We start from the raw sequence: 57,671 nt of genomic DNA on the forward strand, positions 1-57,671 counted from the left end.
GACTCATAATCGCTTGGTCGCTGGTTCAAGTCCAGCAGGGGCCACCAAACAAAACAAGGAGTTAGATGAGAAATCGTCTGACTCCTTTTTCGTTTTACAAAAATAGAGTTGGGAAAGGCGAGACCTACGGTATTAAACGCGAAATTTTGAAAATGCTCGCCAACAGCAACTTTAGCAATATCCGAAAGCGATGGTTGGGCCTGAATCGCCGCCCAGAACGACTTTCCGTTGCTGGGGCGACATTAGTGAGAAACAGCCCTGCGCATGGGTATTTTGCCCTATCCTCATCAACAGACGAACGGATGCTGGGTTATTTAACACTTTTCTATATCCAGATATTCAGCAGACATATTAAACGATCTTACCAACCTGATATTTAAAGTAACCAATTCCAATGGTTTTTCTGAAACGCCATGGCTGCCACTCTGGCCATAAAAGGTCGGCAATCATCGCGATAGCAATCCATCGGAACCAGGTCGCGAAGGTATTACTTAACCCCTGTGGTTCTTTATAGCCTTTAACCCAACCATCGTATCCCCGTTCACCAAGAAGTGTGTCAGGGAAGCCGCCATCCGCATTCTGGAAATCGAGAAGTTTGACCAACATATTACGTAGCCAGTATTCAATTTCATCCTGACGATGGGGACAGCGCGAATACCCGTGCGCCAGAATATCGATAATATCAACATCAATACAGCTACTGCGTATTGCCACGGGTTGTTCCAGACAACGACTCATCGACTGGTTGAAATGAGGAATTGTCTCGTCAAGCGCATAAAAAATATGCAGGTTATGCGTTGCACCGCAAAGTGCGAACAGCAATGCTTCCTGACTGAATTGCTGTCCTGGCCCCCAGAATCCGGAGTAGGGCTCGCTCTGCTGGTTGTGCCAGAAGATCATATCCTGCAAGCGCTGGCTTGCAGGCCCCTCCGGGTAACGCTGCTTTTCGAGAAGCAGGAAACTGCCAAGGTTAACGATATTGTTTCCTTCAAGCCATGGATCACGCATATCGCGCTGGCCTAACCATGCCCGGAAAACCAGGGGATCGAGAAAGGGCGCTAAAAAGGGCAGTTCGAGCCTGTCTAACTGTTCCAGAACCTCTAATGCCCCCATACAGTAATTTGTTGCATGGAAACGCATATACTGACGTGTTTCTTCGATATCAGGGCGTTTCCATGTTTCATCCCACTGCATACCCGGCAGAAGGAAATAACCGTCATCCTGTTGGTGGCTTAAAATCCAGTCGGCCAGTAATGCTTTTTCCTCTATTTTATCACCTAATAATGCGCGGGCCATTGTTCCATCATAGGTTCCTGATAATAACATTTGCGGCCATTTTTCTGGCTGATGATAATGGCTGACCCGCAATACGCCAGGCGTCATTCCGGCTACGCTCATGCTATTGAGCCAATTAATGCTGTTCTCTTTGGCCTGTAGAATACGTTCTTGTAAAAGACTGTCTGTTAATTTCATAAAATAACCTGCATTCAGGATCAATCGTTGTGCTGAGGGTTGTTAATCATTTCAATTTCGCTGCTGACATTGTCAGTGTTAAAAAATGCATAATGACAAAACCTAACAGATAAGCAAAACCACCCATAAGGAATATTGACCAATAACTTCCTGTCGCCTGCAAAATATGTCCGGTAGCTTGAGCAAAAAGTATTGAACCTATTGAACCAATCAGGCAACCAATACCGACAACAGCGCCAACGGCTTCTTTCGGGAACATATCAGAAACACTGGTATAGAGATTGACTGACCATCCCTGATGGGCGGCGACCGCAATACCGATTAAAATAACGGCGACCCACAAATTAGAAGCCGTAGAGACCAGCAAGATAGGCAATACACAAATAGCGCACAACAGCAGTGTTAATTTACGCGCTTTGTTGACGGCTATTCCGCGATTGATCAACCATGCAGGCAAGTATCCCCCAGCGAGTCCGCCAATGGTCGCCAGAATGTTGATCAGAACCAGTGGTGTTGCCATGTGCGCCATATCAATACCGCGACTGTCATGTAACCATTTAGGCAACCAGAACAGGAAGAACCAGAAAATCGGGTCGGTCAGGAATTTGCACATCGCAAATGCCCAGGTCTGGCGATATTTCAATAACCCAATCCAGCTCACTTTGCATGCTGCTGGCGTGGGATCAGAACTTTCATCCTGATGGATCCACTCCAGTTCCTCTTTATTCACTTTTTTTGCTTTTTCTGGTTTTCCGTATAAGAACAGCCAGAAAACAATCCATATAAAACCTACTGCGCCGGTCACTACAAAAGCTTCACGCCAGCCCCACTGTAACGCAATCCATGGAATAATAATGGGGGCGAAAATATTCCCGACATTTGAACCAGAGTTGAAAATACCGGTCGCAAAAGCGCGTTCTCTCCTGGGGAACCATTCAGCAGCAACCTTTACCGCTGACGGAAAGTTAGCGCTTTCGCCAACGCCCAGAAAAATCCTTGCATAAATAAACCCTGTTACTGTACTCACTGCACCATGAGCCATGGCGGCCAGGCTCCATATTGCCAGAGCAACGGGCAATATAAGGCGAGCACCATACAGATCGACTATTCTGCCGCATATTAATAAACCCACGGCATAGGCTGCCTGGAAGGCAGTGACAATATTGCCATATTCGATTTCTGTCCAGCCGATATCTTTTTGTAGCATGGGGGCTAACAGCCCCAGGATAGAGCGATCAAGGTTATTAATAGTGACCGAGAAAAAAAGCAATGCGCAAATTGTCCATCGGTATCGACTTCTGTTTAATTGAGGTTTTGTTGCTTGTTCGCTAATACTGTGTTGTAGCTGGCCCATCTTATTACCTCTCCATGTCTGTGCTCTACAGAATATGAATCTTTCTCGCCGCTACAGTGTAAGTATCTTTAGACCGGGACAGGCAATACTCAAAAAGGAAACTGAGATCTTAATGTTCATTCGGTTTTTATTTGCAGGCAAAGTCACCTTTTTAGCTGACTAATGTGATGAAGATCACTTCAACACAAAAGGGAATGTGAGGTTAATCACGATTAAATGTGATGTTTTTTGAGCAACATCACAATTGCTATTTATTCAATATCTGCACACCTTCGAATGTTTTCTTCTTTGATCTGGCGGTCGTTCAGATCCGCTATTCTTCGCCTAACTTTTCTTCACGAGGAATGGCGATGTTAGAAAAATCTGACCTGGCAGATAATGCGGTTGAATGTCTGCATAATAAACACTACGATCGTGCTTATAATGTGCAAAATCTTAACTTTCGCACGCTCATCTTCAGCGGTGGACGTCAACGTGAAAACCTGGCGGGTGACTGGCGCTTCACTCTTGATCTGCACGATACGGGATTAAGACAAAAATGGTTCTTAATGCAAAAGCAGGATGCTGAAACGCGTAAGGATCCTTACGATTATGATCCCTATTCTGGTCAGACGGTTCCTGTACCCAGCTGCTGGCAAATGTTGAAGGATAAATGGTTTTATTATGAAGGCAGCGCATGGTATACCCGTGAAATCGAGTATGCGAAGCGGGATCCGGATGAGCGTGTATTTTTACGGATAGGTGCGGCGAATTACGATTGCAAAATATTTCTTAACCATCAGTTTATCGGTAACCACTACGGTGGTTCGACGCCTTTCTGTGCTGAGTTAAGCACACCTATAAAAGCCGGAAATAACGTATTAATGATTTGTGTGAATAACACACGAACAACGGACCGCCTTCCATTGCGAAATAATGACTGGTTTAATTATGGTGGTATTTATCGTGAGATAGAGCTTATCCGAACACCACGAAACTATATTCACGATCTGTTTGTCTATCTTGTTCCTGATGGCAACTATAACAGGATTGCTGCGCGCATAACGGTTGACGGGCCTGCGACTGACGTTACCCTTATGATCCCTGAACTTGGGATTAATCAGATATTGCCTGTCGTTGACGGTCAGGCTGAAGTTATTTTATCCGTAAGTCCAGAGTTATGGTCACCCGAAAATCCTAAACGCTATAAAGTCAGGACTATGCTTGGGCGCGACAGTGTCGAAGATGATGTCGGATTTCGCCAGATTGAGGTGGTGGGTACCGATATTCGGCTGAATGGAAAATCCATTTATCTGCGCGGTGTTAACTGCCATGAAGATGATTTATTTATGGGGAAAGTCACCTGTGAGGATGATATTCGCCAGCGTTTCCGTGATGCCAAAGCACTGAATTGTAATTATATGCGGCTGGCACATTATCCTCATCATGAACTGGCGGCACGCATTGCTGATGAAGAAGGAATATTGCTGTGGGAAGAAATTCCCAACTATTGGGCAGTCGATTTTACCAATCCGTCGACACAGCGGGATGCGCATAACCAGCTGATGGAACTTATCCTGCGCGATCGCAACCGTGCCAGCGTCATTATCTGGTCAGTTGGCAATGAGAATGCGGATACGGATGAACGTTTAAGCTTTATGACATCGTTAGTGAATGCGGCACGTGATGCTGATCCCAGCCGTCTTATTTCGGCAGCCTGCCTCGTCAACCACGCAAAAATGAAGATTGAAGACAGGCTGACAGAATACCTTGATATCATCGGGTTAAATGAATACTACGGATGGTATGAAGAGAATTTTGATGACTTAATTTTGCTTGGAAAGAATTCGTCACCCACAAAACCCGTTGTCATCACCGAAACCGGAGCGGAAGGGGTTATCAGCGAAGACGCCCCTAAAACCGGCCCCTTCTCTGAGCAATATATGGCTGAGGTTTATCGCAAACAAACTGAGTATCTGCCAAAACTCACTTACGTTCGTGGCTTTACCCCATGGCTGCTGTATGACTATCGAACGGAACGTCGACAAAACCCCTGGCAGCAAGGGGTCAACTGTAAAGGCCTGATTACCGCAGATAAGAAAACACGCAAAGCCGCGTTTTATGTTCTGCGGGATTTTTATGAAAATCTCAAAAAAGTCGAGTCCTCGTCTGACTGATCATGCTGGAGGCTTTCCGCCAGGGACAACAACCTGGCGGGATCAAAAAGCATCGCCAGATAGTGAGGTTGCTGTTGTTCTTCCTTATCCAGCCATTCGCCGATACGGTTTGCCAGTTGGCGAAGGCTGTTTATTTGCTTATCGAGTTCAAAGTCAGAAACGCCACTACGATTGCCATAACGTTCCAGGATGAGTTTCATCGCAACTCCCTTCGCGACTTCAGAAAATAAAGTGGTATACCATGGCACTCTTTCCCAGACACGCTTGAATAATTCCCTTTTACCCTCAGAAATATGAGTCTGCTGTAAAAGAAAATGGAGTTGGCTACGTGTATTTTGTGCCAGAAAAAGGGCGCGCTGTTTTTCCAGTAACATCAGTTGATATTGTTCAAGCCCGGTGTCGGGATCGTCTGGTGGAAAAAGTGTTGAAAGAGAAAAATCATCTGAACGCCGGGAATGAAGTTGCAAAAGTTTGACGGCCTGCTGATATGTCTTCGGCACCTGACTGTAATGATGCAAAACATGTCCCAGTATGTAAGGGGTTTTTGTCATCCACTCATGACTGCTGATATAGAGTTGATGGAATGCATCCAGCTCAGCAATATCGACTTTGTGCTCAAGCATATCGGTAAGCCAGCAATGAAATGCCTGCTTTTCTGACATGCCCACTTCACGGCCAAACATTGCCAGGCCATGTAAATTTATCGAATTGACCGAGTTTATGAGAGAGCTGTTAGAAATCCACTCCCAATTTAAGCGACCAGAAACAGCCTCAAGAAGATCTCCTGTCTTATTTTCAACCCAACTGAGACGCCCTTTGATTTCCTCCAGCAAATAACATGGTAGCAACGTCCAACCATACTCCAGCCCCCATAAATCAAATTCAATCCATTTTATTCGGTCTTCCAATTGCATCAGGAGTGGATTCGTGGCAAATCCGGGACGATAGCCGTCAGGAACCGCTTTCAGCGAAACACGTACATCTCCGGGAAGCACCTGCAATGCATTAAGAAGCTGCCATGATGCAGACTCATCATCCATATAGTCTCGCAACACTAGTTTTTTTCCAAGACTACGTAGTATTTGATAAAGATAAGGAAGTGTCGATGACCAATTGGCCCGATAAGGAAGATGTTTAGGAAGAGTGACAATAACACCATCTATAGCAGGCAGCTGACTTAAAGATTCAGCGATTTTTAATTGATAGAATTTTTTCCAGAAAGCTTCATCTGCATGGGTATTTTCAATTAATGCATATTCCGGAAATTTTTCCTGAAGTTTTCCCCCAGATGGAAATGCCTCGCCCTGTAACCAGATTCGTATACCATTTCCGTTACAGATACGGCATAACCTTTGGAGGTATAGCAGTTTCTCCTGCTGTTCACATATCAAATTTTCTTTTCCATTTTGACAATAGTCAGATGGAGAAGTCAGTAACGCGAATAAATCTTGCTGATGAATAACAAGACCATTAAAACCGTCTCGTTTCATCATATTAATTACATTTTGCAAATACGGCCAGTGCCATATTAAAGATGAGTTTACTTCCAGTAGACGCAGAGGGGTCAATGCATACATACATAAATCTCATCAATGTTATTAATACAAAAGTGTATCGTTTAAAATAATTTATTATAATAGAGTATAAAGATAACACCAATAAGAAAAATAGTAAAAAACAGGTCCAAAAAGCTTATAAAATTAATCGTTTTATGTTGTTAGTTTTATTTCTGTCATGATAACGTTAACGACAAATGCCGCAAGAGAAACTACTTACCGAAACTATCAATGTGAAACACTATTCTGCCACCAACGGTAACCGAAAGGGATGCTCTTCCCTGGCTGGCAAGAGCATCAAGGCAGGTTGTTGGCTTCACGCGCGCTCAACTTCGACCAGTTCCTGAAGCTGCTCACGCATGTACAATGAAAAATATTCAGGGTCTCTGATCAAAACCCGTTCACCGGCTTCAAACTTCTCAGCCCACTTAACCAGTTTTTGCGTAAATCCAGGGTTCCACCCCTCCCGCTCACCACGCGCAACGATATCCGACGCACTTGCCGGGTAGCCCAGCTCTTTCAAATATTTCAAAATTCCTTTCGCCGTGCTTTCATCCATAGGTTCTGGAGATGAGGCCGAGGTATTCATACCGTTGATGAAATCTAATGCTTTATCAATGACTGCAGGCATACTTTTATCCTTAAAATTTACCATGTAAAACACAAGACTACTCTATGACCTTAAACCGATTTCAGCCTCAAAGAAATCATTAAATTTCATTGTCCCGACGGCGCTCACTTTACTTGTTGTGCCAGTACGCCGCCACACGGACTAACTGCTGATCAAACGGTTCCTGCTCAAAGCGTTGGCTAAGATTTTTCACCACCTTCCCTTCCCCGGTGATCCAGATGAAATAATCTTCTGTCGGCACGTCAATCTGCGCCAGTCGTGCGGCAACCGCCTGCTCATCGTGTCCCAGCCATTCAATGGAAAAATCGCCCAGATGCGCGAGGTAATCCTGATATGCCGGATCGGCGACGCTCACCAGCGCGCTCACCGTCGGTTTTACCGGTAAGCGATTCAGCGCCTCAAGACGACGCCGCAACGCTGGCATACCGGACTCATCACAAACATAGAGCTGGTAAGCGTAGTCTTCCGGCACTACCAGCGAACCACGTGGTCCGCCGATGGTTAGCGTATCGCCTTCGCGCGCTTTCATAGCCCAACGGCTCGCCACACCGCCGTCGTGAATAAAGAAATCCAGCGCCAGTTCATGACGGGCTTCATCGTACAACGGTGTGTAATCGCGAGAAGCCGGACGCACGCCCTCGCCCCAGACAATTCCTTCCTCCGTTACGGTTGGCGGAACAAACCGGCTGCCGGGTTGCGGGAAAAACACCTTGCTATGGTCGTCAAAGCCGCGCGAGTTAAAGCCTTCCAGCGCATCGCCACCGAGGACAATACGCTGAAAACCCGTCCCGATGCGTTCTACGCGCAAAACGGTAAGTTCGCGAAAGCGCAGTTCATTGCGCACGCGCTGAGGGTAACGTGAAGTTTTATCCATCATTTTTGACCTTCGTGTGATAATCAGATATATCTAAATACAGTTTTCAAATGATAATGATTGTTAATAGCCAGAATTGCAAGTCATTTTTTGATAGCGTCTGCAGTGTTACTGCCTTTAAACATTTATCATTTAAATTCATAGGATTAGTAAAATCATCAACACTACCCTTGTCAAAATCTTCATTTTAGATATAAATTAGATATATCTAAACAAAAGGAGATTATCATGCGACATCATCATGAAGGTTGCTGTAAAGGCGAAGGGCATCATCACGGCGGTTGCGAACATCATCACGGTAGAGGTGGCGGTGGTGGACGGCGTCAGCGCTTTTTTGGCCATGGGGAGCTGCGTCTGGTGATTCTGGATATTCTCTCCCGCGAAGCCAGCCACGGTTATGAGCTAATCAAAGCTATCGAGAATCTGACGCAAGGCAACTATACGCCGAGTCCTGGCGTGATCTACCCAACGCTGGATTTCCTCCAGGATCAGGCCTTTATTACGGTTAGCGAAGAGGATGGCGGGCGTAAAAAAATCACTCTCACTGACACCGGCGCACAATGGCTGGAAGAGAATCGTGAACATCTCGACCACATTCAGGAACGCGTCAACGCACGCAATGTCGGCTTTGAACTGCGTAAGAATCCGAAGATGAAACGAGCGCTGGAAAACTTCAAGGCAGTGCTGGATCTGAGAGTGAATCAGGGTGACATCAGCGACGCACAGTTAAAAAAGATCATTGGCGTGATCGACCGTGCGGCGCTTGAAATCACTCAGCTTGATTAAGCAGGCAAGGCGTCGCCGTCACGCACGCGGAACACTTTCACCATCTCTTTTAAGTGTAACGCCTGCTCATTCAGTGACGCCGCTGCCGCAACAGACTCCTCGACCAGACAAGAGTTCTGTTGGGTGGTGGCGTCAATCAGGCCAATCGCACTGTTGATCTGCGAAATCCCCTCGGTTTGCTCACGACTGGCCTGGCCGATCTCCCGCAGGATCACATCCATCTCCTCGACGTTGTTGACCATGCCGTTTATCAGGCCGTTAGCCTTCTCGACCAGTTGCATCCCTTCCTGGGTCTGACCGGTGGAATCCTCAATCAGATGGCGGATCTCGCTGGCAGAAGATGCGCTCTTTTGCGCCAACTGGCGTACTTCCCCTGCCACCACGGCAAACCCACGGCCATGCTCACCGGCTCGCGCGGCTTCAACAGCCGCATTAAGCGCCAGAATATTGGTCTGGAATGCAATGGAGTCAATCAGGTTGATGATGTCCGACATGCGGTTAGATGTTTCATTAATCACCCGCATTTTTTGCGTCACCTGATTCATCATCTCGCCATTGTTCTTCACAACGGTCGCCGCCCCCGCAGAGAGCTTCGTCGCTTCTCCGGTATGTTCGGCCGTGTTTTTTACCGTGGCGGTGATCTGCTCCATTGACGCGGCGGTCTGCTCAACGGAGCTCGCCTGTTCTTCGGTACGTGCAGCCAAATCCTGGTTCCCGGCGACGATCTGCGCTGCCGCGCTGGAGATATTCTCCGACCCGTTCTGGACTTCCTGGACGATCTCCAGCAGGCGAGTTTTCATTACCATCAGCGCATGCAGCAGTTCGCCGGTCTCATCTTTCTGCGTGGTGAGGATATTGCGGGTCAGGTCGCCCTCGGCAATCGCTTCGGCAAACTGCACCGCTTCATTCAGTGGCCGGGTGATGGAACGCACGATATACCAACCCATCATACAACCCGCGGCAATACCGATGAGCGCCAGCGCGATAAGCAACGCCCGGTTCGCGGTAAAGTCGCTTTCCACCTGCGCGCCAGCATGCAACATCTGCGTATCTTCAATGGCGATCAGTGCCTGAACTTTCTCTTTATAGGCCTGCTGTACATTGACCGTCGTGGTCATCATCTCCTGCATTGCCGCCTGTCGGTTATGGTTTTGCAGTTCCTGCAAAATGCGGAATCGGGAGGCGAGATATTGCTCGCGCACGTCGCGGATCCCGGCGATGACCTTTTTCGATTCGGCATTTAGCGGCGCAGCGTCCAGTTCATCCAGCAACACCGTAATCTGCTGGCTAATGGTGTCGAGCTTTTTCTGGGACGTCTGGGTCCACCGCCCCTCTTCGTCCATCAGCATCAACTGCTGCGTGCTGACAAAATCCTGAAAATGATCGATGAGCTTGTTGGCTTTTACCGTGATGGGATAGTCATTGGTAATGATGTTTTGCATACCGCTGTTGGCGCGGTCCAGGCTAAATAATGAAAGGCCTGAACTCACCATCATCAGTACAATAAACAATCCAAACGCGATAAATAATTTTGAGCGGATCTTCATGTTACGCAAAAACATATATTCTCCCTGGAGATAGTTTTTCTTCAGACAGATTCCTTTATCGGTAACAAACTCACTAACTTTATGATATTGATCGCTTTTTATTATCAATAACTGCCGGTAAATAGTTTTTGACGATGAATAAAGGCAGACCGATCGTTATATAAACGATTTTTTATGATGTCCAAATAGCCCAAAGACAGAAATGAAAAGATGCGAATAAAATAAAAAAACCACCCGTAGGTGGTAATATTTAATATGTTATTAACATTATTATTACAATGACGCTTACCATTACCGGTAAGCGTTGATGCGGATAAAAGAAAGGATTAGTGCAACACCGTCACGGCATCCGCCAGACGGCTGGCACGGTGTTTAACCATGGCGGACACCTGCGCGCTCTCTTCAACCAACTCGGCGTTCTTCTGCGTGATGTCGTTAAGTTCGCCTACCGCACGCGTCAGACTGGTCAATCCGTCGGACTGTTCAAGCGTTGAATGGCTGATCTGCGCAATCAACTGAGTGACGTTTTGTACCTGAGAGACAATATCATCCATCGTACGTCCCGCAGCGTGGACCTGCTGAGAACCCGACTGCACTTTATCCGCACTGGCATCGATTAGCTTACGAATATCATTCGCCGCGCTGGCGCTGCGGCTGGCCAGATGGCGCACTTCACCCGCCACGACGGCAAACCCTTTGCCTTGCTCACCCGCCCTGGCCGCTTCAACTGCGGCGTTCAATGCCAGAATATTGGTCTGGAAAGCGATGTCGTTAATCAGCGTGGTGATGGTGCCAATGCGCTGCGTGCTGTTGGCGATGTCATCCATGGTTTTAATCACGGTGTCCATTGCTTCACCGCCCTGTGCCGCCGCGCTACTGGCGGCAATCGACAGCTTATCGGCGGCGGATGCGGTTTCGGAGTTTTGTTTTACCGACGCCGCCATTTGATTCATGGTGGTCACCGTCTGCTGGACGTTATCGACCGTCTGACGCGTATGCTTATTCAGATCGTCGTTGCCTTTCGCTAAGGCTTCGCTGCCGTTTCTGACGCTCGACACCTGGCTTGAAACGTCGTTAATTAGCCAGCGACACATCAGACCAAGTTGCCCGACAGCGCGTAGCGTCAACCCCAGTTCATCACTGCGATTCAGATGCACCACGCTGTTTCGCTCACCGGTCGCCACCTTCAGCGCCTGCTTCGCGACATTCTCAATCGGACGAACAATCTGCCACTCAAACGCCGCTGTACCCAGTAGCATCACCAGCGCACACATCAGTTGTGCAAGCCATGGCGCACCAGACAGGTGTAGCACCGCCGCTAATACCACGTAGATCAGCGCCATCACGCTGCGGACCCGCCAACGCACCGGCATTGCCGGTAGTTTCCCGAGCCATCCTTTACGCACCACCAGTCCTTTGTGGATCCGGCGTCGACAACGACCTTCATTGAGCGCCTTGTAAAGCGGCTCAACCGTGGCGATCTCCGCATCCGTCGCGCGGGTGCGAATTGACATGTACCCCGTCACGTTCCCCTCGCGCACCATCGGTACCGCGTTCGCCCGGACCCAATAGTGATCGCCATTTTTACGGCGATTCTTGACGATGCCGCTCCAGGGCTCACCCTGCTGCAGGGTGTACCACATGTCAGCAAAGGCTGCTTTCGGCATGTCCGGGTGACGCACCAGGTTGTGCGGTTGCGCCAGCAATTCATTGAGTGAGTAACCGCTAATATTGACGAACGTATCGTTGGCGTGCGTGATGTAGCTGTGGAGATCGGTTGTCGACATGAGGGTCGTATCGTCATCCAGCGGTGTATTTTGCTGGGTAACGTAGAGCTGAGAAGACATAGTCGCGTCCTGTGCAAGTTATCTGGTTGTTAACTTCTTGTCAGATGTTATTTCGGCGCTAACAGATTTATCTTTAGATGTTAAATTTGATTTAGATCGCAATTTGCGATTAAACCTCATATTTTGTACGAATTCTAATTGATTGATTTAAAATACTTTCACGTTGAAACTATAAAATCACACTGTGGGTCGCGCACTGTTATCGCGCAAATTTTGCACTATTTCTGCGCAATCGCCCCTTCTGACGCCGATCTCACACGGTCTTCATTTTGCACAAAAACCCAGCGAGTGTTAACAAATGAGATTAAATGTTGCGCAATAACAGTTCTCCCTGGTGTTTATCCCGATTTTCATCAGCGCCGCCGGGATGGCGCAATCCCTGCAATACTTAAATCGGTATCATGTGATACGCGATCTCCGGGAGCATATTTTGAACAGGTTACCTTCCAGCGCATCGGCTTTGGCCTGTAGTGCGCACGCACTGAATCTCATTGAGAAGCGAACGCTTGATCATGAGGAGATGAAAGCACTTAACCGAGAGGTGATTGATTACTTCAAAGAGCATGTCAATCCGGGATTTTTAGAGTATCGCAAATCTGTTACCGCCGGCGGGGATTACGGAGCCGTAGAGTGGCAAGCGGGAAGTCTGAACACGCTTGTCGACACCCAGGGACAGGAGTTTGTCGACTGCCTGGGAGGTTTTGGAATTTTCAACGTGGGGCACCGTAATCCAGTTGTGGTTTCCGCCGTACAGAATCAACTCGCGAAACAACCTCTGCATAGTCAGGAACTGCTTGACCCACTGCGGGCCATGCTGGCAAAAACCCTTGCTGCCCTGGCGCCCGGAAAACTCAAATACAGCTTCTTTAGCAACAGTGGTACCGAATCGGTCGAAGCGGCGCTGAAACTGGCGAAGGCGTATCAGTCACCACGCGGCAAATTTACCTTTATCGCCACCAGCGGCGCGTTTCACGGTAAGTCGTTGGGCGCGCTGTCCGCCACCGCCAAATCGACGTTCCGCAAGCCGTTTATGCCGCTGCTGCCGGGCTTCCGTCATGTGCCGTTCGGCAATATTGAGGCCATGCGTACCGCGCTCAGCGAGTGCAAAAAAACCGGAGGTGATGTGGCTGCGGTGATTCTGGAGCCTATTCAGGGTGAAGGTGGCGTGATCCTGCCACCGCAGGGTTATCTCACCGCCGTACGTAAACTCTGCGACGAATTTGGCGCGCTGATGATCCTTGATGAAGTCCAGACCGGCATGGGGCGTACCGGCAAGATGTTTGCCTGCGAGCATGAGAACGTGCAGCCCGACATTCTCTGCCTGGCAAAAGCGCTGGGCGGCGGCGTGATGCCGATTGGCGCGACGATCGCCACCGAAGAGGTCTTCTCGGTACTGTTTGATAACCCCTTCCTGCACACCACCACCTTCGGTGGCAATCCGCTGGCCTGTGCGGCCGCGCTGGCCACCATCAATGTGCTGCTGGAGCAGAACTTACCGGCACAAGCGGAACAGAAAGGCGATATCCTGCTGGACGGTTTTCGCCAACTGGCGCGAGAGTTCCCTGACCTGGTGCAGGACGCCCGCGGGAAAGGGATGCTGATGGCAATCGAGTTTGTCGACAATGAAACCGGCTACAATTTCGCCAGCGAGATGTTCCGCCAGCGGGTCCTGGTTGCCGGAACGCTCAACAACTCGAAAACGATCCGCATCGAACCGCCGTTAACGCTGACCATTGAGCAGTGTGAGCAAGTGCTGAAAGCCACGCGTAAAGCGCTGGCGGCGCTGCGGGTGAGCATAGAAGAGGTGTAAACAGCTTGCCGGGTGATGAAACACCATTCTGGCCTGTGAACAAATGCCCCCTGCCCGGGGGCATTTTTTGAATCCCATCACAATCATCGCATTCCCCTTTTCCCTTTTCCCTGCCGACGACTAAATTAGACACTCATCCGACCACATAACAATAATTTTACATACTGGACAATCTTATGCGCTATCCGTCGCTGTTCGCCCCGCTTGATCTTGGTTTTACTCGGCTTAAAAACCGCGTGCTGATGGGTTCAATGCACACGGGACTTGAAGAGTATCCTGATGGCGCGGAACGCCTGGCCGCTTTCTATGCCGAGCGAGCCCGGCACGGCGTCGCACTGATTGTCACGGGTGGCATCGCCCCCGCGTCGTCTGGCGTCACGATGGAAGGCGGCGCGACGCTCAATGACGCCCGTGAGGTGCCGCATCACCGCATCATCACCGACGCGGTTCATCGTGAAGGCGGGAAAATAGCGCTACAGATCCTGCATACCGGGCGCTACAGCTATCAACCACAACTGGTAGCCCCTTCCGCAATTCAGGCCCCCATCAACCGGTTTACCCCGCACGCACTGAGCCACGAAGAAATTCTGCAACTGATAGAAGACTTCGCGCACTGTGCCCAACTGGCACGGGAGGCGGGTTACGACGGCGTGGAGGTCATGGGCTCGGAAGGGTACCTGATTAACGAGTTTCTCGCCCTGCGCACCAATCAGCGCGACGATGAATGGGGCGGTGATTATACCAATCGTATGCGCTTTGCCATTGAAGTGGTACGTGCGGTGCGTCAGCGGGTGGGGAACGACTTTATTATTATCTACCGCCTGTCGATGCTTGATCTGGTGGAAAAAGGCGGCACTTTTGCAGAAACAGTGCAACTGGCGCAGGCCATTGAAGCCGCAGGCGCAACGCTCATCAACACCGGAATTGGCTGGCATGAAGCGCGCATTCCCACCATCGCCACGCCGGTACCGCGTGGCGCCTTCAGTTGGGTAACGCGTAAGCTGAAAGGGCACGTTTCGCTGCCACTGGTCACCACTAACCGGATTAACGATCCGCAGGTTGCCGATGAAATTCTGGCGCGTGGTGATGCCGATATGGTGTCGATGGCGCGCCCGTTTCTCGCGGATGCCGAACTGCTGTCGAAAGCGCAATCGGGGCGTGCCGATGAAATTAACACCTGCATCGGCTGTAATCAGGCGTGCCTGGATCAGATCTTCGTCGGCAAAATCACGTCGTGCCTGGTGAATCCCCGCGCCTGCCATGAAACCCAAATGCCTGTTGTTCCGGCTTCCACAATAAAAAATCTGGCTGTCGTCGGCGCGGGCCCGGCGGGTCTTGCCTTTGCTATCAATGCGGCGGCACGCGGTCATCATGTCACCCTCTTTGATGCGCTGGGCGAGATCGGCGGGCAGTTCAATATTGCCAAACAGATCCCCGGTAAAGAGGAGTTTTATGAAACGCTCCGCTATTACCGTCGGATGATTGACGTCACCGGCGTCACCCTGAAACTCAATCATTATGTTGCAGCAGACGATCTGCAGGCATTCGATGAGGTGATCCTCGCCAGCGGGATCGAGCCGCGCAGGCCGCCGATCGACGGCATCGATCATCCGAAGGTTTTAACCTACCTCGATGTCCTGCGTGACAAAACCCCGGTGGGGAATCGGGTGGCGATCGTTGGCTGCGGCGGGATCGGCTTTGATACCGCAATGTACCTGAGTCAGCCCGGCAAACCCACCAGCCAGAACATTGCCGATTTCTGTGTGGAATGGGGTATCGACACCAGCCTGCAACAGGCCGGCGGATTACGTCCGGAAGGCCCGCATCTGGCTCGCAGCCCGCGTCAGATTGTGATGCTCCAGCGTAAGGCCAGCAAACCCGGCGAGGGACTGGGAAAAACCACCGGTTGGATCCATCGCACCACGTTGCTTTCACGCGGTGTGAAGATGATCCCGGCAGTCAGCTATCAGAAGATCGACGACACCGGTCTGCACGTGTTGATCGGTGGTGAAGCGCAGACGCTGGAAGTCGATAACGTCATTATTTGTGCGGGTCAAGAGCCGCGACGTGAGCTGGCAGAACCGCTGCATGCGGCGGGAAAAACGGTGCACTTAATCGGCGGCTGTGATGTAGCGTTGGAACTGGATGCCCGCCGGGCCATTGCCCAGGGCACCCGTCTGGCGCTGGGAATTTAATTCATTGCCCGGTCACATTGTGCGTGCCGGGCATGGGCAGTTCGCTTAGCGACGGCGGCCGACTTTCACCGCTTTGAGCACCACAAACTTATGGTTGGTCGCAACGGTGGCGCAGTTGCCGAAGATCTTCTTCAGCTTGTGGAAATAGTCGAGGTGACGGTTGGCGACGATATACAGCTCGCCGTTGATCTTCAGGCAGCGACGGGCGTGGTGGAACATTTCCCAGGCAATGTTATCCGTCAGTGCATGCTTCTGATGGAACGGCGGGTTGCACAGTACGGCGTTAAAGCGAAAAGGCTCAACCCCGGACAGCGCGTTGTTAATCATAAACTCACAGCGATCGATGGCTTCAGGCAGGTTAGTTTCCACATTCAGACGGCTGGACGCCACCGCCATTGGGGATTCATCGACAAACACCACGCTCGCCTGCGGATTTTTTTCCAGCAGCGTCAGACCAATTACCCCGTTGCCACAGCCGAGATCGACAATCTCCCCTTCCAGATTCTCTGGCAGGTGCTGCATAAAGAAACGTGCGCCAATATCCAGCCCGGTGCGGGAGAAGACGTTGGCATGGTTATGGATGGTCCAGTCGGTGCCTTCCAGTTTCCAGCTCAGCGTTTCCGGCGCATCAGCCAGAGCCGGCTCGCTGAAGGTGCAATTGATGAGACGCGCCTTTTTCCACGCCAGCGTGGTAGTCGTTGGACCGAGCACTTTCTCAAACAGCTCCAGCGTGGAGTTATGGATATCCCGCGCCTTCGCGCCAGCAATGATACGGGTTTGCGGGGTCACCACTTTTCGCAGCGCGCGCAGCTGTTGCTCAAGCAGTGCCAGCGTTTTCGGCACTTTGATCAGCACCACGTCCGGCGCCTGCGGGTACTCTGCCGTGCTGTCGAGAAACTTGACGCTGGACTCCGCGAGGTCGTTATGGCGCAGGTTTTCCCGCGTTGCCAGTTCGCTTAAATACGAATCACCAATGCTGTACGGCGACTGCTCCGCCAGCGCACAGCTCAGCGCACCGAAGGTATCATTCAGGATCAGCACCGGGCCGCGAATCTCCGTATCGTCCACCTGTTGCAGCAGATAATCATCGGCCGCTTCCCACGCCAACAGTGGGTTAACGTCGTCCGTTTCCGGGAAACGTTTTAGTGTCAGTGAACGGAAACCGTTGTCTGTGTGGCTCATCGGCCCTCCTGAATGGTAAAATTTCGGCGTATCCCGTAAAAGGGTGCGTGAGTATACACTTTTTATGATTTGCATGGGTGACGATGAGCCAATTAACTTACCTCCAGGGCTACCCGGAGCACCTGCTTTCTCAGGTGCGCACGCTGATTGCCGAGCAACGGCTGGGCGCGGTGCTGGAAAAGCGCTATCCGGGAACGCATGATTTCGCGACGGATAAAGCGCTCTGGCAATACACCCAGGATCTGAAAAATCAATTTCTGCGTAACGCCCCGCCGATCAACAAAGTGATGTATGACAATAAGATCCACGTGCTGAAGAATGCGCTCGGCCTGCACACAGCGGTCTCTCGTGTACAAGGCGGCAAGCTGAAAGCGAAAGCCGAGATCCGCGTCGCCACCGTGTTTCGCAACGCGCCGGAACCCTTTTTGCGAATGATCGTCGTCCACGAACTGGCGCATCTGAAGGAAAAGGAGCACAACAAGGCGTTTTATCAGCTTTGCTGTCACATGGAACCGCACTATCACCAGCTGGAATTTGATACCCGCCTCTGGTTGACGCAGCTGTCGTTAAAGGAAACTGCGCAGTAGCGCACTGGCTTTGTCATAAAGGCGTGCTAAATTGACGACAGAATCCCTTTATGGAGCCTGAAGGCATTTATGATACGTTTCGCAGTGATTGGCACAAACTGGATCACCCGCCAGTTTGTGGATGCCGCCCATGAGACCGGCAAATATAAGTTAACCGCAGTCTATTCCCGCAGCCTCGAACAGGCGCAAACCTTCGCCAATGATTACCTCGTCGAGCATCTGTTTACCTCGCTGGATGCGATGGCGCAAAGCGAGGCGATTGACGCAGTGTACATTGCCAGCCCGAACTCGCTGCACTTTCCCCAGACCCAACTGTTTCTGAGCCATAAAAAGCATGTGATCTGCGAGAAGCCACTGGCGTCGAATCTGGCCGAAGTCGAAGCCGCCATCGCCTGTGCGCGGGAAAATCAAGTGGTGCTTTACGAAGCGTTTAAAACCGCCAGTCTGCCTAACTTCCTGCTGTTACAACAATCGCTGCCGAAAGTCGGTAAAATGCGCAAAGCGTTCCTCAATTACTGTCAGTATTCGTCGCGCTATCAGCGCTATCTTGACGGCGAAAACCCGAACACCTTTAACCCGGCCTTCTCCAATGGCTCGATCATGGACATTGGCTTCTACTGCCTGGCTTCCGCTGTGGCGCTATGGGGAGAACCGCACAGCGTACAGGCCTCTGCCAGTCTGCTGGAGAGCGGTGTCGATGCCCACGGCGTGGTGGTGATGGACTACGGTGATTTCAGCGTCACCCTCCAGCATTCCAAAGTGAGTGATTCCGTTGTCGACAGTGAAATTCAGGGCGAAGCCGGATCGCTGGTGATCGAAAAAATCTCCGAATGCCAGAAGGTTTGTTTTGTTCCGCGCGGCGGGAAAACCCAGGATCTTACCCAACCGCAGCACATCAATACTATGCTGTATGAGGCACAGGCGTTTGCAGCACTGGTGGACGCCAATGAAGTGAATCACCCTGGATTGTCCAACAGTCGCATCACGGCAAAACTGTTAACCGAGATTCGTCGCCAGACCGGCGTCATCTTCCCGGCAGACGATGTCAGCCGCGCAGCGACTGCGTAAAACATTGTAAAACAGATGTTACAGGCCATTGACGGAATGCGTGGCCTGTCATATTTTGTTACCTGCAAAGGGGAGTAACTTCATTGTCGGTCGATCGTCATTACGATGTGTGAAAAACCACATCCGGTCACCGGGCAACGACAAAGGAATGCGCTAACGCATTCTTTTTTTGTTGTAAGTGAGACCTTGCCGGAAGGCGAGGTCTATGCATAAAAAGCAGCGGCTGACGTCTTCCGACGTTGGCCGTTTTTTTTATGTGTAAGGAATGATGATGAATACTGTCGGCACACCGTTGTTATGGGGCGGATTCGCTGTTGTTGTGGTGATCATGCTGGCTATCGACCTCTTTTTGCAGGGGCGTCGTGGCGTACATACAATGACCATGAAGCAAGCGGCTGCCTGGTCCCTGGTCTGGGTCACGCTCTCGCTACTGTTTAATGCCGCCTTCTGGTGGTATCTGGTTCAAACCGAAGGCCGCGCCGTCGCCGATCCGCAGGCGCTGGCGTTCCTCACGGGTTATCTGATCGAAAAATCCCTCGCCGTCGATAACGTCTTTGTCTGGCTGATGTTGTTCAGCTACTTCTCGGTGCCGCCTGCCCTGCAACGTCGGGTACTGGTCTACGGCGTGCTGGGTGCCATCGTACTACGTACGATAATGATTTTTGCTGGTACCTGGCTGATTACGCAGTTCGAATGGATGCTGTATGTGTTTGGCGCTTTCCTGCTGTTTACCGGGGTAAAAATGGCGCTGGCGAAAGAAGATGACGCCGGCATTGGCGATAAACCACTGGTGCGCTGGCTGCGCGGACATCTGCGCATGACGGATACTATCGAGAACGAACATTTCTTCGTGCGTAAAAAGGGTCTGCTGTATGCCACGCCGCTGCTGCTGGTATTGATCCTGGTGGAATTGAGCGACGTTATTTTTGCGGTCGACAGTATTCCGGCTATTTTTGCTGTTACGACTGACCCGTTCATCGTTCTGACCTCGAACCTGTTCGCGATCCTGGGCCTGCGTGCCATGTACTTCCTGCTGTCGGGAGTTGCAGAGCGGTTCTCTATGCTGAAATACGGTCTGGCGGTGATCCTGGTGTTTATCGGTATAAAGATGCTGATCGTCGACTTCTACCATATCCCGATTGCGATTTCGCTCGGCGTGGTATTTGGCATCCTGGTCGTGACGTTACTGATCAATGCCTGGGTCAACTACCAGCATGATAAGAAACAACAGGCGTAATTCTGTCGTGCCGGGCGACGCTAGCGCGTCCCCGGCCAATAGATAATCTGGCCTCTGCTTTTTGTAGAACATGTCACAATACTGTTAACGCCAAGTTACAAAACATGACCGCAGCATGAAATCCAGCATATTTCGCTTCCCGAAGCGTTATCTTTCCTTATACTCAACCAGGCAAACACTTTGTTACATCCGGAAAGCGGCGTCCATAGAACGCGCGAAGGATGAGCAACAACACACTGTAAGGATCAAGAAATGACTACGCAACGTTCATCGGGGCTGCTACAGCGTTTGGCTCAAGGAAGCCTGGTTAAACAAATATTGGTCGGTCTCGTACTGGGGATCTTACTGGCATGGATTTCAAAACCGGCAGCCATTGCCGTTGGCTTGCTCGGCACATTGTTCGTCGGTGCGTTAAAAGCCGTCGCCCCGATTCTGGTTCTGATGCTGGTGATGGCGTCGATCGCCAACCATCAGCACGGGCAAAAAACCAGCATTCGCCCGATTCTGTTTCTCTATCTGTTGGGGACGTTTTCTGCGGCGCTCGCCGCGGTAGTCTTCAGCTTCGCCTTCCCTTCAACGTTGCATCTGGTCACCAGTTCGCATGATATCGTGCCACCGTCAGGCATTGTAGAAGTACTGCGTGGCCTGCTGATGAGCATGGTCTCTAACCCTATTGATGCGCTGCTGAATGCCAACTATATCGGCATCCTGGTGTGGGCGGTCGGCCTTGGTTTTGCCCTGCGTCACGGCAACGACACCACCAAAAATCTGGTCAATGATATGTCGAACGCCGTGACCTTTATGGTGAAACTGGTGATCCGCTTTGCCCCGATTGGTATTTTTGGTCTTGTCGCATCGACCCTCGCCACCACCGGCTTCTCCACGCTGTGGGGCTACGCGCAACTGCTGGTTGTGCTGGTCGGCTGTATGGCTCTGGTCGCGCTGGTGATCAACCCACTGCTGGTATTCTGGAAAATTCGTCGCAATCCGTATCCGCTGGTTTTTGCCTGCCTGCGTGAAAGCGGCGTTTATGCTTTCTTCACCCGCAGTTCAGCAGCGAATATTCCGGTGAATATGGCGCTGTGTGAAAAACTGAATCTGGATCGCGATACCTATTCCGTTTCTATTCCGCTGGGCGCCACCATCAATATGGCGGGCGCGGCGATCACCATTACGGTGTTAACGCTGGCAGCGGTGCACACGCTGGGCGTTCCGGTGGATCTGCCCACCGCGCTGCTGTTGAGCGTGGTCGCCTCGCTGTGCGCCTGCGGCGCATCCGGTGTTGCAGGTGGCTCGCTGCTGCTGATCCCGCTGGCCTGTAATATGTTTGGTATCCCGAACGATATCGCCATGCAGGTGGTTGCTGTCGGCTTTATCATCGGCGTGCTGCAGGATTCCTGTGAGACGGCGCTGAACTCCTCCACTGACGTCCTGTTTACCGCGGCAGCCTGCCAGGCTGAAGACGAACGTCTGGCGAATAACGCGCTGCGTAGCTAAGCCATAAACCCTTCCGTCATTTGGCGGAAGGGGTCTCTTCCTGTACGCTTTTCTCAATTTTGAATGGATCGATTCCCCGGCGTTTCATACGCCAGAAACGAATAATGTTCAGCCCGTTCATCACCAGAAAACTGCCTTCAATCAGCGTTCCGCCGATCGATCCCAGCCAGAAGTTGTGTACCACCCAACAGGCAGTCGCACACCACATCACGCAGCGCACCGTTAATCCTTTACAGCGGAACAGCGCCCAGGTACTGGCGAGCGTGCCGATGATGGGCAGAATTTCCATCGCATGCTGTAGTTTCGCCAGCCCTAGCACCAGGGTGAGGATAATGAACAGCGCCATCACCCACAGTTTGCGGGTGCGCATCGACACCAGAGTACGCACGGTATTGAGTTCCGCGCTTATCCCGGCGGGCCAGGCGCCCATCAGAAAGAAGTGTACGCCTATCGTGGCGCTATAGACGGCAAGCTGGAGTCGGAAGCGGTGCTCATCGCGGTTGAAAAACGTCGTAATGCCAATCAGAAACGCGAGCACACCGACGCCCTGAGCCAGCCAATACGCGGTCATAAACGACATCAACTCCATTAACAATGCCTGATGGCGCTGCGCTTATCAGGCCTGCCAGCGTAGGCCTGATAAGGCGTTTTGCCGTCATTCGGCACTTTTTACAACGTTACGCCGCTTTTAAAGATAGCCAGTTCGCGGAAATCATTGCGTTCGTTGCAAGTCTGCCTACCGTTGGCGAAATCGACGATGGTATCAATGAACTCATTCAGCAGTTGCGGCATCGCTTTGCCGTGGATCAACTGGCCCGCATCAAAGTCGATCCAGTGCTTTTTCTTCGCCGCCAGTTCGCTGTTGGTGGCAATTTTCACCGTCGGCACAAATCCGCCGTAAGGAGTACCGCGACCGGTGCTGAACAACACCATGTGACAACCGGCACCCGCCAGCGCACTGGTGGCAACCGCATCATTACCCGGCGCGCTCAGCAGATTCAGACCGTGGGTTTTCAAACGCTCGCCGTAGCGCAGCACGTCAACCACCTGACTGGAACCCGCTTTCTGCGTGCAGCCCAACGACTTGTCTTCCAGCGTAGTGATCCCACCGGCTTTGTTACCCGGCGAAGGGTTTTCGTAAATCGGCTGATTGTGGGCGATAAAATACTGCTTGAAGTCATTGACCATGGTGACCAGTTTGCCGAACGTTTCTTCGTCGCGACAGTGACTCATCAGCAATTGCTCCGCCCCGAACATCTCCGGCACTTCGGTCAGCACGGTGGTGCCGCCGTTGGCAATCATGTAGTCAGAGAAGCGACCAAGCATCGGGTTCGCGGTGATCCCGGAAAGCCCGTCTGAACCACCACACTCCAGACCAAACTTCAGCTCGCTCAGTTTCCCCGGCTCGCGTTTGTCGTGGCGCATCACGTCATAAAGCTGATGAAGATGCTCAAGTCCCGCCTCCACTTCATCGTCCTGATGCTGACAAATCATAAAGTGCACACGCTCAGGATTGAAGTCGCCCAGCGTTTCGCGGAAGGCATCGACCTGGTTGTTTTCACACCCCAGGCCAATCACCAGCACCGCGCCAGCGTTCGGATGACGGACCATGTTTTGCAGCATGGTGCGGGTGTTGATGTGATCGTCGCCAAGCTGCGAGCAGCCGTAGGTGTGGCTGAACAGGAAGACACCATCTGTGCCCTCTGCATCATTCGTCTCTTTCAGAAAACGGCTCTGGATCTGGCGCGCAATCCCGTTGACGCAGCCAACGGTTGGCAGGATCCAGAGTTCGTTTCGTACCCCGACGTCCCCATTAGCGCGACGATAAATCTGCACGTCGCGATCCGCCGGTTGCGCAGGAAGATCCTGAAAATCGGGTTGATAGCGATACTCATCCAAATCGCTCAGATTGGTGCGAGTATTGTGGGCGTGAATATGTTCACCCGCCGCAATGTCCGTCAAAGCATGGCCGATAGGCTGACCATACTTAATTACGTACGCCCCTTTCCTGATGTCACTCAGCGCAAATTTATGTCCGCGAGCAATATCCTGGCGAAGCGTTACGGTGTGGTTGTCCACAGTGACTTCCGTTCCCTGCGCCAAATCAGCCAGCGCGACAGCAACGTTATCCTGCACATGGATTTTGATGTATTGCATATCAACCCCGGACCTTAGTTCAGTTCAATGGCGAAGTAATCACGCGCATTGTTAAAGCAAATGTTTTTCACCATCTCGCCCAGCAGTTGACTATCTGCCGGGGCTTCACCGGCCTGCACCCAGCGGCCAATCATCTGGCAGAGAATGCGACGGAAGTATTCGTGACGGGTATAAGACAGGAAGCTGCGGCTGTCGGTCAGCATGCCGACAAAGCGGCTTAACAGACCCAATTGCGCCAGTTGCGTCATCTGACGTTCCATGCCGTCTTTCTGATCGTTGAACCACCAGCCGGAACCGAACTGCATTTTGCCCGGCATCCCTTCCCCCTGGAAGTTGCCGATCATGGTGCCCAGCACTTCGTTATCGCGCGGGTTCAGGCAGTAGAGAATGGTTTTCGGCAACAGGTTTTCTTCATTCTGTTTGCTGAGCAGTTTTGATAACTCTTCCGCCATCGGACGGTCGTTGATGGAGTCAAAGCCCACATCCGGCCCCAGCAGTTTGAACTGGCGCAGATTGTTATTGCGCAGGGCGCCAATATGGTATTGCTGTACCCAACCGCGACGCGCATATTCCGCCCCCAGGAACACCAGCACAGCCGTTTTGAACTGCGCCACTTCATGTTCGTTCAGCGTCTCGCCTGCCAGGCGACGTGCCAGAATGCTATCCAGTTCAGCGTCGCTGGACTCTGCGAACAGCACCACATCCAGCGCGTGGTCGGAAACTTTGCAACCGTGTGCCGCAAAATGATCCAGACGTTTGGTCAGCGCGCTTTGCAGATCGGTAAAGCGGCGAATGTCGGTGTCCGACACTTCACCCAGTTTTGCCATGTAATCGTTGAAGGTCGCCTGCTCAATATTGAAGGCTTTATCCGGACGCCAGCTTGGCAAAACTTTCACGGAGAAGCTGCTGTCTTTTGCGACCGTTGCGTGATGCTCCAGCGAATCGATCGGATCGTCAGTCGTGCCGACCATTTTCACGTTCATCTGCTGCATGATGCCGCGTGCGGAGAATTCATCCTGCGCCAGCAGTTCGTTGCACTGATTCCAGATTTCGTCCGCCGTCGACGGAGAAAGCAGCTTACCTGTCACGCCGAATGGGCGACGCAGTTCAAGGTGCGTCCAGTGGTATAACGGGTTGCCGATCGTATGCGGAACCGTCGCCGCCCACGCGTCAAACTTCTCGCGGTCAGAAGCATCGCCGGTACACAGGCGCTCAGCGACACCGTTAGTGCGCATCGCGCGCCATTTGTAATGGTCGCCTTTCAGCCAGATGTCATACAGATTCTTGAACCGGTAGTCTTCGGCGATTTGCTGTGGCGGCAGATGGCAATGGTAATCGAAGATAGGCTGGTCTTTCGCATAATCATGATACAGACGGCGGGCAAATTCAGTATCAAGTAGAAAATCTTCTGTCATAAACGGGGTCATTATCGTCTTCCTCTCAACGAGTGCGTCTGATTGCTTATGTAGCGATGCTGACAAAGTTATCACACCAATTTCCATAACCTGTAGATATTTTCGTGAGATAGATCAATAAATGCCGACAAATTGTTTACCCTCGAAGTGGTAAACATCGCCTCAAGCCGCGCCAGCTCTGGCATCGCCTAATCGAAATAATAACCACGCTAAGATTCATACTTTTGTGATGGTACTCACCTTTTAAAGTTGTATGACAAGTTATCTTTCTGCCGTCGCGATACATAAGCCGACGGAATGCATAGTTACCGATGATTCATCATCGGATTGACCGGTATGGAAACCGAATTAGCAAAATTTATTTATGGCAACGTTCGGGCGTACCGGCTTTTTTTGGTTACCCCGTCGTAAACAGCATCCTCTGCCACAAGCAGGAAGATGACCGCGATCTTTGCGGAAATAACAAAACGATGAGGTTTTACATGCGTAAAATTAAAGGGTTACGTTGGTACATGATTGCGCTGGTGACGCTTGGCACCGTGCTGGGTTACCTGACGCGTAACACTGTGGCGGCAGCTGCGCCAACTCTGATGGAAGAGTTGCACATCTCCACCCAACAGTACTCCTATATCATCGCAGCCTATTCTGCTGCTTACACTGTCATGCAACCTGTTGCCGGCTATGTGCTGGATATACTGGGCACCAAAATAGGCTATGCAATGTTTGCCGTGTTATGGGCCGTTTTCTGTGGCGCAACCGCATTGGCAGGAAGCTGGGGGGGCCTGGCGCTGGCGCGCGGCGCGGTCGGTGCGGCAGAAGCCGCGATGATCCCGGCGGGGCTGAAAGCCAGTTCCGAATGGTTCCCGGCGAAAGAACGCTCCATTGCGGTCGGCTACTTTAACGTCGGCTCCTCTATCGGTGCGATGATTGCCCCGCCGTTGGTTGTCTGGGCGATCGTGATGCACAGCTGGCAGATGGCGTTCATTATCTCTGGTGCCCTGAGCTTCATCTGGGCCATGTCCTGGCTTATCTTCTATAAGCATCCGCGTGACCAGAAAAAACTGACGGACGAAGAGCGCGACTACATTATTAATGGCCAGGAAGCGCAGCACAAAAACAGCACCAAAAAGAAAATGTCACTCGTGCAGATCCTGCGTAACCGCCAGTTCTGGGGTATCGCCCTGCCGCGTTTTCTGGCAGAACCGGCCTGGGGGACGTTTAACGCCTGGATCCCGCTGTTCATGTTCAAAGTCTATGGCTTTAACCTGAAAGAAATTGCAATGTTCGCCTGGATGCCGATGCTGTTTGCTGACCTCGGTTGCATCGTGGGGGGTTACCTGCCGCCGCTGTTCCAGCGCTGGTTTGGCGTCAACCTGATTGTCTCACGAAAAATGGTCGTTACGCTGGGTGCCGTGCTGATGATTGGCCCAGGGATGATCGGTCTGTTCACCAGCCCGTACATCGCCATTATGCTGCTGTGTATTGGTGGTTTTGCTCACCAGGCCCTGTCCGGTGCGCTGATTACACTCTCTTCTGATGTCTTTGGTCGTAACGAAGTGGCCACGGCGAACGGTCTGACCGGGATGTCTGCCTGGCTGGCGAGTACGCTGTTCGCCCTGGTGGTCGGTGCGCTGGCAGACACCATTGGCTTCAGCCCGCTGTTTGCAGTACTGGCCGTGTTCGACCTGTTAGGCGCGCTGGTTATCTGGACCGTGCTGCAAAACAAACCGGCCAGTGAAGTCGATTCTGGCCCGCAGTTTGATGAACCGGCAGCGCAAAGTTAGCCTGCCGACGGATAACGCATAAGCAATCTCAGCCGCCTGCTGGCACTCGCAGGCGGCTTTTTCGTTTCTGCGTATAGAGCCAAACTCGCGAAAGTGGTATAACAAATACAGTCTGCCGTATCATGCCTGGAGTGCATATGGAAATCACCGAACCACGACGTTTGTATCAACAACTTGCTGCTGATTTAAAAGAGCGCATCGAACAGGGCGTTTACCTGGTGGGTGATAAATTGCCTGCAGAGCGTTTTATTGCCGATGAAAAAAATGTCAGCCGTACCGTGGTTCGTGAAGCTATCATCATGCTGGAAGTCGAAGGGTATGTTGAGGTCCGTAAGGGGTCCGGGATTCATGTAATTTCCAACCAACCGCGCCACCAGCAGGTCACCGACGAGTCGCTGGAGTTTGCCAACTATGGTCCTTTTGAATTACTCCAGGCGCGTCAGCTTATCGAAAGCAATATTGCGGAGTTTGCCGCCACCCAGGTCACCAAGCAGGACATCATGAAACTGATGACGATCCAGGAAAAGGCGCGCAACGAAAAATGTTTCCGCGACTCCGAATGGGACCTGCAATTCCACATTCAGGTCGCGTTAGCCACGCAGAACTCCGCCCTGGCCGCTATCGTGGAAAAAATGTGGACTCAGCGCAGTCACAACCCGTACTGGAAGAAACTGCACGAACATATTGATGCGCGTACCGTCGATAACTGGTGCGACGACCACGATCAAATCCTGAAGGCACTGATCCGCAAAGACCCGCATGCGGCAAAACTGGCGATGTGGCAGCATCTCGAGAACACAAAAATCATGCTGTTCAATGAAACCAGCGACGATTTTGAATTTAATGCCGACCGTTATCTGTTTGCCGAAAATCCGGTCGTTCATCTCGATACGGCGGCTAACGCGACAAAATAAACGTTCCTGATTCGACAGGCGCGCCGTTGCGCCTGTCAGTAAGCGAAAGGTATAAAGTGTCAGCCTGTGTAAATCCTCTCGCCACCCTCTCCTGCGATCAGCAAAATCACATTTCAAGGACGTGTAATTTCTATAACGGACTACGTTGACCTTTGTTACAATTAGATGCAATTCGAATTTATGTTTGTCAGTGCTTGCTTACTTCATAACTTTTAACAGGGAATAGTTCAGGCCGCGGCTTTGCGCCGTCCGCACACCATGTAAAACACTAACAATGATGCGGCGTAGCAAACTGTTTAACCCGGCGTGACGTTAACCAATTCGACCTGGAATACTGAATGGAACTTTTGACTCAATTACTGCATGCCCTGTGGGCGCAGGATTTTGAAACACTGGCCAATCCTTCCATGATTGGCATGCTGTATTTTGTTTTATTTATGATTCTGTTTCTGGAGAACGGGTTGCTGCCAGCCGCCTTTTTACCTGGCGACAGCTTGCTGGTGTTAGTGGGTGTTCTGATTGCCAAAGGCGCCATGGGCTTTCCGCAAACCATTCTGTTGCTGACCGCAGCCGCAAGCCTCGGTTGCTGGCTGAGCTATATTCAGGGCCGCTGGCTGGGCAATACCCGTATCGTACAAAACTGGTTATCGCACCTGCCGGCCCACTATCATCAACGCGCTCACCATTTATTCCATAAGCATGGTCTTTCCGCCCTGCTGATTGGTCGTTTTATCGCGTTTGTTCGTACCTTGCTGCCGACCATCGCTGGCTTATCCGGCCTGAATAATGCCCGCTTTCAATTTTTCAACTGGATGAGTGGCTTGCTGTGGGTGCTGATTTTAACCAGCCTGGGTTATCTGCTGGGGAAAACGCCGGTGTTTCTGAAGTATGAAGATCAACTGATGTCATGCCTGATGCTGTTACCCGTCGTGCTACTGGTTTTTGGCCTGGGCGGTTCACTGGTCGTCCTGTGGAAAAAGAAATACGGGAATCGAGGGTAAGGGATGCTGAAACCGCGTATAACCCTTAAACAACTGGCCTGGAGCACCGCGTTTCTGCTGACGTTGAGCGCCATGCTGTTGGTCTGGTCAACGGTTCGTCAGCAAGAATCCACGCTGGCGATCCGTGCCGTCCACCAGGGGGCCAGCATGCCGGACGGCTTCTCGATCTGGCATCACCTCGACGCTAACGGCATTCGTTTTAAAAGCATTACACCAAAGAACGACACTCTGCTCATCACTTTCGATTCCAGCGCCCAGAGTGCCGCCGCCAAAGCGGTGCTCGACAAAACGCTGCCGCGCGGCTACATCATTGCCCAGCAGGATGATAACAATCAGGCCGTCCAGTGGTTGTCACGTTTACGCGATACGCCACATCGGGTAGGGTAATCTCCAGGAATCCGAATCATATCACCCACTTTGGTGATTTCTGCGATTAATGTCTATGATTAATGAGGCGATGGGGTCACCCTGTCGCTTTATCACTGGATCATCGTTCCTGAATTCATGGGGACGAGTCACAATGGAAGGTTCAAGAATGAAATACCGCATCGCTTTCGCTATCTCCCTTTTCGCTTTCAGTGCTGGCAGCTACGCTAACACGCTTTGCCAGCAAAAAGAGCAGGATATTCAACGGGAGATCAGCTACGCCGAGAAGCACAATAACCAGAATCGCATCAATGGGCTAAAAAAAGCGCTCAGCGAAGTCAGGGCCCACTGTACTGACAGCAAGCTGCGTGCCGATCATCAGGAAAAAATTGCTGAGCAGAAAGAAGAGATCGCCGAACGTCAGCGCGACCTCGCCGAAGCGAAGCAAAAAGGCGATGCGGACAAAATTGCCAAACGCGAGCGTAAACTGGCTGAAGCGCGAGCGGAACTGAAAGAGCTCGAAGCTCGCGACTACTAAGTATCAGTACCACTTACTCACCTGGAGAAAACTATGTCGAAAGAAAACACATCGGAACATCTGCGCGCTGAGTTGAAATCCCTGGCCGATACGCTGGAAGAGGTGCTGAACTCCTCTGGTGATAAATCGAAAGAAGAGTTGAGTAAGATCCGCAGCAAAGCCGAGCGCGCGCTAAAAGAGAGCCGCTATCGCCTCGGTGAAACGGGTGATGCCATTGCTAAACAGACTCGTGAAGCCGCTGCGCGTGCTGACGACTATGTGCGCGAAAATCCGTGGACCGGCGTCGGGATTGGTGCGGCCGTGGGCGTCGTGCTGGGCGTTCTGCTGACGCGTCGTTAATGATGGCGGATCCTCATCACGCGCAAGGGCCCGGGAAAAGCGTTCTGGGTATCGGGCAGCGGATTGTCACTCTTCTCGTTGAGATGGTGGAAACGCGGTTACGTCTGGCCGTCGTCGAGCTTGAAGAAGAAAAGGCGAACCTTTTTCAGCTTCTGCTGATGCTGGGACTCACCATGCTCTTCGCTGCATTTGGTTTGATGAGCCTGATGGTGTTAGTCATCTGGGCCGTTGATCCGCAGTATCGGCTCAACGCGATGATTGCCACCACGGTCGTGCTGCTGGCACTGGCGCTGATTGGCGGGATATGGACGCTGCGAAAAGCGCGGCGCTCCACATTGTTACGCCATACGCGCCATGAACTGGCAAATGACCGGCAATTGCTCGAGGAGGAGAGCCGTGAGCGGTAAAGTCGAACGTGAACAACGTAAGGCCCGACTGCTTCGTGAGATCCAACAGCAACGGCTGGATCTTTCAGCCAGTCGTCGTGACTGGCTGGAAGCCACGGGCGCTTACGATCGTGGCTGGAACACCCTACTGAGTTTGCGTTCCTGGGCGCTGGTCGGCAGCAGTGTGATGGCCGTCTGGACGATTCGCCACCCTAACCTGCTCGTGCGTTGGGCAAAGCGCGGGTTTGGCGTGTGGAGCGTCTGGCGACTGGCTAAAAAGACGCTACGCTCAACCGTTGCCTGAGGGTGCTTCGCTTATCCGACTCTCACATTCAATAGGTAGGCCGGATAAGGCGTAGCCGCCATCCGGCAACGGTACCAGGAGCGCTTCGCTTACCCATCCACAATATCACTCCACTACAAAATCAAATTTTTTGAAAAATATTGACAGTTTTCCTTGCTAACAATTCTCATTCTTCACGCTTATGATTCCCTCCATCGACAGCAATGACGCGGAACGCCGCGAAATTGCACCCAAAAAACAAACTCAGCAGTCTGTGTAGTTCCTGGAGAGAAGAATGAAAAAATTAGAAGATGTTGGTGTACTGGTAGCGCGTATTCTGATGCCAATCCTGTTTATTACCGCAGGTTGGGGAAAAATCACCGGTTACGCAGGTACCCAACAGTATATGGAAGCGATGGGCGTTCCGGGATTCCTGCTGCCACTGACCATTTTGCTTGAGTTCGGCGGCGGTCTGGCGATTCTGTTCGGTTTCCTGACCCGTACCACCGCGCTGTTTACCGCAGGCTTTACACTGCTGACCGCATTTATCTTCCACAGCAACTTTGCGGAAGGCGTGAACTCACTGATGTTCATGAAAAACCTGACCATCGCTGGCGGCTTCCTGCTGCTGGGCATCACCGGTCCGGGCGCATTCAGTCTCGACCGTGTACTGAACAAAAAGTGGTAAGCGCTCTATAATGAATGAAAAAGAACGAGGGGATTTTCTCCTCGTTTTTGCTATCTGAGGGAAAAAACATGGGACAACTGATCGACGGCGTCTGGCATGATACCTGGTATGATACCAAATCCACCGGAGGAAAATTTCAACGTTCGGTATCGGCATTCCGCAACTGGCTCACGGCGGATGGCGCGCCGGGTCCTTCCGGCGAAGGCGGTTTTGCGGCAGAAAAAGACCGCTATCACCTGTATGTTTCTCTCGCCTGTCCGTGGGCGCACCGTACGTTAATCCTGCGTAAGCTCAAGGGTCTGGAGCCGTTTATCTCCGTCTCGGTCGTGAATCCACTGATGCTGGAAAACGGCTGGACCTTTGACGATGATTTCCCGGCAGCCACTGGCGATACCTTATATCAGCACGAATTTCTGTATCAGCTTTACCTGCATGCCGATCCCCACTATAGCGGTCGCGTCACCGTGCCGGTGCTGTGGGATAAAAAAAATCATACGATTGTCAGCAATGAATCCGCTGAAATCATTCGCATGTTCAATACGGCGTTCGATGCGCAGGGTGCCAAAGCCGGGGACTACTATCCCCCTGAACTGCGTACTAAGATTGACGAACTGAACGGCTGGATTTATGACAACGTTAACAATGGCGTTTACAAGGCCGGTTTTGCGACCAGCCAGCAAGCCTATGATGACGCCGTTGAGAATGTCTTTACCCATCTTGCCCGGCTGGAGCAGATCCTCGGTCAGCATCGCTATCTGACAGGCAATCGGCTAACAGAAGCGGATATTCGCCTGTGGACAACGCTTATCCGCTTTGATCCGGTCTACGTCACACATTTCAAATGCGATAAACATCGCATCAGCGACTATCTGAACCTGTATGGTTTTCTGCGTGATATTTATCAGATGCCAGGCATCGCAGAAACGGTTAATTTTGACCATATTCGCCACCACTATTTCCGCAGCCATAAGACGATTAACCCGACGGGCATCATTTCCATTGGCCCGTGGCAGGACCTCAACGAACCTCACGGACGTGAGAACCGTTTCGCCGAGTGAACCCAGGCACCCTTCAGGGTGCCTGCTCAATTTATCCTTCAAATATTTACCGCCTCATCATTCGCAACTATTCTTTCTTTGATTGCTTTAAAAACAAGTGATTGACACACGATTGAGGTAAAAATGGATTGGTACTTAAAGGTTTTAAGAAATTATATCGGCTTCGGCGGACGCGCCCGGCGCAGAGAGTACTGGATGTTTATTCTGGTCAACGTCATTCTGACATTCGTTCTCGGCGTTCTGGATAAACTCCTGGGCTGGCAGCGTGTCGGAGGCGAGGGCATTCTGACAACGATTTACGGAATCCTCGTCTTTTTACCCTGGTGGGCCGTACAGTTTCGACGTCTGCACGACACAGATCGATCGGCCTGGTGGCTGTTGTTGTTACTGATTCCCGTCATCGGCTGGCTGGTGATCCTCATTTTTAACTGTCAGGACGGCACGCCTGGCGAAAACCGCTTCGGACCTGACCCGAAATCTCTCCCCTGAGAACGTGAAAAGGCAGCGTGACCCGCTGCCTTGATCCTTTTATTTACGCTAACCTGTTGTTCTGGTTAGAGCCAGGACATTGATTCAGATTCAAAACATATTTCATAAAACTATTAATAATAGATATATTTTTTCTGAGATTTTCTTAAATAATTAGAATACAAATGACCTTCATAAAATACCATGTTATATTTCGCCCTCTTTTAATTAATAAGGATGTTATATGAATTGGTATTTGAGCGTAATAAAGAATTATACCGGTTTCAGCGGTCGCGCACGTCGAAAAGAGTACTGGATGTTTGTGTTGATCAACATGATCATCTGCGCAGTCCTGAATGTTATCCAGGCTGTAATCGGCATGGAAACACCCTATATCTCAATGATTTATAGCCTTGCCGTCCTGCTGCCGAGCATTGCGGTGGCGATCCGTCGTTTACACGATACCGAGCGCTCCGGCTGGTGGTTACTGCTCAGCCTGATTCCGGTTATCGGAACGATCGTTATTATCGTATTCCTGTGTCAGAACGGAACCGCCGGTAATAACCGCTTCGGTGCCGATCCTAAGCAAAACGAGATCAATTAATCCTGTTTCGGGGCAATCTGTTTGCCCCGAAATCAACCATCTGCAACGCGTTATTTTTTCATAAAGAGTTTCGGTATTTCACGCAGGCACCAGGCTTTTGCTTCTCCCATACTGTCTCGCCGCCAGGCCATAATAATATCAATCTCGCTGGTCGATTCCGGGCTGACCACGCGCAGACGACCTTCGGCAATATCCTGTTCCACCAGCGGATACGGCATCGTCGCCACCCCTAAGCCTGCCAGTAACGCCTGACGCTTATCTTCGATGGTGCTGACGGTGAGGCGCGCTTGCTTATCCAGCAGTTGCACGGTTAATACCGGACGTTCACGCGCGGTATCCGCGACCGCTACTCCGCGATACTTCACCCGCGTCACTTCCGACAGCGGTTCCGGCTCCTGATGAATCGGGTGATCCGGCGCGGCAACATAAACGTTCATCAGGGTATACAGCTTGCGGGAGTTAATTTCTGACGATGAACGAAAGTGCATGTCCGGTGCCACCACAATATCCGCCCGGCCCTGTTCCAGGCGTTCCCACGCCCCCGCCAGCACCTCGGTGATCACTGAAAGCTGCGTATTGGCTTTAACAGCCAGTTTGTCGATCAGCGGGAAGAAGGCCGGGGTCGGCACCAGCGCCTCGGTCACAATAGTCAGATGCGTCTCCCACCCTCGCGCCAGCGCCTCAGCGTCTGTGGTGAGCTTATCTGCCGCCTCCAGCAAGACGCGCCCTCTTTCCAGCAGCATACGCCCAACGTTGGTGAATTTTGTGCGGTGTCCGGAGCGGTCAAATAGCACGACATCCAGTTCCTCTTCCAGCTTCTGCATGGTGTAGCTGAGTGCAGACGGCACGCGTCCCAGCTCATCCGCCGCAGCGGCGAAGCTACCGCGGCGATCTATCGCGTCCATTACGCGTAATGCCTCAAGCGTTAATGCCCTTTCTTTGGCCATATCGTTCTCATTCAGGAAATTTGAACATACCGGGCAGAATATCTGGCTAACAATGCAGCGTCCAGCCCCTTAACATAAAAGGAAGTAAAGAGAGGTCAAGAACTATGATTACTACCCGAACAGCCAAACAATGCGGACAAGCAGACTACGGCTGGCTGCAGGCCCGTTATACCTTCTCCTTTGGACACTATTTCGACCCGAAACTGCTGGGCTACGCATCGCTGCGCGTGCTCAATCAGGAAGTACTGGCACCCGGCGCGTCCTTCCAGCCGCGCACCTGGCCAAAGGTGGACGTGCTCAATCTGATTCTTGAAGGCGTTGCAGAGTATCGTGACAGTGAAGGCAACCACGTGCAGGCCCAGGCGGGTGAAGCGTTGCTGCTCGCGGCGCAGCCGGGTATCAGCTACAGCGAACATAATATCAGCAAAGACAAACCGCTTACGCGTATGCAATTGTGGCTCGACGCCTGTCCTGAACGCGAGAATGCTCTGGTGCAGAAGACAAAACTGACGAAAGTTAAACAGCAACTGATCGCCTCACCCGATGGTGAGAACGGCAGTCTACAGCTGCGCCAGCAGGCGTGGGTACACCATATTGAGCTGGATCAGGGCGAGTCGCTGAGTTTTCAGCTTCACGGTCCGCGCGCTTATTTGCAGTCCATTCATGGCACCTTTCACGCCGTCACCCACGATGAAGCGCGTGAAGCGCTGACCTGTGGCGACGGGGCTTTTATTCGTGACGAAGCTAACATAACGCTCGTTGCCGATACGCCGTTACGCGCTTTGCTGATAGATTTGCCGGTGTAATCGGTAACCGGAGTGGTGTATGAGTAAGAAAGCAAAAAAACAGGCCCCGACAGGGAAAGTGGCAACGGCAGAAACCAACACCGCGCCCCGTGCGTTTGACTACGAGGCGATGCTGACCGAGCTGGAAGCGATTGTCGCAGACGCCGAAATTCGGCTTGCCGAGGAAGAAGCTGCCGCCTGAACCTCATTGCCGGATGACTGCGCAAGTGCCTTGTCCGGCCTACATATTCGTAGGCCGGATAGCGTCGCGCCTTCAGGCAGTCAGCCCTTCACTTAATGCGCTTTATGGGCCATGATCTCGATAATCTGTTTGTCCGTTTGCTGCATGGAATGACACGCCAACGCGCACAGGTTGGCAATAGACTGTTCCACGTCGTGTGCCACAATCCCTTCGTTACCCGTAACCGCCGTATCGTCCAACGCCATCAGCACCGCCTTCCACGCCGCAGAAGCACTGGTGGAGACTTTCATCGCGCAACTGTTAGATGCCCCATCGCAAATCATTCCGCTGACATCGCCAATCATGCTGCTGATCGCCATCGAGATCGTGCTGTAGCGCCCTTCGTCCACCAGCCAGGCCATCCCTGCCGCTGCCCCCATCGCGGCGGTCGTCGCGGCACACAGCGCCGACAGACGCGGGAGCTGATGGTGTATGTAGATCGCACTCAGATGGGAAAGCATCAGCGCACGCGCCAGTTTCTCCTCATCGGCGCCAAAGTGCTCGGCCACCACCATCACCGGTACCGTAGCGGTGATCCCCTGATTGCCGGAGCCGGAGTTACTCATGGCAGGCAGCGTCGCGCCACCCATACGCGCATCCGACGCCGCGCTGGTTCGGATGAGGATCGCCGTCGAAAGATCGTTTGCCAGCAGACCGCGTGCGCACTGCTTTTGCAGCGTCGCACCGATATGCAGCCCCCAGGTTGCGCGCAGCCCCTCTTGTGACAGCGCGCCGTTGAGTCGGGCGGCGTCGAGAATAAAACGAATAGCGTCGAATGGTACGGTATTCACAAATGCCAGAATCTCTTCCAGCGTGGTCTCAGAAAGCACCGCCAGCGGCGATTCCTGCGCCTCATCGTCCGCGTTCGCTTGCTGAGTAAACTTCACGCCGGTATCGGTTTCGATCCGCACAATGTGAGTATGACCACCGACAATGGTGACGCAAGCCCAGCCGTCATGGCTATAGACCTTCGCGCGAGAAAACAGGATGTCATCGCAGGGTTGCTGCAACATCACCGACACCTTACCCGCTTTCAGCATCGCCTTCGCATCGGCAATGGCTTGCGCGGAGGCATCCTTCAGCACCTCCAGTCCGGCATTCGCATTCCCGCCCAGTGCTCCCAGCGCGGCAGCGATGGGCAGCCCAACCATACCGGTTCCCGGCACCGTCACCCCCAGTCCGTTTTTCATCAGATTGGGCGAGACCCAGGCATCGATTCGCTCGACCGCGCCGTTTAATTCAGAGGCCGCAACCGCCGCCGCCAGCGCCAGAGAAACCGGTTCCGTACAGCCCAGCGCAGGTTTCACCTCTTCCTGTACTGCGCGGATGAAACGCTGCCACAACGGATTTTTTATAGTCTCAGACATAACAACAACCTTCAGGATAAATCAGGAAAAAGCCAGGAATGGAGATACGCACAGCAGCAAACCGGTGACGATAATCAGATACAGCGACACCCCTTTGTATTTGTGCAATGCAGGTACTTTGTAGACCAGCCAGGCGGGGATCAAACATCCCACCATGCCGAAAATAGGGCTACAAATCGACGTAAAGCTCAGAACCGGTGCGTTAAGCACAATAGCGCTCCAGGCCAGTAAAATGGCAAACACCATGATGCCGCGCTGTACCAGCGTTTCATTGATCTTCTCAGCCGGCAGTTTGCGACGCAGAATGTTCATCGCAATCCCCTGCGTGGCTTCGCGAAAGCCGAGATAGACGCCAAAGAACGCGGTCATCACGGCGAAAATATTCAGGATGACACTCACAACTTTCACCCAACCGGCGCCCGCGCCGCTGATGAACTGTGCAGCAATCGCCAACGCGGAGATATTCTGCTCATAGGCTTTAACCGCTTCGTCGTGTCCCATTGCCAGCGTAAAGGAGACGGCATAGAAGAACACGGTGACAAACAAAATGCCGAAGGCAATATTCATGGCGCGTAGCGCTTTATGACGCGCCACCTCAACGGATTTCTCACGGGAACGGTAGGAAATCACCATCGGGCTCAGGGTCTGGATAAACAGGATTGAGGTCAGGGTAAACGGCAGCGTGATAATCGCATTCTTCACCAACAGCGCCATCGGCGGCAGCGCGCCAATGTTGTATAAGTGCCACATCCCAACCATCGATACGCCCAGTGCCGCCACGACCAGCAGTTTGGTCAGCACCATGCCGGTAGAAATTTTGAACAGCAGCTTTTCGCCGCGTGAGGAGATGGCGACCAGGATGCAAATCAGCACCAGACCATAGAACGGGTTATCGGATAACAGTCCCTCTGTCACACCAAAAGTATGCAAATAGGAGGCGCTGTCGTTGGTAATTGCGGTGGAATAGACAAACATCCAGATAACCAGCATCACAAAATACAGTGCGCCTAACAGGATGCCCCAGTTTTTTCCCAGATACCCACTGATGACGCTGGGATAATCTTTGCACTCCGGGGATTCCGCCAGCGTGTTAATAAACAGACGCTGGAAAAGATACATGGCGGGATAACCGATAACCGATGAGAGCAAAAAGACCCACAGCCCCATCAAACCGACCTGCACCGGGAGAAAAACAATCCCCGCGCCAATCGCCATCCCGATACTCATAATGACCCAACCGGTGTCGATGCTGTCGAATTTAATCGCTTCCCGCCATTCGCTTTCCGTCATTCCCGCCCGGCGCGCCGGGGCGCTGGCGTCGAGCACTACGCTGTTGTTCGTTGCCGTTTCCATAAAATTCTCGCTCATTATGTAGGGTATATTTTTAATTTTTGTCGTGCCGCATCAAGGCGATACGCGGTACGGGGTTTGCAGGCGAGTCATTAGAATGAAAAAAAGGATACGCTCAGGCGCAGAGAAAAACGTCACAAAACAACCCTGATATTTTCTATTGGTTAAGAAAATTTTCCTACCTTAAAACATTTAAGTGTCATTTTTTTCTAAATTTGAAGAAGATCACAACAAAAAAGCACACCGACGTGTGCTTTTAGATAGCTGACAATGGATAAAATGCCCGATGGCGCAGGTTTATCGGGCAAGCTTTCTGGCGTTCGCTAACTGCACACCACTTTGATCGCTAAACCACCGCGTGATGTTTCGCGGTACTTATCATTCATGTCCTTACCCGTCTCGTACATCGTTTCGATGACTTTATCCAGCGAGACACGCGGTTCGGAGGTGCGGCGCAGCGCCATACGTGCGGCGTTGACCGCCTTGACTGCGTTGATCGCATTGCGCTCAATACACGGGATCTGCACCTGCCCGGCAACCGGGTCGCAGGTTAAGCCGAGGTTGTGCTCCATGGCAATTTCCGCCGCGATGCAAACCTGCGCCGGGCTACCGCCCAGCAGTTCGGTCAACCCCGCCGCCGCCGCCATGGAACTGGCCACTCCGATCTCCCCCTGACAGCCAACTTCCGCCCCGGAAATTGACGCATTCATTTTGTACAGTGCCCCAATGGCCCCGGCCGCCAGCAGATAGCGGGCAATGGAATTGGCATTCACCGGACGACGGAATTTATCGTAATAGGCCAGAACGGCTGGAATAATGCCGCATGCCCCGTTGGTGGGCGCGGTCACCACGCGTCCGCCCGCCGCGTTCTCCTCACTGACCGCGAGAGCAAACATGTTGATCCAGTCGATGACGTTCATCGGGTCGCTGGAGAGACTGTCACTGGAGACCAGCAGACGACGTAACGCCACCGCGCGGCGCGGTACATTCAGCGGGCCGGGTAAGACGCCTTCGGTATTCATCCCGCGTTCTATGCCAGCGTGCATCACTTCCCAGATCTGAGCAAATCCGGCATCAATTTCCACCTTGCTGCGCAGCGCCAGTTCGTTTTGCATCATCAGCCCGGAGACTGAAAGGCCGTTGCGTTCGCACAGTTTCAGCAGTTCGCTGGCGGAATGAAAATCATAAGGGACCGGCGCTTCCACGTCATGCGCCTGACCAAAGCGCTCTTCATCCACGATAAACCCGCCGCCAATCGAGTAATAGGTTTTACACAGCAGCGTTTCCTGGTTTTCCCAGGCGGTGATCCGCATTCCGTTCTCGTGCCTTGGCAGCATTTCACCATGAAAAACAATGCTATCAGTAACCGGGAAATCGACGACATGTATACCTTCAGCAACCGGCAAGCGGCCGGTACGGGTCACCTCGTCAATAAACGCGGGGATGGCGTCAATGTTGACGCTTTGCGGCGTGTTTCCGGCCAGCCCCATCATAATGGCGGTATCGGTCGCGTGGCCTTTTCCGGTCAGCGACAGTGAACCATACAGATCAACCGACATGCGCGTCGTGCGCGATAAGCTTCCACTGCTGACCAGTTGATCGATAAACCGTTTTCCTGCATTCATCGGCCCTACGGTATGAGAGCTGGAAGGACCAATGCCAGGTTTGAAAATATCGAATGCGCTAATCATTTCTACACCCTCGGACTCGTTCAGTGGAGACCAGGTTTTCATACGCATAGTGAATCGGGGCGACCCGCAGACCGCCCCGATAACGTTACATCGCCTGGGTGAAAGTACGCGAAATGACGTCCTGCTGCTGCTCACGGGTGAGCGCGTTGAAGCGCACAGCGTAGCCGGAGACGCGGATCGTCAGGTTCGGATAGTTTTCCGGATGTTCAATGGCATCCAGTAACATCTCCTTGTTCATTACGTTAACGTTCAGGTGCTGACCGCCTTCCACGTGCGCTTCATGATGGAAGTAACCATCCAGCAGCCCGACCAGGTTGGTTTTTCGCACCGGATCCTCTTTGCCGAGTGCCGCAGGCACAATCGAGAAGGTGTACGAAATCCCGTCCTTCGCGTAAGTGAACGGTAGTTTCGCCACGGAAGTCAGCGAGGCGACAGCGCCTTTACGGTCACGCCCGTGCATCGGGTTAGCGCCCGGCGCAAATGGCGTTCCCGCGCGGCGTCCATCCGGGGTATTGCCAGTTTTCTGTCCGTACACCACGTTGGAGGTAATAGTCAGAATCGACTGCGTCGGTACCGCGTTCCGGTAGGTCGGCAACACTTTAATTTTCTTCATAAAGCGTTCAACCAGATCGCAGGCAATGCTATCCACGCGCTCATCGTTATTGCCGTACTGTGGATATTCCCCTTCAATCACGAAATCGACCGCCAGCCCGTTATGGTCGCGAACCGGTTTCACCGTCGCGTACTTAATTGCAGAGAGCGAATCCGCCGCTACCGACAGTCCGGCAATCCCGCACGCCATCGTGCGATAGACGTCACGATCGTGCAGCGCCATCAGCGACGCTTCGTAACTGTACTTATCGTGCATGTAATGGATGATGTTCAGCGCGCTGATGTACTGCACCGCCAGCCAGTCCATAAAGTGGTCCAGACTGTCCATCACTGTGTCGTAGTCCAGCACGTCGTCCAGCAACGGCGCGGTTTTCGGCCCCACCTGGATTTTCAGCTTCTCATCCACCCCGCCGTTGATTGCGTACAGCAGCGTTTTGGCAAGATTGGCGCGCGCCCCGAAGAACTGCATCTGCTTACCGATAACCATCGGGCTCACGCAGCAGGCGATCGCATAGTCGTCGCTGTTAAAGTCGGTCCGCATCAGATCGTCGTTTTCATATTGCAGTGACGAGGTGACGATAGAGACCTGTGCGGCATACTTTTTAAACGCGACTGGCAACGCTTCTGACCACAACACGGTGAGGTTTGGCTCCGGTGCCGGTCCCATCGTGTGCAGCGTATGCAGATAGCGGAAGGAGTTTTTGGTCACCAGCGTGCGACCATCCAGCCCCATCCCGCCGATCACTTCGGTCGCCCAGATCGGATCGCCGGAGAACAGCGTGTCAAACTCCGGCGTACGCAGGAAACGCACCATCCGGATCTTCATGATGAAGTGGTCGATCAACTCCTGCGCCTGTTGCTCTGTCAGGATACCGGCATTGAAATCGCGCTCAATATAGATATCGAGGAACGATGCGGTGCGGCCCAGCGACATCGCGCCGCCGTTTTGCGATTTCACCGCCGCCAGATAGGCAAAGTAGACCCACTGTACCGCCTCCTGCGCATTACGCGCCGGGCGAGAGATATCACAGCCATATTTCGCCGCCATCTCCTGCATTTGCAGCAACGCGCGACGGTGCTCCGCCAGCTCTTCACGCAGGCGAATCGTGGCTTCCAGATTCTGTCCCCACTCCAGATTTGACTGGAGATCGGCGAACTGCAGCTCACGCTCACGCACCAGATAGCGGATGCCGTACAGCGCCACGCGACGATAATCACCGATAATGCGCCCACGACCATAACCGTCCGGCAAACCAGTCAGCACACCGGATTTACGGCAGCGCAGCATGTCCGGAGAATAGACGTCAAAAACGCCCTGGTTGTGGGTTTTACGCAGTTCGGTGAACAGGTACTCGAAGTTCGGATCCATCTCACGACCATAAGCATCGAACGAGCTTTTGATCATGTTGACGCCGCCAAACGGATGCAGCGCACGTTTCAGCGGTTTATCCGTTTGCAGGCCAACAATCTTCTCCAGTTCCTGCTCAATGTAACCCGCATCGTGCGCAGTAATCGTGGTCGCAATATTGGTATCGAAATCGACCGGCGCATGGGTCGCGTTTTCGATACGAATGCCCGCCATCACCTTTTCCCACAATGCCGTAGTGGCAGGCGTTGCATCAGCAAGGAAGGATTCATCCCCTTCATAAGGCGTATAGTTGTGCTGAATAAAATCACGGACATTAATTTCTTCTTTCCAGTCCGTACCTTTAAAGCCAAGCCATGCTTCGGCATACAGCATATCGCTGGTATCGATATCTACCTTCATGAAAAATAATCTCTCTACAGAACAACAAATAAATTAGGCGTATTCCACGGCTGCGTTAATGCGGCCTAATTGAATCGCATCGAGCGCAATCATTTTTTCTTCGTTCGTCGGTATTACGGCGCAAATAACCCGGGCATCTGAGGGGGAAATAATGCGCTCGCCATGAGAATTCGACAGGTTATTTCGGTCGCTGTCGATATTCACTCCCAATACCGTCAGATGCTCAATCACCAGACGACGAATTAATACCGAGTTCTCACCAATACCACCGGTGAAAATAATGCCGTCCAGACGGTGTAACGAAGCGGCATGTCCGGCAATATGACGGGCAATGCGGTGAACAAAGGTTTTAATTGCCAGCTGTGCGCGCTCGTGTCCTTCATGCCAGGCTTTTTCCAGCACCCTTAAGTCGGACGACAGGCCAGAAATCCCGAGCAGACCGGACTCTTTGTTCACTACCCGCTCCAGATCGCTCAAAGTCTGCTGGGTTTCACTGGCGACCCACGCCATCGCGCCGAAGTCCACGTCGCCGCTACGCGTGCCCATCATCAGCCCTTCCAGCGGCGTCATCCCCATTGAGGTATCGACGCTGTGACCATTACGGACGGCACAAATTGACGCACCGTTGCCGAGGTGGGCAATCACCAGGCCGGAGTCCTGCTCAGACAGCGCAAGCAGTTCATGCGCGCGTTGAGAAACATAGCGGTGCGACGTTCCGTGGAAGCCGTAACGCCGCACGCCCAGCTCTTCGAAATACTTCCACGGCAGGCCATACAGGTAAGCTTCTGGTGCCATGGTCTGATGGAAGCTGGTATCAAACACCGCCACCTGCGTGACGCCGGGGAACAGATGCTGTGCGGATTCAATCCCGCTCAGATTGGCGTAATTATGTAATGGCGCCAGTGGTGAAACACGGCGAATATTGTCAATGACCTCATCAGTAATAATTGCTGACTCGGTAAAAATATTTCCGCCGTGGGCAATACGGTGGCCAATTAAGGCCACGCTGTCATTTAAATTACGTTTTTCCAGTTCAAACGCAATCGCCTTTAATGCGCCTTCGTAGCTGTGGTGAGCCAGCGTCACTGGCTCACCTCCATTTACCGATAAGAACGCATTTTCCGAGTTAATACCATCCGCAATGCCTGCCATTAATACGTCGCAGTTATTTGCATCCAGTACTGAAAACTTAATTGAAGACGATCCACAATTAATAACCAGAACTATCGGAAACTCATTCATTTCACTACTCCGCTCATCCTGAGCTTAAGGATTAAAACAGTTTGTACACGATGTTCAGAATGGTCAGCAGACCGATGACGGTGACAAACACGTTATCCAGACGACCGCGATATTTCGCCAGTGACGGTGCCTTACGAATGGCATACATCGGCAGCAGGCACAGCAGTGAGGCAATAATCGGCGCACCCATCGCTTCAATCAGGTCCAGAATGTTCGGGTTGGCGTAAGCCACAATCCAGGTGGACCCCATGATGAAGATCATGCTGATGGTGTTGAGTTTTCCGGAGGAAACCTTCGTTTTATCGCCTTTGTAACCGAACTTCAGCACCAGACCATTCAGCCCTTCCAGCGTGCCCAGGTAGTGACCGAAGAAGGATTTGAAGATGGCAACCAGCGCAATAATCGAGGCGCCATATTCCAGCACGATGGCGAAAGTCGACTTCGTTCCGGACAGGGAAGCGAAGTGGTTTGCCAGATAAGACAGTACCGGAATGTTCTGTGCTTTCGCATCTGCCATGTTTGCCGGAGAGAGCGTGAACAGGCAGCTAAAGGCGAAGAACATAACCACAGCGACCATCAGCATGCTGGCGCGAGAGATGATCTGAGAACATTTCTGCTCGGTGTATTCACGGCCAAAATCTTTCTCATATTCTTCACGTTTAGAGACCACGAAAGACGAAACGATCGGCGAGAAGTTGAACGAGAACACCATGATGGAAATCCCCAGCCACACGGTGACCAGAATGCCATCGTGACCGGTTAAGGCGATATTACTGATATCGACCTGGTCGATCACCGCAGAGTTCCAGTAAGGGATCAGCGACAGCGAGATCAGCACCAGGCTGGCAATGAACGGCCATACCAGGTAGCTCATCACTTTAACCATCAGATCCTTACCAAACCAGATAACGAACGCCATCAGCAGCAGCAGGAACAGCGCCACAAAACCACGGTTCAGCGCCGGCAACTGCAACTGGTTTTCCCAGAACGTCATGAACGTGTTGGTAATGGTGACGCCATAAATCCACAGCAGCGGACAAATCGCGAAGAAATAGAGGAACGTGATGACCACACCACCCGTCTTACCAAAGTGCTCTTCAACCGTTTCCGTGATGTTGCCGGACGGGTTTGACCCGGACAGACACAGACGCGCCAGCGCACGGTGGCAATAAAAAGCGATGGGGTACGCCAGTACCAACATCAAAAGAATGGGGATTAAGCCGCCAAATCCTGCGCGGATGGGGAAGAACAACACCCCGGCGCCGATGGCTGTACCAAATAAACCCAGTGTCCAGGTGGTGTCTGATTTACGCCAGGACGACTGTTTTGTCTGGCTGGATACAATGCTGTCAGAAGTACTCATATCCTATCCTCAACGAAGAGATTAATAGCCGGATTTACGCGTCTGCTAAACCCGTAATTTGCGATACACGAGAAAGATCGATATTGCCGCCAGAAATAATGCTGACCGTTTTTCTGTTCTGGATATAGGCATCTAATTTCCCGCTTAATAAAGCAGCACATGCCAGTGCACCAGCACCTTCTGTCACCACTTTGTTGCGTTGAATTAAAGCAATCATGCTGTTACGAATTTCGTCTTCGCTGACCAGGACAATGTCATCCACTAATTCACGCACAATTTCGTAAGTTAATTTACCCGGGCGGGAAACATCACAACCATCCGCCAGGGTGCCGGTCGTTCGGTGCGTGGTTATTTCTCCAGCCTGATAAGACGCCGCCATGCCGTGTACGTTTTCAGACTGCACACCAATCACTTTAATGGTCGGGTTAATAGATTTAATGGCAATAGCAATACCGGCGATTAAACCGCCGCCGCCGATAGGAACAATCACGTTATCGACGTCATACAGGTCTTCCATAATTTCCAGACCGATAGTACCCTGGCCGGCAATCACTTTCGGATCGTCATAAGGCGGGATAAAAATACGCCCTTCCATTTCGACAATCTCACTGACTTTGGCGATAGTGTCGTTGAAGTTATCGCCGTGCAGCACTACTTCCGCCGAGTAGTCACAGGTGGCGGCCACTTTCGATTTCGGCGCCCCCTTCGGCATCACCACTTTGCCATCAATACCCAGCATCGCGCAGGAGAGAGAAACCCCTTGAGCGTGGTTACCCGCTGAACAAGCGACAACGCCTTTACGTTTTTCCGCATCCGTCAATGAACTGAGTTTGTTAAATGCGCCACGAATTTTAAATGAGCCGGTACGCTGCATGTTTTCAAACTTAAGGAATATTTCCCCTTTGCAGCGCTCACTAAAATAGTTTGAGCGAGGCATGCCTGTTTTATATATTTTCCCCGCCAGTCGTTTTTTTGCTTCGAGGATATCTTCAATGGCAACCGGGAGATCGTAAGTAATGTGCATTGTAACCTCTTACCTGATAGTAAAGTAATAGATAGCCGTAACCAACGTCTGATATTAAGAACGATGGTATGAATTGAGGATTAAATAAAATTTAATCGGTTAGTTAATTTCAATTAATTGCTTTCGTCTGCAACCTTTATAAGATGAATACTCTTTGGCTAATTCAACCAAAACCGATGCGGCTTTTTTAATACGATAGTTTTTTGACCATATTGCGGCATAGCGAGCAATGGGTAACGATTCTTCCACAGGGAGAGTAATAAACTGGTTCGAACCAAAGGGTGCGGCCATATCGCATGGAATCACTGTCAGAAAATTAGCATTGAGAACAAGATTGTAAATGGTCACAACGGAGTCGGTTTTAACGATGTTTTCGATGCTAATGCCATTTCTTTGCAGGGTGGTGAGGAGTTCGCTGTAGTAGCCCATATTCGTTTGTGGCAACACCCACTGTTCGTTCTGCAACGATTCCAGTGTGGTGGTGCCGGTGCATGTTCGGGACTTATTCGCCACCAGCACGAACTCCGACTCAAAAAGCGGTTCGACGTGCAGATCCTGCAATTTCATTTCATCGCTGAGCGTACCAATCGCAAAGTCCAGTCGCCCGTCGCGGATCGCCGGCAGGAATGAGGAGAGTTGCGCCTCATACATGGAGACCTGTGATTTTGGGTAGACCTCTTTGAACTTCTGGATCATATCGGACATAAAGGTAAAGCCAATCAGCGAAGGAAACCCGAATGAGATATCAACCACCGTGTTGTCGGTCATGCTGTTCATCTCATTCACCATGTTCTTCATCTCACGGGTGATGGATTCGGACCATGAGAGTAAAACTTGCCCTGCCTGAGTTAAGGTGACGCCGGTATTTTTGCGAACCACCAACTCAACGCCAAAATAAGCTTCAATATCGTTAATAATTTTACTAACAGCTGGCTGAGTTAACCCTAACTCTTTTGCCGCAGAACCGATAGAACCGCTTCTGATTACTTCCTGAAAGACCACCAACTGCTGTGTTTTTGGGAGAGCAAACGTATTCATATCGACCTGCGTTAATAACCTTGTTGACGGCGTGAAGTGTAACAAATTACATGAAGCAGGATATGTGCGACCACTCACAAATTGCCTTCACATATATTTCAAGTGGTTATTTGTAAATAAATAAACCATTTATATTCAATTGGTTATATAAATATCATGTCACTTTAGTCTGATTTTTGTCAAAAAAAGAGGGGGGGATAACAATATTTTATGGCGATAACACGCGTTATTTTCCCCTCATATCTAAAAATGAGGAATGACGATATTTCAAGCAATTATCGTGCAGTTAATGGTCAATTTGTTCATTAAATTAAATGCGCAATCCCTCAAATTTAAGTATGTTTAAAACATAAATTGGATTAAATAACGTTATACATCACATTTTTTAGCCCGGTTTGTTTATAAATAAACATTGAATTTATCAATAATTAAATATACACACACAAACAATTATCATTCACAACAATACATTAACACTGCACTTTGCCATTTTTATAGCGTGTAATTTTGTGAAGTAGATCGATTGCTTTTCGTTTCTATCGACATATTAGTAGAAAGTAGCGTTTTGTGTTGGCTGTCACATAACAAGAAATTTCTTAATAGCCGCAGGTTCCAGAACGCTGCCGGATGGCGATGCGACGTATCTTATCCGCCCTACAGGTCCCCGTTCCCCTTCACCGTTCACAGGCCTGATAAGCGAAACGTCATGACCGGTAAGCCGCTTTCTTYCAGGTGTAGCGTCGTGGACAGTCATTCATCTACATTATCTACAAAGCAAAAACCCRCCGAAGCGGGTTTCTACATGAAAGTGGTGAAGCTGACCGRTAAGCCGCTTTCTTTCAGGTGTAGCGTCGTGGACAGTCATCATCTACATTATCTACAAAGCAAAACCCCGCCTGGTGGCGGGGTTCTTAAAGTGGTGAAGCTGACCGATAAGCCGGGTTCTGTCGTGGACAGTCATTCATCTAGGCCAGCAATCGCTCACTGGCTCAAGCAGCCTACCCGGGTTCAGTACGGGCCGTACCTTATGAACCCCTATTTGGCCTTGCTCCGGGTGGAGTTTACCGTGCCACGGACTGTTACCAGCCGCGCGGTGCGCTCTTACCGCACCCTTTCACCCTTACCTGATCCCACTTGCGTGGGCCATCGGCGGTTTGCTCTCTGTTGCACTGGTCGTGGGTTTCCCCCCCAGGCGTTACCTGGCACCCTGCCCTATGGAGCCCGGACTTTCCTCCCCTCCGCCTGTCTCCCCCGAAAGGGACGACGACGAAGCGGCGACTGTCTGGTCAGCTTCGGCGCGCAGTATAGAGGGTTTGCACGCCCTTGTCACCCTGCACTGCGCATTCCCACCGCCAGCGTCGCCGCAATGTTTCGCGACGCCCGGTAAATGTTGTCAAATGCGCCGCGAAAGGCCTCTTCCAGCGTGCCAATGCTGGTCAATACGCTGAATACAGCATCGATTCCATATTGATGCACCACGCCGACATCCCGCGTCAGGCTGCCCGCAATGCCAATCACCGGCTTGTGGTATTTCTTCGCCACATTCGCCACGCCCACCGGTACTTTGCCGTGAATGCTCTGACTGTCGATGCGCCCTTCACCGGTAACAACCAGCGTACAGTCGTGAATATGTTCTTCCAGATTAAGCGCCTGTGTGACGATCTCAATCCCGCTTTTCAACTCCGCGCCGAGGAATGCCATCAGCGCTGCCCCCATGCCGCCCGCCGCTCCTGCGCCTGGAACTTTTTTCACATCCACACCCAGTGATTTTTTAATGATATCCGCGTAGTGAGCCAGATTGCGGTCCAGTTCGAGGATCAGCGGCTCCGTCGCCCCTTTTTGCGGGCCAAAGATCCGCGAGGCTCCCTGTTCGCCCACCAGCGGATTGGTCACATCACAAGCAACGCGAATAGCACAATGTTTAATGCGCGGATCCAGACCAGACACATCAATGGTATTGAGAGTGTTCAGACTACCGCCGCCGTAGCCAATTTCAGTTCCGTTGGCATCACACAGCTTCGCGCCCAGCGCCTGAACCATCCCGGCACCGCCGTCATTGGTCGCACTCCCGCCAATGCCGATAATAATATTGCTTGCCCCACTGTCCAGCGCCTGCAAAATAAGCTCCCCGGTGCCGCGCGAAGTGGTAATCAGGGGGTTACGTTTTTCGGGGGGGACCAGCGCCAGTCCGCTGGCGGCCGCCATTTCAATAAACGCGGTCTTTCCATCGCCTGACATGCCCCAGTTGGCATTCACTTTTTCACCCAGCGGTCCGGTCACCAGAGCGGAATGTGCAGAACCGTGTGTGGCGGCAATCATGGCTTCAACCGTCCCCTCACCCCCATCGGCGACCGGAACGGAAACATACTGCGCATCGGGGAAAATTTCCCGAAATCCTTTTTCTATCGCCTGCGCTACCTCAGTAGCAGAAAGGCTTTCTTTATAAGAGTCTGGGGCAATTACGATTTTCATGATGATCGCCTGTTACTGCACAACGCCGGATGGCGCTTTACTTATCCGGCCTACAATCCAGGCCCGGATCGCGACACGCCATCCGGGCGCAAGGTCATTAGCGAGTGACTTCCACTTTCGCCAGTTTTTCGTAATAGCATGCCAGAGCACTGTGGTCGGCGGTTCCCATGCCGTCAGCACGCAGTGCCTGCATCATCTCCATAACAACCGCGGTCAGCGGAAGCTGAGCACCAACACCGTGAGACGTATCCAGCGCGTTTGCCAGATCTTTAATGTGCAGATCGATACGGAAACCCGGCTTGAAGTTACGATCCATCACCATCGGCGCTTTCGCATCCAGGACGGTGCTGCCTGCCAGACCACCCCGGATCGCCTGATAAACCAGATCCGGGTTTACGCCGGCTTTGGTTGCCAGAGTCAACGCTTCAGACATCGCGGCAATGTTCAGCGCCACAATCACCTGGTTCGCCAGTTTGGTGACGTTCCCCGCCCCGATATCACCGGTATGAACAACAGACCCCGCCATCGCTTTCAGCAGATCGTAGTATTTATCGAAAATCGCTTTGTCGCCGCCAACCATCACCGACAACGTGCCGTCGATCGCCTTCGGCTCACCGCCGCTCACCGGCGCGTCCAGCATATCGATGCCCTTAGCTTTCAGCGCGTCGCTGATCTCACGGCTCGCCAGCGGCGCGATGGAGCTCATATCGATCAGCACCGTCCCCGGTTTCGCCCCTTCGATAATGCCGCCTTCGCCCAGCGCAACCTCTTTCACATGCGGAGAGTTTGGCAGCATGGTGATGATCACATCACACTGCTCAGCAATCGCTTTGGCGTTAGAAGCGGTTTCTGCACCTGCCGCGATAACGTCAGCGATCGCGTCAGGATTACGGTCAGAAACCACCAGCGAGTAACCTGCTTTCAGGAGGTTTTTACTCATTGGTTTACCCATGATACCCAGGCCAATAAAACCAACTTTCATTGTCATATCAATTATCTCTCTTGTGTCGGTGGTGGTTATTTCTTAAAGGAATCAGCCAGTTTCTGCGTGGCGGAACGGAACACGCCCAGGTCGCTGCCGACGGCAACAAACGTGGCGCCCCAGTCCAGATAACGACGGGCGTCGGCATCAACCGGCGCCAGAATGCCGCTCGGTTTGCCGTGCGCTTTCGCCCGGGCAAAGATGTGCTGAATGGCTTTCTGCACCTCAGGATGAGACGCATTGCCGAGGTGGCCTAACGCCGCAGCCAGATCGCTTGGACCAACGAAAATACCGTCGACGCCTTCGGTGGCGGCGATAGCATCGACGTTATCCACGCCCTGCTGGCTCTCAATCTGCACAATGATGGTGATGTTTTTGTTGGACTGCGCGAAGTAATCCGGGACGGTGCCAAACATGTTGGCGCGATGCGATACGGACACGCCACGGATCCCTTCAGGCGGATAGCGCGTTGACGCAACGGCGTTCACCGCCTCTGCTTCTGTTTCAACAAACGGAATCAGAAAATTGTAAAAACCGATATCCAGCAGACGTTTAATAATCACCGGCTCATTGGTCGGTACACGCACCACTGGCGCGCTGGAACTGCCTTTCAACGCCATCAGTTGTGGAATAAAGGTGGAGACATCATTTGGCGCATGCTCGCCATCCAACACCAGCCAGTCGAAGCCCGCCAGTCCTAAGACTTCGGTACTGATGGGGCTTGCCAGCGCTGACCAGCAACCAATCTGAATCTGATGCGCAGCCAGCGCTGCTTTGAATTTGTTCGGGAAGATGTCGTTATTCATCACTTTTACCTTGTCACTTAACCGTTAATTATTTCTGCAGTTCCATACGTTTAATGTCACCGACAATAAACAGGTAGCACACCATTGCCATCAGCGCGGAACAGCCAACGAAGACCAGCGCGGCGTTGAAGGAATGCAGTTCACTTACCAGGTAACCGATAACCAGTGGCGTTACGATAGATGCCACGTTGCCAAAGACGTTAAATACCCCGCCACACAGGCCCACAATCTCTTTCGGTGCGGTGTCCGAAATCACCGGCCAGCCCAGTGCGCCAAATCCTTTACCAAAGAAGGCCAGCGCCATCAGCGTCACCACCAGCGCGGTGTTGTCGGTGTAGTTGCACAGAATGATGGTGGAAGCCAGCAGCATGCCCAGCACAATCGGCAGCTTACGCGCAACGGTGATAGAAAAACCGCGCTTAATCAGATAATCCGAGAACACGCCGCCCAGTACGCCGCCAGCGAAACCACACAGCGCCGGAATCGATGCCACCAGACCCACTTTCAGGATCGACATTCCTTTTTCCTGAACCAGATAAATCGGGAACCAGGTCAGGAAGAACCAGGTGATCGTGTTGATGAAATACTGTCCAAAGAACACGCCAAGCATCATGCGGTTGGTCAATAACTGCTTGATGTAATGCAGTTTTGGACCACTTGCCACGGCGCTGCCCGGTTTTTTGTGGTCCATATCCACGACCGCACCGTTTTCAGAGATGAACTTCAACTCTTCTGCGGACATCTGCGGGTGATCGGTGGGGTTATGAATCAGTTTGACCCACAGCGCCGTCAGGACAAACCCAATCACGCCCATCACAGTAAAGACATGCTCCCAGCCCCAGGCAAAGGTCAACCAGCCCAGCAGCGGCGAGAACAGTGCCAGTGAAAAATACTGAGCAGAGTTAAAGATTGCCGACGCGGTTCCACGCTCTTTGGTCGGGAACCAGGCCGCGACAATACGGGCGTTTGCCGGGAACGAAGGCGCTTCCGAGAAACCCAACATAAAGCGCATAAAGAACATGGAAACCCCGGCCCAGGCCAGCGGGAACATATCCACGAATCCTTGCAGGAAGGTGAACAGCGACCAGAAAAACAGGCTCCAGGTGTACACTTTTTTCGAACCAAACTTATCGAGCAGCCAGCCGCCGGGGATTTGCATCAGCAGGTATGCCCAGCCAAAGGCAGAGAAGATGTAGCCCATTGACACAGCACTCAACTGCAACTCTTTGGCGACTTCGGTACCGGCAATGGATAGCGTCGCCCGGTCCGCGTAGTTAACCGCTGTAACAATAAAAATTATCAGCAGAATTAAATAGCGGGTATGCGTACCTTTCTTTTTTTCTACAACGGTATCCAGGATCATTTTATTTACCTCAGGCACTTAAGCAGACATATTTATTATTATTTATTGATGACAGACGCTATCGCTTATTAATAAATACAGATACTCATTTCGTGATTCAGTATAATCAGGCAGAGAGCATTACGCATTGTGCAGATGCTCATTAACGATGCTAATTACAAATAATATCTTGAGCAAATGCACATAACGCTGGGCGCTGATGCACATATTTACGCTTTACCGCCCCTGATAGCCGGGCTTTCACCATAACGAGTGATCTGGATCACATTCTTATTTTTGAACTCCTGACATCCTTATTTCACGACAGGTCTTCCTTATTTTAATAATCAGATTCGCAGAATCTTTCTATATTATTATCACCCCGGTTGGAGAATACTGGACAATGGCCAACATCGACATCAGACAAGAATCGCCGAGCGCATTTTATATAAAGGTCCACGAAACAGATAATGTGGCGATCATTGTTAATGACAATGGTTTGAAAGCCGGGACGCGATTCCCGGATGGACTGGAGCTGATTGAACATATTCCACAGGGACATAAAGTCGCGCTGGTGGATATTCCGGTTCATGGTGAAATCATACGTTACGGTGAAGTGATCGGCTACGCCGTGCGCGACATTCCGCGCGGAAGCTGGATTGATGAATCCATGGTTGAGCTACCGACAGCGCCGCCGTTGAACACGCTGCCACTGGCGACCAAAGTTCCGGAACCGCTGCCGCCGCTGGAAGGCTATACCTTTGAAGGCTACCGCAACGCCGATGGTAGCGTAGGCACCAAGAATCTGCTCGGCATCACCACCAGCGTGCACTGTGTGGCGGGTGTGGTGGATTATGTCGTCAAAATCATTGAGCGCGATCTGCTGCCTAAATACCCGAACGTCGATGGAGTGGTCGGACTTAACCACCTGTACGGTTGCGGCGTGGCAATTAACGCGCCGGCAGCCGTGGTGCCGATCCGCACCATCCATAACATCTCGCTGAACCCAAACTTTGGCGGCGAAGTGATGGTCATTGGCCTGGGCTGTGAAAAACTGCAGCCGGAACGTTTACTGGAAGGTACTGACGATGTGCAAAGTATTCCGGTCGACAGCGCCAGCATCGTCAGCCTTCAGGACGAAAAGCATGTGGGCTTCCGTTCCATGGTCGATGATATCCTGCAGGTCGCTGAGCGCCATCTGGCTAAACTGAATCTGCGCCAGCGCGAAACCTGCCCGGCCTCTGAACTGGTTGTCGGCATGCAGTGCGGCGGCAGCGATGCGTTTTCCGGCGTGACGGCAAACCCGGCAGTGGGCTACGCCTCTGACCTGCTGGTACGCTGCGGCGCTACGGTAATGTTTTCCGAAGTCACCGAAGTGCGTGATGCGATCCATCTGTTGACGCCGCGCACCATCAACGAAGCGGTGGGTAAACGTCTGCTGGAAGAGATGGCCTGGTACGACAACTATCTCGATATGGGGAAAACCGATCGCAGCGCTAACCCCTCTCCGGGTAACAAAAAAGGGGGGCTGGCGAATGTGGTGGAAAAAGCGCTGGGCTCCATTGCGAAATCCGGTAAAAGCGCGATTGTCGAAGTGCTCTCCCCAGGCCAGCGCCCGACCAAACGCGGTCTGATTTATGCCGCAACGCCCGCCAGCGATTTTGTCTGCGGCACGCAGCAGGTCGCGTCCGGGATCACCGTCCAGGTGTTCACCACGGGTCGCGGTACCCCCTATGGCCTGATGGCCGTGCCGGTGATTAAGATGGCGACCCGTACCGAACTGGCAAAGCGTTGGTACGATTTGATGGATATCAACGCGGGCACCATTGCCACGGGTGAAGAGACCATTGAGGAAGTTGGTCAGAAGCTGTTCGAATTTATTCTTGATGTCGCCAGTGGCCGTAAGAAAACCTTCTCCGATCAATGGGGATTGCACAATCAGTTGGCCGTCTTTAACCCGGCACCAGTGACCTGATATTTTCGAAACGAAAGCAACCGAGAAAACGGGGAATAATCCCCGTTTTTCTTTCCTGTCCGTGAAAGATAAGGTGATAATGCTCGCAGTTTTGAAGGTTAATTTTTCACCCGCCCTTTTTCGCTTTTCGTCGGTAGAAAAATCCTAACCCGTTGAAAGAAAGAACAATGCCTGAGGCCTCCCTTTTCGCTCTCTTTTCGTTTTGATAAAAGAGAAACCTACCGAAAAGCCGGGGTGTTTTAATGCGATAATTCGCTCATTTTTCCCCCTTTGACTTTCCCCTTTGTTAAACACAAGATTCAATGGCTTCTGTAATTTACCTCACCGACATTCTGACCCGAATAAAGAGGGAAGTTATGTATACCTTGAATAAAAATAATGTCGCCCTGGCATGCTTTTTTTCCTGTTTACTGGCCGCACCGGTTGCCGCCAGTGCTGAAGGCCAGACGACAGAAAAACCCGTTAAATTACGCTACACGCTATGGGATCGAAATCAACTTCCCGGCGAACAGCAACTGGTTAATGAATTTGAAAAAAATAACCCCGGTGTAAAAGTTGAAATTGAACTAACGCCCTATGACCAATATTTCATAAAACTCAGTTCAGCGGTCGGGGGAAATGTGGCGCCGGATGTATTCTGGATGAATATGCCGAATTTTCAGCAGTACGTTAAAAACGGCATGCTGGAACCACTGACTCCTTATTTAAAAGACACATCATCACCACATCTTGATGATTTCGTGAAAAGCTCTGTCGATGCTTATCAGTACCAGTCTCAACAATACGCTATTCCACGGGATATCGACGCGATTGCCGTGTGGTATAACAAAAAAATGTTTGATCAGGCTGGCGTAACCTATCCCGATAAAAACTGGACGTGGGACGATTTAAAACAGAAATCAGAACAGTTACGTAAAAAGCTGGATCAGCATTCTTATCCGTTGGCGATGGATCTCGGCAGCGGTCAGGACAGCTACTTTAACCTGCTGCTGCAGGCCGGCACTCAGATTGTCCTGCCTGAGGGTAAAACGGACGTTGCCAGCGACAACGCGATTGCCATGTATCGCGACGTTCAGGGAATGCTGAAGGCAGGATTGCTCCAGCCGCCAGGCGAAATGAAAGCCGCCGATGTCTTCCAGTCCAATCGGGTGGCGATGATCTACGCGGGCTCGTGGTGGGCGCTGCCGTTCTCGCAAAACGAACTGATTAACGATCATGTCGGCGTCGTTCCGATGCCCAAAATGGCAGAACAGGCTGGCGTCTCTCATAGCCTGGCATTCGCCATGTCTGCCAAAAGCCAGCATAAAGAGGCCGCCTGGAAATTCATTGAATTCATGAGCTCAGAACATGCGCAGCAAACGCTGGCAGCGGGCAAAGTGGTGATTCCGGCCAATCAGAAAGTCGCCAAAGCATGGGCGGAAGGCTTTAAGGATGTTGATGTTTCCGCCTATATCGATTCACTGGCGTTTTCTCATAAATATCCCACCGCCGGTTCAAATACCGCGAAATGGAATAGCATTCTCAACGACGGGCTGAAAAAAGTCTGGATGGGAAATGATCCGCAACAGGTTATGCCGGGTGTCGCCAAACGCGTTGAGCGTGAAATGCAGAAATAATCGTGAGGGAGCCTTGCTCCCTCTCACCTCTCTTGCGTTAACCCATTTATTGTTTGTAAAGTGAGCATCCCGGAGTCTGTATGAGCTATTCAGATGAAGCGGCATCCCCGCCGTTATCGGCCAGGGAACCCAATAAAAATTCCCTGACCCGACTGGAAAAAGAAGGACGTTTCTGGGGGTGGATAATGATTCTGCCGCTGTTGGCAGGATTAGTTATTTTTTACTTTACGCCGTTCTTCCAGAACGTATTTTACAGTTTTACCGATCTGGGCGAGTTTCAGATCTGGACGACAATCAGTCTGGATAATTACATTAATTTATTCAGCGATGATGAATTCCGTTCGGCGATAGTGAATACGCTGGCCTATGTTTTTATTTGTGTGCCGGTGATCACGGTCCTGTCTTTACTGCTGGCGATTGGTTTAAACCAGGCGATTCGCGGTCAGTGGCTGTTCCGTACGCTGTTATTTCTTCCGGCCGTTACGATGCCTGCCGCCATTGCGATGGTCTGGCAGTGGTTGATGAACCGTAATTTCGGTTTACTCAATCAGATCCTGGCTTATTTCGATATTCCCGCCATTGGTTGGTTATCCGATCCGGATATTGTCCGTCTGAGCGCCTCACTGGTTATTATCTGGTCGGCTATCGCTCTGAAGATGATCATTCTGCTCGCCGGCTTGCAGGGGATCCCGAAGCAGATTTATGAAGCCATGTCTCTGGATGGCATCAGTAAACTGCGCGGCTTCTGGTCAATTACCCTGCCGCTAATGATCCCGACGCTGTTCTTCGTTCTGGTGATCTCGTTTATCGAAACGCTGCAAATATTCGATGTGGTGTATCTGCTGTTTGGCAGTTCTTCCATGGTGGACGATCAGACCATGACCATCGCTTATCTCTTTTATAAATACGCCTTTATCTACCATGAAAAAGGGTACGCCTCCGCGATTGCCGTGGTGATTTTCGTTATCACGATGGTACTGACCCTGCTGCAGATATGGATAGGCAAACGGCTTAAAGCACAGTAAGGCAACCACTATGTTCATGACAAAACGTGAAAAATGGCTGATTTATGGCCTGATGATCCTGGCGACGCTGGTCACGGTGGTTCCCTTTCTCTGGATGATCATCACCTCGTTTAAAACCCAGGCGGAAAGTATTGCCTTTCCGCCGATCCTGCTGCCCGCCAATCCGGGGTTTCAGGCGTACGATAAAATCTTGCATGAGATGCCGTTTGGTAGCTTTTATTTTA

General features: G+C 51.7%; 51 protein-coding genes and 1 other RNA gene (1 of these 52 only partly in view). 27 read left to right on the forward strand and 25 right to left on the reverse strand.

Annotation, left to right across the window (positions count from 1 at the left end; translation table 11 throughout):
- Positions 1-65 precede the first annotated feature (65 nt).
- Complete coding sequence (locus JTI98_RS01850) at positions 66-380, forward strand: hypothetical protein (RefSeq protein WP_125339409.1); 315 nt, start codon at positions 66-68, stop codon at positions 378-380.
- Here JTI98_RS01850 and JTI98_RS01855 read toward each other — a convergent pair.
- Both JTI98_RS01855 and JTI98_RS01860 read right to left on the reverse strand, forming a co-directional pair.
- The gene (locus tag JTI98_RS01855; protein WP_216081864.1) at positions 352-1,473 is read right to left on the reverse strand and encodes a hypothetical protein; all 1,122 of its coding nucleotides are present in this window, start codon (positions 1,471-1,473) and stop codon (positions 352-354) included. The genes JTI98_RS01850 and JTI98_RS01855 overlap by 29 nt on opposite strands.
- A gap of 46 nt (positions 1,474-1,519) precedes the next feature.
- Positions 1,520-2,827 (reverse strand): MFS transporter, encoded by a 1,308-nt coding sequence (locus JTI98_RS01860; protein WP_216081865.1) that lies wholly within the window; start codon positions 2,825-2,827, stop codon positions 1,520-1,522.
- 350 nt (positions 2,828-3,177) lie between these two features.
- On the opposite strand from JTI98_RS01860, the gene JTI98_RS01865 reads away from it, so the two are divergent.
- Positions 3,178-4,983 (forward strand): glycoside hydrolase family 2 protein, encoded by a 1,806-nt coding sequence (locus JTI98_RS01865; RefSeq protein WP_216081866.1) that lies wholly within the window; start codon positions 3,178-3,180, stop codon positions 4,981-4,983.
- Here the strand turns inward: JTI98_RS01865 and JTI98_RS01870 are convergent.
- From JTI98_RS01870 to JTI98_RS01880, 3 genes are all read right to left on the reverse strand, one after another.
- Complete coding sequence (locus JTI98_RS01870) at positions 4,944-6,560, reverse strand: hypothetical protein (RefSeq protein ID WP_216081867.1); 1,617 nt, start codon at positions 6,558-6,560, stop codon at positions 4,944-4,946. The genes JTI98_RS01865 and JTI98_RS01870 overlap by 40 nt on opposite strands.
- Before the next feature lie 295 nt (positions 6,561-6,855).
- Positions 6,856-7,194 (reverse strand): DUF1889 family protein, encoded by a 339-nt coding sequence (locus JTI98_RS01875; RefSeq protein WP_216081868.1) that lies wholly within the window; start codon positions 7,192-7,194, stop codon positions 6,856-6,858.
- A gap of 85 nt (positions 7,195-7,279) precedes the next feature.
- Positions 7,280-8,044 carry a siderophore-interacting protein gene (locus JTI98_RS01880; protein ID WP_216082220.1) on the reverse strand — a complete coding sequence of 255 codons (765 nt, stop codon included), beginning with the start codon at positions 8,042-8,044 and terminating at the stop codon, positions 7,280-7,282.
- Positions 8,045-8,272: 228 nt separating this feature from the next.
- Here JTI98_RS01880 and JTI98_RS01885 point away from each other — a divergent pair, with 228 nt between their 5' ends.
- Positions 8,273-8,830 (forward strand): PadR family transcriptional regulator, encoded by a 558-nt coding sequence (locus JTI98_RS01885; RefSeq protein ID WP_216081869.1) that lies wholly within the window; start codon positions 8,273-8,275, stop codon positions 8,828-8,830.
- Here the strand turns inward: JTI98_RS01885 and JTI98_RS01890 are convergent.
- Positions 8,827-10,392 (reverse strand): methyl-accepting chemotaxis protein, encoded by a 1,566-nt coding sequence (locus tag JTI98_RS01890; RefSeq protein WP_216081870.1) that lies wholly within the window; start codon positions 10,390-10,392, stop codon positions 8,827-8,829. The genes JTI98_RS01885 and JTI98_RS01890 overlap by 4 nt on opposite strands.
- A gap of 311 nt (positions 10,393-10,703) precedes the next feature.
- Positions 10,704-12,224: a PAS domain-containing methyl-accepting chemotaxis protein gene (locus tag JTI98_RS01895; protein WP_216081871.1), complete on the reverse strand. Its 1,521-nt coding sequence runs from the start codon at positions 12,222-12,224 to the stop codon at positions 10,704-10,706.
- A 430-nt stretch (positions 12,225-12,654) separates the two neighbouring features.
- On the opposite strand from JTI98_RS01895, the gene ygjG reads away from it, so the two are divergent.
- Positions 12,655-14,034 carry a putrescine aminotransferase gene (gene ygjG, locus JTI98_RS01900; protein WP_216081872.1) on the forward strand — a complete coding sequence of 460 codons (1,380 nt, stop codon included), beginning with the start codon at positions 12,655-12,657 and terminating at the stop codon, positions 14,032-14,034.
- 176 nt (positions 14,035-14,210) lie between these two features.
- Positions 14,211-16,229 carry an FAD-dependent oxidoreductase gene (locus JTI98_RS01905; RefSeq protein WP_216081873.1) on the forward strand — a complete coding sequence of 673 codons (2,019 nt, stop codon included), beginning with the start codon at positions 14,211-14,213 and terminating at the stop codon, positions 16,227-16,229.
- A gap of 45 nt (positions 16,230-16,274) precedes the next feature.
- Here the strand turns inward: JTI98_RS01905 and rlmG are convergent, their stop codons facing one another.
- Positions 16,275-17,411, reverse strand: a complete 1,137-nt coding sequence (gene rlmG / locus JTI98_RS01910) for a 23S rRNA (guanine(1835)-N(2))-methyltransferase RlmG (RefSeq protein ID WP_216081874.1) — start codon at positions 17,409-17,411, stop codon at positions 16,275-16,277.
- Between the two features lie 83 nt (positions 17,412-17,494).
- On the opposite strand from rlmG, the gene JTI98_RS01915 reads away from it, so the two are divergent.
- From JTI98_RS01915 to sstT, 4 genes are all read left to right on the forward strand, one after another.
- On the forward strand, positions 17,495-17,998 hold the full coding sequence (locus JTI98_RS01915) for a M48 family metallopeptidase (RefSeq protein WP_044255814.1): 504 nt from the start codon (positions 17,495-17,497) through the stop codon (positions 17,996-17,998).
- Between the two features lie 69 nt (positions 17,999-18,067).
- On the forward strand, positions 18,068-19,066 hold the full coding sequence (locus tag JTI98_RS01920; protein WP_216081875.1) for a Gfo/Idh/MocA family protein: 999 nt from the start codon (positions 18,068-18,070) through the stop codon (positions 19,064-19,066).
- A 271-nt stretch (positions 19,067-19,337) separates the two neighbouring features.
- Positions 19,338-20,303 carry a TerC family protein gene (locus JTI98_RS01925; RefSeq protein WP_042998219.1) on the forward strand — a complete coding sequence of 322 codons (966 nt, stop codon included), beginning with the start codon at positions 19,338-19,340 and terminating at the stop codon, positions 20,301-20,303.
- 252 nt (positions 20,304-20,555) lie between these two features.
- A complete protein-coding gene (gene sstT, locus JTI98_RS01930) occupies positions 20,556-21,800 on the forward strand; it encodes a serine/threonine transporter SstT (RefSeq protein ID WP_058587545.1) in 1,245 nt (414 codons plus the stop codon).
- Positions 21,801-21,816: 16 nt separating this feature from the next.
- Here sstT and JTI98_RS01935 read toward each other — a convergent pair whose 3' ends face one another.
- The 3 genes from JTI98_RS01935 to uxaC form a co-directional block, all read right to left on the reverse strand.
- Positions 21,817-22,371: a YgjV family protein gene (locus JTI98_RS01935; RefSeq protein WP_216081876.1), complete on the reverse strand. Its 555-nt coding sequence runs from the start codon at positions 22,369-22,371 to the stop codon at positions 21,817-21,819.
- A 98-nt stretch (positions 22,372-22,469) separates the two neighbouring features.
- On the reverse strand, positions 22,470-23,957 hold the full coding sequence (locus tag JTI98_RS01940) for a UxaA family hydrolase (protein ID WP_058587544.1): 1,488 nt from the start codon (positions 23,955-23,957) through the stop codon (positions 22,470-22,472).
- 14 nt (positions 23,958-23,971) lie between these two features.
- Positions 23,972-25,384 carry a glucuronate isomerase gene (gene uxaC / locus JTI98_RS01945; protein ID WP_044328005.1) on the reverse strand — a complete coding sequence of 471 codons (1,413 nt, stop codon included), beginning with the start codon at positions 25,382-25,384 and terminating at the stop codon, positions 23,972-23,974.
- A 470-nt stretch (positions 25,385-25,854) separates the two neighbouring features.
- On the opposite strand from uxaC, the gene exuT reads away from it, so the two are divergent.
- The 12 genes from exuT (at position 25,855) to JTI98_RS02005 (ending at position 33,801) form a co-directional block, all read left to right on the forward strand.
- Positions 25,855-27,156 carry a hexuronate transporter ExuT gene (gene exuT, locus JTI98_RS01950; RefSeq protein WP_042998223.1) on the forward strand — a complete coding sequence of 434 codons (1,302 nt, stop codon included), beginning with the start codon at positions 25,855-25,857 and terminating at the stop codon, positions 27,154-27,156.
- A 137-nt stretch (positions 27,157-27,293) separates the two neighbouring features.
- Positions 27,294-28,070 carry a transcriptional regulator ExuR gene (gene exuR / locus JTI98_RS01955; RefSeq protein WP_044328006.1) on the forward strand — a complete coding sequence of 259 codons (777 nt, stop codon included), beginning with the start codon at positions 27,294-27,296 and terminating at the stop codon, positions 28,068-28,070.
- A 338-nt stretch (positions 28,071-28,408) separates the two neighbouring features.
- Positions 28,409-29,071 carry a DedA family general envelope maintenance protein YqjA gene (gene yqjA / locus JTI98_RS01960; protein ID WP_042998225.1) on the forward strand — a complete coding sequence of 221 codons (663 nt, stop codon included), beginning with the start codon at positions 28,409-28,411 and terminating at the stop codon, positions 29,069-29,071.
- 3 nt (positions 29,072-29,074) lie between these two features.
- Positions 29,075-29,458 (forward strand): EnvZ/OmpR regulon moderator MzrA, encoded by a 384-nt coding sequence (mzrA, locus tag JTI98_RS01965; RefSeq protein WP_042998226.1) that lies wholly within the window; start codon positions 29,075-29,077, stop codon positions 29,456-29,458.
- 148 nt (positions 29,459-29,606) lie between these two features.
- Positions 29,607-29,975, forward strand: coding sequence for a DUF1090 domain-containing protein (locus JTI98_RS01970; protein ID WP_044265550.1), 369 nt, complete (start codon positions 29,607-29,609; stop codon positions 29,973-29,975).
- Between the two features lie 33 nt (positions 29,976-30,008).
- Entirely contained in the window at positions 30,009-30,314 is a 306-nt protein-coding gene (locus JTI98_RS01975) for a YqjD family protein (RefSeq protein ID WP_042998228.1), read from the forward strand.
- Between the two features lie 2 nt (positions 30,315-30,316).
- Positions 30,317-30,721, forward strand: coding sequence for a phage holin family protein (locus JTI98_RS01980; RefSeq protein ID WP_043001753.1), 405 nt, complete (start codon positions 30,317-30,319; stop codon positions 30,719-30,721).
- Positions 30,711-31,004, forward strand: a complete 294-nt coding sequence (locus tag JTI98_RS01985; RefSeq protein WP_042998229.1) for a YqjK-like family protein — start codon at positions 30,711-30,713, stop codon at positions 31,002-31,004. Before JTI98_RS01980 ends, JTI98_RS01985 begins: the two co-directional genes overlap by 11 nt.
- Before the next feature lie 274 nt (positions 31,005-31,278).
- A complete protein-coding gene (locus tag JTI98_RS01990; protein ID WP_042998230.1) occupies positions 31,279-31,671 on the forward strand; it encodes a DoxX family protein in 393 nt (130 codons plus the stop codon).
- A gap of 68 nt (positions 31,672-31,739) precedes the next feature.
- Positions 31,740-32,729, forward strand: coding sequence for a glutathione S-transferase family protein (locus JTI98_RS01995; protein WP_044328007.1), 990 nt, complete (start codon positions 31,740-31,742; stop codon positions 32,727-32,729).
- Positions 32,730-32,852: 123 nt separating this feature from the next.
- Positions 32,853-33,218, forward strand: a complete 366-nt coding sequence (locus tag JTI98_RS02000; protein WP_044328008.1) for a DUF805 domain-containing protein — start codon at positions 32,853-32,855, stop codon at positions 33,216-33,218.
- 223 nt (positions 33,219-33,441) lie between these two features.
- A complete protein-coding gene (locus JTI98_RS02005; protein ID WP_058587541.1) occupies positions 33,442-33,801 on the forward strand; it encodes a DUF805 domain-containing protein in 360 nt (119 codons plus the stop codon).
- A 50-nt stretch (positions 33,802-33,851) separates the two neighbouring features.
- Here JTI98_RS02005 and yhaJ read toward each other — a convergent pair whose 3' ends face one another.
- Complete coding sequence (yhaJ, locus tag JTI98_RS02010) at positions 33,852-34,748, reverse strand: DNA-binding transcriptional regulator YhaJ (protein ID WP_044255829.1); 897 nt, start codon at positions 34,746-34,748, stop codon at positions 33,852-33,854.
- Positions 34,749-34,852: 104 nt separating this feature from the next.
- On the opposite strand from yhaJ, the gene JTI98_RS02015 reads away from it, so the two are divergent.
- Together JTI98_RS02015 and JTI98_RS02020 are read left to right on the forward strand one after the other, a co-directional pair.
- Positions 34,853-35,554, forward strand: a complete 702-nt coding sequence (locus tag JTI98_RS02015) for a pirin family protein (protein WP_042998235.1) — start codon at positions 34,853-34,855, stop codon at positions 35,552-35,554.
- A 19-nt stretch (positions 35,555-35,573) separates the two neighbouring features.
- Complete coding sequence (locus JTI98_RS02020) at positions 35,574-35,735, forward strand: hypothetical protein (protein ID WP_216081877.1); 162 nt, start codon at positions 35,574-35,576, stop codon at positions 35,733-35,735.
- Between the two features lie 92 nt (positions 35,736-35,827).
- On the opposite strand, the gene JTI98_RS02025 is transcribed toward JTI98_RS02020, so the two are convergent.
- The 13 genes from JTI98_RS02025 to garP all read right to left on the reverse strand — a co-directional run bounded on the left by JTI98_RS02025 (position 35,828) and on the right by garP (position 52,852).
- A complete protein-coding gene (locus tag JTI98_RS02025) occupies positions 35,828-37,141 on the reverse strand; it encodes a serine dehydratase subunit alpha family protein (RefSeq protein WP_216081878.1) in 1,314 nt (437 codons plus the stop codon).
- A gap of 21 nt (positions 37,142-37,162) precedes the next feature.
- The gene (locus JTI98_RS02030) at positions 37,163-38,494 is read right to left on the reverse strand and encodes an amino acid permease (protein WP_042998237.1); all 1,332 of its coding nucleotides are present in this window, start codon (positions 38,492-38,494) and stop codon (positions 37,163-37,165) included.
- A gap of 320 nt (positions 38,495-38,814) precedes the next feature.
- Positions 38,815-40,182 (reverse strand): L-serine ammonia-lyase, encoded by a 1,368-nt coding sequence (gene tdcG / locus JTI98_RS02035; protein WP_216082221.1) that lies wholly within the window; start codon positions 40,180-40,182, stop codon positions 38,815-38,817.
- Between the two features lie 85 nt (positions 40,183-40,267).
- Entirely contained in the window at positions 40,268-42,562 is a 2,295-nt protein-coding gene (gene tdcE, locus JTI98_RS02040) for a 2-ketobutyrate formate-lyase/pyruvate formate-lyase (protein WP_042998239.1), read from the reverse strand.
- A gap of 33 nt (positions 42,563-42,595) precedes the next feature.
- Positions 42,596-43,804, reverse strand: coding sequence for a propionate kinase (tdcD, locus tag JTI98_RS02045; RefSeq protein WP_058587540.1), 1,209 nt, complete (start codon positions 43,802-43,804; stop codon positions 42,596-42,598).
- A 31-nt stretch (positions 43,805-43,835) separates the two neighbouring features.
- Positions 43,836-45,167, reverse strand: a complete 1,332-nt coding sequence (tdcC, locus tag JTI98_RS02050) for a threonine/serine transporter TdcC (RefSeq protein WP_042998241.1) — start codon at positions 45,165-45,167, stop codon at positions 43,836-43,838.
- Between the two features lie 34 nt (positions 45,168-45,201).
- The gene (gene tdcB / locus JTI98_RS02055) at positions 45,202-46,191 is read right to left on the reverse strand and encodes a bifunctional threonine ammonia-lyase/L-serine ammonia-lyase TdcB (protein ID WP_042998242.1); all 990 of its coding nucleotides are present in this window, start codon (positions 46,189-46,191) and stop codon (positions 45,202-45,204) included.
- A gap of 99 nt (positions 46,192-46,290) precedes the next feature.
- A complete protein-coding gene (tdcA, locus tag JTI98_RS02060; RefSeq protein ID WP_044255844.1) occupies positions 46,291-47,229 on the reverse strand; it encodes a transcriptional regulator TdcA in 939 nt (312 codons plus the stop codon).
- Positions 47,230-48,146: 917 nt separating this feature from the next.
- An RNA gene (gene rnpB / locus JTI98_RS02065) (RNase P RNA component class A) lies at positions 48,147-48,523 on the reverse strand.
- A 32-nt stretch (positions 48,524-48,555) separates the two neighbouring features.
- Positions 48,556-49,701 carry a glycerate 2-kinase gene (gene garK, locus JTI98_RS02070; RefSeq protein WP_044328320.1) on the reverse strand — a complete coding sequence of 382 codons (1,146 nt, stop codon included), beginning with the start codon at positions 49,699-49,701 and terminating at the stop codon, positions 48,556-48,558.
- A 97-nt stretch (positions 49,702-49,798) separates the two neighbouring features.
- A complete protein-coding gene (garR, locus tag JTI98_RS02075; protein WP_216081879.1) occupies positions 49,799-50,689 on the reverse strand; it encodes a 2-hydroxy-3-oxopropionate reductase in 891 nt (296 codons plus the stop codon).
- A 29-nt stretch (positions 50,690-50,718) separates the two neighbouring features.
- Positions 50,719-51,489: a 2-dehydro-3-deoxyglucarate aldolase gene (gene garL, locus JTI98_RS02080; RefSeq protein WP_216081880.1), complete on the reverse strand. Its 771-nt coding sequence runs from the start codon at positions 51,487-51,489 to the stop codon at positions 50,719-50,721.
- A 28-nt stretch (positions 51,490-51,517) separates the two neighbouring features.
- A complete protein-coding gene (gene garP, locus JTI98_RS02085) occupies positions 51,518-52,852 on the reverse strand; it encodes a galactarate/glucarate/glycerate transporter GarP (protein WP_042998246.1) in 1,335 nt (444 codons plus the stop codon).
- Positions 52,853-53,234: 382 nt separating this feature from the next.
- Here garP and garD point away from each other — a divergent pair, with 382 nt between their 5' ends.
- From garD to JTI98_RS02105, 4 genes are all read left to right on the forward strand, one after another.
- The gene (garD, locus tag JTI98_RS02090; RefSeq protein ID WP_044255853.1) at positions 53,235-54,806 is read left to right on the forward strand and encodes a galactarate dehydratase; all 1,572 of its coding nucleotides are present in this window, start codon (positions 53,235-53,237) and stop codon (positions 54,804-54,806) included.
- Between the two features lie 356 nt (positions 54,807-55,162).
- The gene (locus tag JTI98_RS02095) at positions 55,163-56,422 is read left to right on the forward strand and encodes a sugar ABC transporter substrate-binding protein (protein ID WP_042998248.1); all 1,260 of its coding nucleotides are present in this window, start codon (positions 55,163-55,165) and stop codon (positions 56,420-56,422) included.
- A gap of 80 nt (positions 56,423-56,502) precedes the next feature.
- Positions 56,503-57,447 carry a carbohydrate ABC transporter permease gene (locus JTI98_RS02100; RefSeq protein ID WP_216081881.1) on the forward strand — a complete coding sequence of 315 codons (945 nt, stop codon included), beginning with the start codon at positions 56,503-56,505 and terminating at the stop codon, positions 57,445-57,447.
- Between the two features lie 10 nt (positions 57,448-57,457).
- Positions 57,458-57,671, forward strand: partial view of a carbohydrate ABC transporter permease gene (locus JTI98_RS02105; RefSeq protein WP_080343276.1) — the beginning only. 611 nt of this gene lie beyond the right edge of the window; the window shows 214 of its 825 coding nt (coding positions 1-214); the start codon lies at positions 57,458-57,460; its stop codon lies beyond the right edge, outside the window.

It is taken from the genome of Citrobacter sp. MGH 55 (genome assembly GCF_016906145.1).
GTDB classification, from domain to species: domain Bacteria; phylum Pseudomonadota; class Gammaproteobacteria; order Enterobacterales; family Enterobacteriaceae; genus Citrobacter_A; species Citrobacter_A amalonaticus.

Coding starts and splice junctions, on each gene's coding strand:
- JTI98_RS01850 (WP_125339409.1), top strand. CDS start 66: ATGAGAAATCGTCTGACTCCTTTTTCGTTTTACAAAAATAGAGTTGGG.
- JTI98_RS01855 (WP_216081864.1), bottom strand. CDS start 1,473: ATGAAATTAACAGACAGTCTTTTACAAGAACGTATTCTACAGGCCAAA.
- JTI98_RS01860 (WP_216081865.1), bottom strand. CDS start 2,827: ATGGGCCAGCTACAACACAGTATTAGCGAACAAGCAACAAAACCTCAA.
- JTI98_RS01865 (WP_216081866.1), top strand. CDS start 3,178: ATGTTAGAAAAATCTGACCTGGCAGATAATGCGGTTGAATGTCTGCAT.
- JTI98_RS01870 (WP_216081867.1), bottom strand. CDS start 6,560: ATGTATGCATTGACCCCTCTGCGTCTACTGGAAGTAAACTCATCTTTA.
- JTI98_RS01875 (WP_216081868.1), bottom strand. CDS start 7,194: ATGGTAAATTTTAAGGATAAAAGTATGCCTGCAGTCATTGATAAAGCA.
- JTI98_RS01880 (WP_216082220.1), bottom strand. CDS start 8,044: ATGGATAAAACTTCACGTTACCCTCAGCGCGTGCGCAATGAACTGCGC.
- JTI98_RS01885 (WP_216081869.1), top strand. CDS start 8,273: ATGCGACATCATCATGAAGGTTGCTGTAAAGGCGAAGGGCATCATCAC.
- JTI98_RS01890 (WP_216081870.1), bottom strand. CDS start 10,392: ATGTTTTTGCGTAACATGAAGATCCGCTCAAAATTATTTATCGCGTTT.
- JTI98_RS01895 (WP_216081871.1), bottom strand. CDS start 12,224: ATGTCTTCTCAGCTCTACGTTACCCAGCAAAATACACCGCTGGATGAC.
- JTI98_RS01905 (WP_216081873.1), top strand. CDS start 14,211: ATGCGCTATCCGTCGCTGTTCGCCCCGCTTGATCTTGGTTTTACTCGG.
- rlmG (WP_216081874.1), bottom strand. CDS start 17,411: ATGAGCCACACAGACAACGGTTTCCGTTCACTGACACTAAAACGTTTC.
- JTI98_RS01915 (WP_044255814.1), top strand. CDS start 17,495: ATGAGCCAATTAACTTACCTCCAGGGCTACCCGGAGCACCTGCTTTCT.
- JTI98_RS01920 (WP_216081875.1), top strand. CDS start 18,068: ATGATACGTTTCGCAGTGATTGGCACAAACTGGATCACCCGCCAGTTT.
- JTI98_RS01925 (WP_042998219.1), top strand. CDS start 19,338: ATGAATACTGTCGGCACACCGTTGTTATGGGGCGGATTCGCTGTTGTT.
- sstT (WP_058587545.1), top strand. CDS start 20,556: ATGACTACGCAACGTTCATCGGGGCTGCTACAGCGTTTGGCTCAAGGA.
- JTI98_RS01935 (WP_216081876.1), bottom strand. CDS start 22,371: ATGACCGCGTATTGGCTGGCTCAGGGCGTCGGTGTGCTCGCGTTTCTG.
- JTI98_RS01940 (WP_058587544.1), bottom strand. CDS start 23,957: ATGCAATACATCAAAATCCATGTGCAGGATAACGTTGCTGTCGCGCTG.
- uxaC (WP_044328005.1), bottom strand. CDS start 25,384: ATGACCCCGTTTATGACAGAAGATTTTCTACTTGATACTGAATTTGCC.
- exuT (WP_042998223.1), top strand. CDS start 25,855: ATGCGTAAAATTAAAGGGTTACGTTGGTACATGATTGCGCTGGTGACG.
- exuR (WP_044328006.1), top strand. CDS start 27,294: ATGGAAATCACCGAACCACGACGTTTGTATCAACAACTTGCTGCTGAT.
- yqjA (WP_042998225.1), top strand. CDS start 28,409: ATGGAACTTTTGACTCAATTACTGCATGCCCTGTGGGCGCAGGATTTT.
- mzrA (WP_042998226.1), top strand. CDS start 29,075: ATGCTGAAACCGCGTATAACCCTTAAACAACTGGCCTGGAGCACCGCG.
- JTI98_RS01970 (WP_044265550.1), top strand. CDS start 29,607: ATGAAATACCGCATCGCTTTCGCTATCTCCCTTTTCGCTTTCAGTGCT.
- JTI98_RS01975 (WP_042998228.1), top strand. CDS start 30,009: ATGTCGAAAGAAAACACATCGGAACATCTGCGCGCTGAGTTGAAATCC.
- JTI98_RS01980 (WP_043001753.1), top strand. CDS start 30,317: ATGGCGGATCCTCATCACGCGCAAGGGCCCGGGAAAAGCGTTCTGGGT.
- JTI98_RS01990 (WP_042998230.1), top strand. CDS start 31,279: ATGAAAAAATTAGAAGATGTTGGTGTACTGGTAGCGCGTATTCTGATG.
- JTI98_RS01995 (WP_044328007.1), top strand. CDS start 31,740: ATGGGACAACTGATCGACGGCGTCTGGCATGATACCTGGTATGATACC.
- JTI98_RS02000 (WP_044328008.1), top strand. CDS start 32,853: ATGGATTGGTACTTAAAGGTTTTAAGAAATTATATCGGCTTCGGCGGA.
- JTI98_RS02005 (WP_058587541.1), top strand. CDS start 33,442: ATGAATTGGTATTTGAGCGTAATAAAGAATTATACCGGTTTCAGCGGT.
- yhaJ (WP_044255829.1), bottom strand. CDS start 34,748: ATGGCCAAAGAAAGGGCATTAACGCTTGAGGCATTACGCGTAATGGAC.
- JTI98_RS02015 (WP_042998235.1), top strand. CDS start 34,853: ATGATTACTACCCGAACAGCCAAACAATGCGGACAAGCAGACTACGGC.
- JTI98_RS02020 (WP_216081877.1), top strand. CDS start 35,574: ATGAGTAAGAAAGCAAAAAAACAGGCCCCGACAGGGAAAGTGGCAACG.
- JTI98_RS02025 (WP_216081878.1), bottom strand. CDS start 37,141: ATGTCTGAGACTATAAAAAATCCGTTGTGGCAGCGTTTCATCCGCGCA.
- JTI98_RS02030 (WP_042998237.1), bottom strand. CDS start 38,494: ATGGAAACGGCAACGAACAACAGCGTAGTGCTCGACGCCAGCGCCCCG.
- tdcG (WP_216082221.1), bottom strand. CDS start 40,182: ATGATTAGCGCATTCGATATTTTCAAACCTGGCATTGGTCCTTCCAGC.
- tdcE (WP_042998239.1), bottom strand. CDS start 42,562: ATGAAGGTAGATATCGATACCAGCGATATGCTGTATGCCGAAGCATGG.
- tdcD (WP_058587540.1), bottom strand. CDS start 43,804: ATGAATGAGTTTCCGATAGTTCTGGTTATTAATTGTGGATCGTCTTCA.
- tdcC (WP_042998241.1), bottom strand. CDS start 45,167: ATGAGTACTTCTGACAGCATTGTATCCAGCCAGACAAAACAGTCGTCC.
- tdcB (WP_042998242.1), bottom strand. CDS start 46,191: ATGCACATTACTTACGATCTCCCGGTTGCCATTGAAGATATCCTCGAA.
- tdcA (WP_044255844.1), bottom strand. CDS start 47,229: ATGAATACGTTTGCTCTCCCAAAAACACAGCAGTTGGTGGTCTTTCAG.
- garK (WP_044328320.1), bottom strand. CDS start 49,701: ATGAAAATCGTAATTGCCCCAGACTCTTATAAAGAAAGCCTTTCTGCT.
- garR (WP_216081879.1), bottom strand. CDS start 50,689: ATGACAATGAAAGTTGGTTTTATTGGCCTGGGTATCATGGGTAAACCA.
- garL (WP_216081880.1), bottom strand. CDS start 51,489: ATGAATAACGACATCTTCCCGAACAAATTCAAAGCAGCGCTGGCTGCG.
- garP (WP_042998246.1), bottom strand. CDS start 52,852: ATGATCCTGGATACCGTTGTAGAAAAAAAGAAAGGTACGCATACCCGC.
- garD (WP_044255853.1), top strand. CDS start 53,235: ATGGCCAACATCGACATCAGACAAGAATCGCCGAGCGCATTTTATATA.
- JTI98_RS02095 (WP_042998248.1), top strand. CDS start 55,163: ATGTATACCTTGAATAAAAATAATGTCGCCCTGGCATGCTTTTTTTCC.
- JTI98_RS02100 (WP_216081881.1), top strand. CDS start 56,503: ATGAGCTATTCAGATGAAGCGGCATCCCCGCCGTTATCGGCCAGGGAA.